At 63.4% G+C, this 55591-nt stretch carries 55 protein-coding genes and 1 pseudogene (2 of these 56 cut by a window edge); 25 read left to right on the top strand and 31 right to left on the bottom strand.

Features of this window, described 5'->3' with window-relative positions; genetic code table 11:
- The 4 genes from MTR72_RS07055 to MTR72_RS07040 form a co-directional block, all read left to right on the top strand.
- Nucleotides 1-1130: the 3' portion of a serine hydrolase gene (locus MTR72_RS07055; protein WP_280968128.1), read on the top strand. Its footprint begins 364 nt before the window's first position; the window shows 1130 of its 1494 coding nt (coding positions 365-1494); the start codon falls outside the window, past its left edge; it ends in the stop codon at nt 1128-1130.
- A gap of 194 nt (nt 1131-1324) precedes the next feature.
- On the top strand, nt 1325-3010 hold the full coding sequence (locus tag MTR72_RS07050; RefSeq protein WP_280968127.1) for a long-chain fatty acid--CoA ligase: 1686 nt from the start codon (nt 1325-1327) through the stop codon (nt 3008-3010).
- An 18-nt stretch (nt 3011-3028) separates the two neighbouring features.
- Nucleotides 3029-3583, top strand: a complete 555-nt coding sequence (locus MTR72_RS07045) for a DUF924 family protein (RefSeq protein ID WP_280968126.1) — start codon at nt 3029-3031, stop codon at nt 3581-3583.
- Nucleotides 3584-3691: 108 nt separating this feature from the next.
- A complete protein-coding gene (locus MTR72_RS07040) occupies nt 3692-4177 on the top strand; it encodes a peroxiredoxin (protein ID WP_279374667.1) in 486 nt (161 codons plus the stop codon).
- A 170-nt stretch (nt 4178-4347) separates the two neighbouring features.
- Here MTR72_RS07040 and rnhA read toward each other — a convergent pair whose 3' ends face one another.
- The 3 genes from rnhA to ispH are packed head-to-tail and all read right to left on the bottom strand — an operon-like array spanning nt 4348 to nt 6767.
- Nucleotides 4348-4812 carry a ribonuclease HI gene (rnhA, locus tag MTR72_RS07035; RefSeq protein WP_280968125.1) on the bottom strand — a complete coding sequence of 155 codons (465 nt, stop codon included), beginning with the start codon at nt 4810-4812 and terminating at the stop codon, nt 4348-4350.
- The gene (locus MTR72_RS07030) at nt 4809-5792 is read right to left on the bottom strand and encodes a homoserine kinase (RefSeq protein ID WP_280968124.1); all 984 of its coding nucleotides are present in this window, start codon (nt 5790-5792) and stop codon (nt 4809-4811) included. Before MTR72_RS07030 ends, rnhA begins: the two co-directional genes overlap by 4 nt.
- A gap of 6 nt (nt 5793-5798) precedes the next feature.
- Nucleotides 5799-6767 (bottom strand): 4-hydroxy-3-methylbut-2-enyl diphosphate reductase, encoded by a 969-nt coding sequence (ispH, locus tag MTR72_RS07025; protein WP_280968123.1) that lies wholly within the window; start codon nt 6765-6767, stop codon nt 5799-5801.
- A 255-nt stretch (nt 6768-7022) separates the two neighbouring features.
- Between ispH and MTR72_RS07020 the strand changes: the two genes are divergently transcribed.
- Nucleotides 7023-7718, top strand: coding sequence for a DUF1013 domain-containing protein (locus MTR72_RS07020; protein WP_280968122.1), 696 nt, complete (start codon nt 7023-7025; stop codon nt 7716-7718).
- 138 nt (nt 7719-7856) lie between these two features.
- Here the strand turns inward: MTR72_RS07020 and MTR72_RS07015 are convergent, their stop codons facing one another.
- The 5 genes from MTR72_RS07015 to MTR72_RS06995 form a co-directional block, all read right to left on the bottom strand.
- Entirely contained in the window at nt 7857-8063 is a 207-nt protein-coding gene (locus MTR72_RS07015) for a DUF6494 family protein (RefSeq protein WP_063708629.1), read from the bottom strand.
- 26 nt (nt 8064-8089) lie between these two features.
- Nucleotides 8090-8359 carry a hypothetical protein gene (locus MTR72_RS07010; protein WP_280968121.1) on the bottom strand — a complete coding sequence of 90 codons (270 nt, stop codon included), beginning with the start codon at nt 8357-8359 and terminating at the stop codon, nt 8090-8092.
- 231 nt (nt 8360-8590) lie between these two features.
- Nucleotides 8591-10501, bottom strand: coding sequence for a propionyl-CoA synthetase (locus tag MTR72_RS07005; protein WP_341510253.1), 1911 nt, complete (start codon nt 10499-10501; stop codon nt 8591-8593).
- 339 nt (nt 10502-10840) lie between these two features.
- A complete protein-coding gene (locus MTR72_RS07000) occupies nt 10841-12238 on the bottom strand; it encodes a tetratricopeptide repeat protein (protein WP_280970830.1) in 1398 nt (465 codons plus the stop codon).
- 255 nt (nt 12239-12493) lie between these two features.
- Nucleotides 12494-13255 carry a tetratricopeptide repeat protein gene (locus MTR72_RS06995; protein WP_280970829.1) on the bottom strand — a complete coding sequence of 254 codons (762 nt, stop codon included), beginning with the start codon at nt 13253-13255 and terminating at the stop codon, nt 12494-12496.
- Nucleotides 13256-13364: 109 nt separating this feature from the next.
- Here MTR72_RS06995 and MTR72_RS06990 point away from each other — a divergent pair, with 109 nt between their 5' ends.
- Together MTR72_RS06990 and MTR72_RS06985 are read left to right on the top strand one after the other, a co-directional pair.
- Complete coding sequence (locus tag MTR72_RS06990; RefSeq protein ID WP_280968119.1) at nt 13365-14909, top strand: cation:proton antiporter; 1545 nt, start codon at nt 13365-13367, stop codon at nt 14907-14909.
- Between the two features lie 136 nt (nt 14910-15045).
- Nucleotides 15046-15816, top strand: a complete 771-nt coding sequence (locus MTR72_RS06985; protein ID WP_280968118.1) for a hypothetical protein — start codon at nt 15046-15048, stop codon at nt 15814-15816.
- Between the two features lie 194 nt (nt 15817-16010).
- Here the strand turns inward: MTR72_RS06985 and MTR72_RS06980 are convergent, their stop codons facing one another.
- The 5 genes from MTR72_RS06980 to MTR72_RS06960 form a co-directional block, all read right to left on the bottom strand.
- Nucleotides 16011-16817 carry an SDR family NAD(P)-dependent oxidoreductase gene (locus MTR72_RS06980; RefSeq protein WP_280968117.1) on the bottom strand — a complete coding sequence of 269 codons (807 nt, stop codon included), beginning with the start codon at nt 16815-16817 and terminating at the stop codon, nt 16011-16013.
- A 57-nt stretch (nt 16818-16874) separates the two neighbouring features.
- Nucleotides 16875-17288, bottom strand: coding sequence for a DUF1850 domain-containing protein (locus MTR72_RS06975; protein WP_280968116.1), 414 nt, complete (start codon nt 17286-17288; stop codon nt 16875-16877).
- A complete protein-coding gene (locus tag MTR72_RS06970; protein ID WP_280968115.1) occupies nt 17249-19357 on the bottom strand; it encodes a TRAP transporter permease in 2109 nt (702 codons plus the stop codon). Before MTR72_RS06970 ends, MTR72_RS06975 begins: the two co-directional genes overlap by 40 nt.
- Nucleotides 19358-19536: 179 nt before the next feature.
- Nucleotides 19537-20484 (bottom strand): TAXI family TRAP transporter solute-binding subunit, encoded by a 948-nt coding sequence (locus tag MTR72_RS06965; protein ID WP_280968114.1) that lies wholly within the window; start codon nt 20482-20484, stop codon nt 19537-19539.
- 257 nt (nt 20485-20741) lie between these two features.
- Nucleotides 20742-21221, bottom strand: coding sequence for a hypothetical protein (locus tag MTR72_RS06960; protein WP_280968113.1), 480 nt, complete (start codon nt 21219-21221; stop codon nt 20742-20744).
- Between the two features lie 197 nt (nt 21222-21418).
- Between MTR72_RS06960 and MTR72_RS06955 the strand changes: the two genes are divergently transcribed.
- A complete protein-coding gene (locus tag MTR72_RS06955; protein ID WP_280968112.1) occupies nt 21419-21721 on the top strand; it encodes a hypothetical protein in 303 nt (100 codons plus the stop codon).
- Between the two features lie 370 nt (nt 21722-22091).
- Here MTR72_RS06955 and MTR72_RS06950 read toward each other — a convergent pair whose 3' ends face one another.
- Both MTR72_RS06950 and MTR72_RS06945 read right to left on the bottom strand, forming a co-directional pair.
- Nucleotides 22092-23282 (bottom strand): hypothetical protein, encoded by a 1191-nt coding sequence (locus MTR72_RS06950; RefSeq protein WP_280968111.1) that lies wholly within the window; start codon nt 23280-23282, stop codon nt 22092-22094.
- A gap of 55 nt (nt 23283-23337) precedes the next feature.
- Nucleotides 23338-23964: an NUDIX hydrolase gene (locus tag MTR72_RS06945; RefSeq protein WP_280968110.1), complete on the bottom strand. Its 627-nt coding sequence runs from the start codon at nt 23962-23964 to the stop codon at nt 23338-23340.
- A 71-nt stretch (nt 23965-24035) separates the two neighbouring features.
- Here MTR72_RS06945 and MTR72_RS06940 point away from each other — a divergent pair, with 71 nt between their 5' ends.
- From MTR72_RS06940 to MTR72_RS06905, 8 genes are all read left to right on the top strand, one after another.
- On the top strand, nt 24036-24461 hold the full coding sequence (locus MTR72_RS06940) for a PaaI family thioesterase (protein ID WP_341510252.1): 426 nt from the start codon (nt 24036-24038) through the stop codon (nt 24459-24461).
- A gap of 375 nt (nt 24462-24836) precedes the next feature.
- Nucleotides 24837-25847 (top strand): aldo/keto reductase, encoded by a 1011-nt coding sequence (locus MTR72_RS06935; RefSeq protein ID WP_280968108.1) that lies wholly within the window; start codon nt 24837-24839, stop codon nt 25845-25847.
- 14 nt (nt 25848-25861) lie between these two features.
- Nucleotides 25862-27175 carry a tetratricopeptide repeat protein gene (locus MTR72_RS06930; protein WP_341510251.1) on the top strand — a complete coding sequence of 438 codons (1314 nt, stop codon included), beginning with the start codon at nt 25862-25864 and terminating at the stop codon, nt 27173-27175.
- Nucleotides 27176-27208: 33 nt separating this feature from the next.
- Nucleotides 27209-28027 carry a CoA transferase subunit A gene (locus tag MTR72_RS06925; RefSeq protein ID WP_280968106.1) on the top strand — a complete coding sequence of 273 codons (819 nt, stop codon included), beginning with the start codon at nt 27209-27211 and terminating at the stop codon, nt 28025-28027.
- Nucleotides 28028-28030: 3 nt separating this feature from the next.
- Nucleotides 28031-28774: a CoA-transferase gene (locus tag MTR72_RS06920; protein ID WP_280968105.1), complete on the top strand. Its 744-nt coding sequence runs from the start codon at nt 28031-28033 to the stop codon at nt 28772-28774.
- A 161-nt stretch (nt 28775-28935) separates the two neighbouring features.
- Complete coding sequence (locus MTR72_RS06915; RefSeq protein WP_280968104.1) at nt 28936-29514, top strand: hypothetical protein; 579 nt, start codon at nt 28936-28938, stop codon at nt 29512-29514.
- 387 nt (nt 29515-29901) lie between these two features.
- Nucleotides 29902-30477: a cysteine hydrolase family protein gene (locus tag MTR72_RS06910; protein WP_280970828.1), complete on the top strand. Its 576-nt coding sequence runs from the start codon at nt 29902-29904 to the stop codon at nt 30475-30477.
- 163 nt (nt 30478-30640) lie between these two features.
- Complete coding sequence (locus MTR72_RS06905; RefSeq protein ID WP_280968103.1) at nt 30641-30982, top strand: hypothetical protein; 342 nt, start codon at nt 30641-30643, stop codon at nt 30980-30982.
- A 50-nt stretch (nt 30983-31032) separates the two neighbouring features.
- On the opposite strand, the gene MTR72_RS06900 is transcribed toward MTR72_RS06905, so the two are convergent.
- Genes MTR72_RS06900 through MTR72_RS06890 form a run of 3 tightly spaced genes read right to left on the bottom strand, consistent with a single transcriptional unit; the run spans nt 31033 to nt 33724 of the window.
- Nucleotides 31033-32307 carry a flavin monoamine oxidase family protein gene (locus MTR72_RS06900; protein WP_280968102.1) on the bottom strand — a complete coding sequence of 425 codons (1275 nt, stop codon included), beginning with the start codon at nt 32305-32307 and terminating at the stop codon, nt 31033-31035.
- A 9-nt stretch (nt 32308-32316) separates the two neighbouring features.
- A complete protein-coding gene (locus tag MTR72_RS06895; protein WP_280968101.1) occupies nt 32317-33042 on the bottom strand; it encodes a RibD family protein in 726 nt (241 codons plus the stop codon).
- A gap of 19 nt (nt 33043-33061) precedes the next feature.
- Nucleotides 33062-33724, bottom strand: a complete 663-nt coding sequence (locus tag MTR72_RS06890) for an FABP family protein (protein WP_280968100.1) — start codon at nt 33722-33724, stop codon at nt 33062-33064.
- Between the two features lie 1374 nt (nt 33725-35098).
- On the opposite strand from MTR72_RS06890, the gene MTR72_RS06885 reads away from it, so the two are divergent.
- The 4 genes from MTR72_RS06885 to MTR72_RS06870 all read left to right on the top strand — a co-directional run bounded on the left by MTR72_RS06885 (nt 35099) and on the right by MTR72_RS06870 (nt 39447).
- Complete coding sequence (locus MTR72_RS06885) at nt 35099-36433, top strand: ABC transporter substrate-binding protein (RefSeq protein ID WP_280968099.1); 1335 nt, start codon at nt 35099-35101, stop codon at nt 36431-36433.
- A gap of 91 nt (nt 36434-36524) precedes the next feature.
- A complete protein-coding gene (locus MTR72_RS06880; protein ID WP_280968098.1) occupies nt 36525-37466 on the top strand; it encodes a carbohydrate ABC transporter permease in 942 nt (313 codons plus the stop codon).
- The gene (locus MTR72_RS06875) at nt 37466-38317 is read left to right on the top strand and encodes a carbohydrate ABC transporter permease (protein WP_280968097.1); all 852 of its coding nucleotides are present in this window, start codon (nt 37466-37468) and stop codon (nt 38315-38317) included. The genes MTR72_RS06880 and MTR72_RS06875 overlap by 1 nt, the downstream gene beginning before the upstream one ends.
- 38 nt (nt 38318-38355) lie before the next feature.
- Nucleotides 38356-39447, top strand: a complete 1092-nt coding sequence (locus MTR72_RS06870) for an ABC transporter ATP-binding protein (RefSeq protein ID WP_280968096.1) — start codon at nt 38356-38358, stop codon at nt 39445-39447.
- 153 nt (nt 39448-39600) lie between these two features.
- Here the strand turns inward: MTR72_RS06870 and MTR72_RS06865 are convergent, their stop codons facing one another.
- Nucleotides 39601-39993, bottom strand: a complete 393-nt coding sequence (locus MTR72_RS06865) for a hypothetical protein (protein ID WP_280968095.1) — start codon at nt 39991-39993, stop codon at nt 39601-39603.
- Nucleotides 39994-40320: 327 nt separating this feature from the next.
- Here MTR72_RS06865 and MTR72_RS06860 point away from each other — a divergent pair, with 327 nt between their 5' ends.
- Nucleotides 40321-42117: a flavin-containing monooxygenase gene (locus tag MTR72_RS06860; RefSeq protein ID WP_280968094.1), complete on the top strand. Its 1797-nt coding sequence runs from the start codon at nt 40321-40323 to the stop codon at nt 42115-42117.
- Nucleotides 42118-42251: 134 nt separating this feature from the next.
- Here MTR72_RS06860 and MTR72_RS06855 read toward each other — a convergent pair whose 3' ends face one another.
- Nucleotides 42252-43187, bottom strand: a complete 936-nt coding sequence (locus MTR72_RS06855) for a hypothetical protein (protein WP_280968093.1) — start codon at nt 43185-43187, stop codon at nt 42252-42254.
- Nucleotides 43188-43516: 329 nt separating this feature from the next.
- Between MTR72_RS06855 and MTR72_RS06850 the strand changes: the two genes are divergently transcribed.
- Nucleotides 43517-43924, top strand: coding sequence for a hypothetical protein (locus MTR72_RS06850; RefSeq protein WP_280968092.1), 408 nt, complete (start codon nt 43517-43519; stop codon nt 43922-43924).
- Nucleotides 43925-44137: 213 nt separating this feature from the next.
- Here MTR72_RS06850 and MTR72_RS06845 read toward each other — a convergent pair whose 3' ends face one another.
- The 3 genes from MTR72_RS06845 to MTR72_RS06835 form a co-directional block, all read right to left on the bottom strand.
- The gene (locus tag MTR72_RS06845; protein ID WP_280968091.1) at nt 44138-44536 is read right to left on the bottom strand and encodes a nuclear transport factor 2 family protein; all 399 of its coding nucleotides are present in this window, start codon (nt 44534-44536) and stop codon (nt 44138-44140) included.
- A gap of 149 nt (nt 44537-44685) precedes the next feature.
- Entirely contained in the window at nt 44686-45462 is a 777-nt protein-coding gene (locus MTR72_RS06840; RefSeq protein ID WP_280968090.1) for a DUF2182 domain-containing protein, read from the bottom strand.
- Nucleotides 45463-45511: 49 nt separating this feature from the next.
- Nucleotides 45512-46144, bottom strand: coding sequence for a DUF1326 domain-containing protein (locus tag MTR72_RS06835; RefSeq protein WP_280968089.1), 633 nt, complete (start codon nt 46142-46144; stop codon nt 45512-45514).
- A gap of 1403 nt (nt 46145-47547) precedes the next feature.
- Here MTR72_RS06835 and MTR72_RS06830 point away from each other — a divergent pair.
- From MTR72_RS06830 to MTR72_RS06820, 3 genes are read left to right on the top strand one after another with little or no spacing between them, the layout of a single operon-like run.
- Nucleotides 47548-48297, top strand: a complete 750-nt coding sequence (locus tag MTR72_RS06830) for an NADPH-dependent F420 reductase (protein ID WP_280985396.1) — start codon at nt 47548-47550, stop codon at nt 48295-48297.
- A complete protein-coding gene (locus MTR72_RS06825) occupies nt 48294-49604 on the top strand; it encodes an NTP/NDP exchange transporter (protein ID WP_280968087.1) in 1311 nt (436 codons plus the stop codon). Before MTR72_RS06830 ends, MTR72_RS06825 begins: the two co-directional genes overlap by 4 nt.
- Nucleotides 49589-50503 (top strand): aldo/keto reductase, encoded by a 915-nt coding sequence (locus MTR72_RS06820; protein ID WP_280968086.1) that lies wholly within the window; start codon nt 49589-49591, stop codon nt 50501-50503. Before MTR72_RS06825 ends, MTR72_RS06820 begins: the two co-directional genes overlap by 16 nt.
- A gap of 144 nt (nt 50504-50647) precedes the next feature.
- On the opposite strand, the pseudogene MTR72_RS06815 reads toward MTR72_RS06820, so the two are convergent.
- The 8 genes and pseudogenes from MTR72_RS06815 to aroE form a co-directional block, all read right to left on the bottom strand.
- Nucleotides 50648-50782: pseudogene (locus tag MTR72_RS06815) on the bottom strand (gfo/Idh/MocA family oxidoreductase); the annotation flags it as partial.
- A 6-nt stretch (nt 50783-50788) separates the two neighbouring features.
- Complete coding sequence (aroQ, locus tag MTR72_RS06810; RefSeq protein ID WP_341510250.1) at nt 50789-51238, bottom strand: type II 3-dehydroquinate dehydratase; 450 nt, start codon at nt 51236-51238, stop codon at nt 50789-50791.
- A gap of 13 nt (nt 51239-51251) precedes the next feature.
- Nucleotides 51252-51998 (bottom strand): amino acid ABC transporter ATP-binding protein, encoded by a 747-nt coding sequence (locus tag MTR72_RS06805; protein ID WP_280968084.1) that lies wholly within the window; start codon nt 51996-51998, stop codon nt 51252-51254.
- A gap of 59 nt (nt 51999-52057) precedes the next feature.
- Nucleotides 52058-52885 (bottom strand): transporter substrate-binding domain-containing protein, encoded by an 828-nt coding sequence (locus tag MTR72_RS06800; protein ID WP_280968083.1) that lies wholly within the window; start codon nt 52883-52885, stop codon nt 52058-52060.
- Nucleotides 52886-52933: 48 nt separating this feature from the next.
- On the bottom strand, nt 52934-53590 hold the full coding sequence (locus MTR72_RS06795) for an amino acid ABC transporter permease (RefSeq protein WP_280968082.1): 657 nt from the start codon (nt 53588-53590) through the stop codon (nt 52934-52936).
- Nucleotides 53591-53600: 10 nt separating this feature from the next.
- A complete protein-coding gene (locus tag MTR72_RS06790; RefSeq protein WP_280968081.1) occupies nt 53601-54269 on the bottom strand; it encodes an amino acid ABC transporter permease in 669 nt (222 codons plus the stop codon).
- Nucleotides 54270-54320: 51 nt separating this feature from the next.
- Nucleotides 54321-55175, bottom strand: a complete 855-nt coding sequence (locus MTR72_RS06785; protein ID WP_445819561.1) for a shikimate dehydrogenase — start codon at nt 55173-55175, stop codon at nt 54321-54323.
- A 13-nt stretch (nt 55176-55188) separates the two neighbouring features.
- On the bottom strand, nt 55189-55591 hold the 3' portion of the coding sequence (gene aroE, locus MTR72_RS06780) for a shikimate dehydrogenase (RefSeq protein ID WP_280968079.1). Its footprint extends 425 nt past the window's final position; only the last 403 of its 828 coding nucleotides appear in the window; its start codon lies off the right edge, out of view; its stop codon occupies nt 55189-55191.

Here is a 55591-nt window from a genome sequence, read left to right as displayed (position 1 = left end):
ACGACATGGCCGTGGTGCTCGCCGAAGGCGTCGGCGGTTCGATCGACGGCTTCTCCGCGATGATGAACCAGACCGCTCAGAAGCTTGGCATGACGCAGACGAGCTACGTCAATCCGAACGGCCTGCCCGCCGACGGCCAGATCACCTCGGCGCGCGACCTCGGCATTCTCGCACGCGCGTTCCTGCGCGACCTGCCGGAGTACGAATACTTCGTGCATATCCCGGCGATCCGCTTCGGCAAGCGCGTCACGCCGAATTTCAACAAGCTGATCGGCCGCTATCCGGGCGCCGACGGATTCAAGACCGGCTTCATCTGCGCCTCCGGCTACAATCTCGTAGCATCGGCCACGCGCAACGGACGGCGGCTGATCGCGGTAGTGCTCGGCGCCAACTCCGGCACCGCGCGCGCGGTGAAGGCGGCGCAGCTCCTCGAGCGCGGCTTCTCGCAGGACAATCTGTCGTGGCTGCGCCCCTCGCTCGGCGCCGTCGAGAACCTCGTGCCGGTTGATGCCTCGCCGCCGAACCTGCGCGAAGAGATGTGCGGCGGTCACCGCAAGCGGCCTGCGAGCGATGACGACGATGCGATGATCGCGACCAATACCGGGCCGACCGGGTCCGCCTCGGCCACTGGCGGCGAAGCCCAGGTGACCTTCTTCACCGCCGGGATTCAACCGCCCCTGATGAAGGCCTCGGACCTGATGGCCTCGGCCGCGGCGCCCGCCGAGCCGGTGCCGGTGTATACCGGCCCGACCCGCACCGGCGCGGCTCTGATCGCGGCGGTTGCCGCCGATGCCGACCAGCAGGCGACCCCGAAGGCGCGTGGCAAGAAGTCGCGCGTCGCGGCCAAGAAGCCCGACGCGGCGGACAACCCCAAGGACGGAAACAAGGACGCTTGGAAGGGCGCCAGGACCGCAGCCGCCAAGCCTGATGCCAAGCCTGATGGCAAGTCTGGCGCCAAGGGCGATGCCAAGAGCGACACCAAGCCCGCGGCGAAGCCGGCCGCGATCAAACATGCCGCGGCCAAGTCCGATGCGGCGAAACCAGCCTCCAACGGCGATCAGGCGACCAAGCCCGCCAAGCCCAAGGCAGCGACCAAACCCACGGCCAAGCCGGCGCCCAACAACAGTTAAGATGGTGGAGCGGCAGGCAACGCTGCGTCCGCACTTCGCAGGTGCGACAGTGCGACTTCCGCCGATTCCAGTAGCCTCCCCTCGCCCTTTGCCCTAAGCCTCAGCGGCTTGCCACCGGTTCCGGCAGGCTCGATACTGACGCCAACGAGGCAAGCCCGAGACACAACGGGCTCTGGTCAAGGAGGGGAGTTTCCATGGAGCGTATCTGGCTCAAGCAATATCCGCCCGGCGTGCCCGCTGATATCGAGCCGACGCAATACGCATCGCTGGTCGACCTCCTGGAGGAGAGCTTCACCAAGTTCGCCGACCGCAAGGCCTTCATCTGCATGGACAAGGCGATCAGCTACCGCGACCTCGACCAGATGTCGCTGGCGCTTGCGGCCTACCTGCAAGGTCGTGGCCTGCAGCGCGGCGCGCGCGTCGCGATCATGATGCCGAACGTGCTGCAATATCCGGTCGCGACCGCCGCCGTGCTGCGCGCCGGCTTTGCGGTGGTGAACGTCAACCCGCTCTATACGCCGCGCGAGCTCGAGCACCAGCTCAAGGATTCCGGCGCCGAAGCCATCATCGTGCTGGAGAATTTCGCCCACACCGTCCAGCAGGTGATCGCCAAGACGCCGGTGAAGCACGTGATCGTCGCCAGTATGGGCGACCTGCTCGGCTTCAAGGGCGTGATCGTCAATCTCGTCGTGCGCCGCGTGAAGAAGATGGTGCCGGCCTGGTCGCTGCCGGGCGCAGTGCCCTTCAACGAGGCACTGTCGGCCGGCCGCGGCATCACGTTCAACAAGCCGAAGCTCTCGCCCGGCGACGTCGCCTTCCTGCAATATACTGGCGGCACCACCGGCGTCTCCAAGGGCGCCACCTTGCTCCATCGCAACATCGTCGCCAACGTGTTGCAGAACGATGCCTGGCTCCAGCCGGCGCTCAACGCACCGCCGCATGTCGAGCAGCTCATGATCGTCTGTGCGCTGCCGCTCTATCACATCTTCGCGCTGACCGCCTGTTACCTGCTGGCGGTGCGCGCCGGCGGCTGCAACCTCCTGATCCCCAATCCTCGCGACATCCCCGGCTTCATCAAGGAGTTGGCGAAGTACCAGGTGAACAGCTTCCCGGCCGTCAACACGCTCTACAACGGTCTGATGCATCATCCGGACTTCAAGAAGCTCGACTTCTCCAAGCTGAAGATCTCCAACGGCGGCGGCATGGCGGTGCAGCGCCCGGTCGCCGAGCAGTGGAAGGCTGTGACCGGCTGCTTCATCGCTGAAGGCTACGGCCTGTCGGAGACTTCACCGACCCTCACCTGCAATCCGGCGACCACGACCGAGTTCTCCGGCTCGATCGGCATCCCGGTGCCCTCGACCTGGATCTCGATCCGTGACGACGACGGCAACGAGGTGCCGCTCGGCCAGCCCGGCGAGATATGCGCCAAGGGCCCGCAGGTGATGGCGGGCTACTGGAACAGGCCCGACGAGACCGCGAAAGTGATGACGGCCGACGGCTATTTCCGCACCGGCGACATCGGCGTCATGGACGAGAGGGGCTACACCAAGATCGTCGACCGCAAGAAGGACATGATCCTGGTCTCGGGCTTCAATGTCTATCCGAACGAGATCGAGGAAGTGATCGCGAGCCATCCGGGTGTGCTCGAATGCGCCGTGATCGGCATTCCCGATTCCAAATCGGGCGAGGCGGTGAAGGCCTTCGTGGTGAAGAAAGACCCGAACCTCACGGCGGAAGACGTGATCAAGTACTGCCAGGAGCAGCTCACCGGCTATAAGGTGCCCAAGCAGATCGAATTCCGGACCGACCTGCCGAAGACCAATGTCGGCAAGATCCTGCGCCGGCAATTGCGTGACGAGAAGAAGGCGGAGGCGGCGTGAGCCGCTGCTCTTTCGTTCATGACTGAGCTTGCCGACATCGGACCGGCCGGCATTCTCGCGTTCTGGCGCGAGGCCGGCAGCGACCTTTGGTACAAGCGCGACGCGGCCTTCGACGCGGAAGTGAGGCGCCGGTTTCTTGCGTTATGGCGCAAGGCCGCCGCCGGCGAACTGTCGCCCTGGGAGGCGAGCGATGACGGCGCGCTGGCGCTCGTCATCGTGCTCGATCAGTTTCCCCGCAACATGTTCCGCGGCGATCCCCTGACGTTTTCCAGCGACGCACTGGCGCGCGCGGTGGCCCGCCGCGCACTCGCCCGCGGCGCGGACAAGCGGATCGATTCCGCGCTGCGCGAGTTCTTCTACCTGCCCTTCATGCATTCCGAGCATCTGCCCGACCAGCTACATTGCGTCGCGCTGTTTCGGGATACCGACAACACCAAGAACCTGAAATACGCCGAGGAGCACGCCGACATCATTCGCCGGTTCGGGCGTTTCCCCCACCGCAACCGCATCCTCGGGCGCGACACCACGGAGGAGGAACAGGCGTTCCTCGACAGTGGCGGCTTTGCCGGCTGATGACATCACGGTGAAGAGCCGCAACCTTCGCCGCTTCCCGCATTGGAAATATTGTGCGGCCCGGCCGCCCGGTCTACAAAGCGGAACCGATTTCCAGGGAGACAGACGATGGCGATCCAAGTTGGCGACAAGCTGCCCGAGGCGAAATTCCGCGTGATGACGGCGGAAGGTCCGCAGGTGAAAACCACCGACGACATTTTCAAGGGCAAGAAGGTGGCGCTGTTCGCGGTGCCCGGCGCCTACACCGGCACTTGCCACAAGATGCATCTGCCGAGCATCTTCCTCAACGCCTATGCCATCAAGGACAAGGGCGTCGACACCATCGCGATCGTTTCCGTCAACGACGCTTTCGTCATGAATGCCTGGAAGCGCGACACCGACCAGCGCGACGAGGCGACCTTCCTCGCCGACGGCAATGCCGATTTCACCAAGGCGATCGGCATGGAGCTCGATGCCTCCGCCAACGGCCTCGGCATCCGCTCCAAGCGCTACTCGATGCTGGTCGAGGACGGCGTGGTGAAGAAGCTGAACCTCGAAGCGATGCCCGGCAAGGTCGAGGTGTCCGGCGGCGATACGCTGCTCGGGCAGCTTTAAGGCAAGACGAGCCTCGCGCCACGTTTACGACTGTCATCGCCCGCGAAAGCGGGCGATCCAGTATTCCAGAGGCTTCGAGATTCACAACGCCGCCACGGCGTACTGGATCGCCCGGTCAAGCCGGGCGATGACGGAGAAAAGTTTATCGGCGTCTGAGACGACGTCGAAAACTACTCCCGCACCCTTTGCTGCAGCCTTGCCATCGCGATCCCGTCACGCGCGAGTTGATCCGCACGCTCGTTCTCGGGGTGGCCGGCGTGGCCCCTGACCCAGTGCCAGCGGACCTCGTGCTGCTTCAGCGCGGCATCGAGGCGCTGCCATAGCTCGACATTCTTGACCGGCTTCTTGTCGGCGGTGCGCCAGCCGTTGCGCTTCCAGCCATGGATCCAGCCAGTGATGCCCTGCCGGACATATTGGCTGTCGGTGTAGAGATCGACGGTGCACGGCTTTTTCAGCGCTTCGAGTGCCGAGATCGCCGCCATCAACTCCATCTGGTTGTTGGTGGTGTGGCGCTCGCCGCCGTTCAGCTCCTTCTCCTTGTCGCCGAACTTCAGGATCGCGCCCCAGCCGCCGGGCCCGGGATTTCCCGAGCAGGCGCCGTCCGTGTAGATGGTGACGTTGGGCAGCGCGCTCACGCAACGAGTCCTGACGGCATCAGCCCGTAGTCGCGCACGCTTGAGACGCTCTGGTGGAAGCGCAGCTTGCGGACATATTCCAGCGGATCCTTCGGCTTGACCAGCGCGCCGGGCGGCACGTTGAGCCAGTCGACCAGCCGCGTCAGCAGGAAGCGGATCGCAGCGCCGCGCGCCAGCAGCGGCAGCGCGGCCTCTTCCGCCTCGGTCAGTTTTCTCACGCGGCCATAGGCATTCAGGAAAGCGCGCGCCTTGGTGACGTTGAAGGAATGATCCGCCTCGAAACACCAGGCGTTCAGGCAGATCGCGACGTCATAGGCCAGCATGTCGTTGCAGGCGAAAGTGAAGTCGATGATGCCCGAGAGCTGGTCGCCGAGAAAGAAGACGTTGTCGTTGAACAGGTCGGCGTGGATCACGCCGTCCGGAAGGTGCTTCGGCCAGACCCCGCTCTCGAGATAGTCGAGCTCGGCGGCGAGAAACCCGCGCAGGCCCGGCTGCACCTCGTCGGCGCGGGCGGCGGCAGAATCGAACAGCGGCCGCCAGCCGGAGACCGAGAGTGCATTGGCGCGCCGAACCGTGAAGTTGGTGCCGGCCAGGTGCATCTTCGCCAGCACCTCGCCGACCCCGGCGCAATGCGTGGCGGTCGGCTTGCGCGGCCAGACGCCTTCGAGAAACGTGATGATCGCCGCTGGCCTGCCTGCGAGCTCGCGCAGCGCCTCGCCGTCCCTGCCCTTCACCGGCAGCGGACAGGTGATGCCGTGCTCGGCGAGATACGTCATCAGCGCGAGGAAGAACGGCAAGTCGTTCTTCGCCACGCGCTTCTCATAGAGCGTGAGGATGAACGAGCCCTTGCTCGTGTGCAGCAGGAAGTTGGAGTTTTCGACGCCCTCGGCAATGCCCTTGTAGGAGAGCAATTCGCCGAGATCGTATTGACTCAAGAATTCCGCTAGCTCGTCGGCGGCGACGTCGGTGTAGACCGCCATAAAGAGCTACTCGGCAGCAGCTTCGGGGCGCACCGAGCGCGGCAGCGGGAAGAATTCGTTCTCTTCCGCGGCCGAGACCGTCTCCACATGCAGCGTGTAGCGCTCGGCGAAGGCGTCCATGATCTCCTCGACGATCACCTCGGGTGCCGACGCACCCGCGGTGATACCGAGGCTCTTGATGTTGCCGAACTTGGTCCAGTCGATGTCGGCGGCGCGCTGCGCCAGCACCGCGACCTTGCAGCCTTCGCGCTCGGCGACCTCGCGCAGACGCTGCGAGTTCGACGAGTTCGGCGCGCCGACGACGATCAGCGCATCCACCACCGGCGCCACCTTCTTCACCGCGAGCTGGCGGTTGGTGGTGGCGTAGCAGATGTCTTCCTTGTGCGGCCCATTGATGTTCGGGAAGCGCTCCTTAAGGAGCGCGACGATCTCCGCGGTATCGTCGATCGACAGCGTGGTCTGGGTCACGAAGGCGAGATTGTTCGGGTCCTTCGGCGTGATGGTCTTGGCGTCCTCGGCGGTCTCGATCAGGGTCACGGCGCCGGGCGGAAGCTGGCCGAGCGTGCCGACCACCTCGGGGTGATGGGAATGGCCAATCAGGAAGATCTCGCGGCCGCGCTTGAAGTGGATCGCGGCCTCGCGATGCACCTTGGTCACCAGCGGGCAGGTCGCGTCCAGCGAAAACAGGTTGCGGGACTGGGCGTCGGCGGGAACCGACTTCGGCACGCCATGGGCCGAAAACACCACCGGCGCGGTGGTGTTTTCCGGGATTTCGGCCAGTTCCTCGACGAAGATGGCGCCCTTCTTCTTCAACCCATCCACGACATACTTGTTGTGCACAATCTCATGGCGAACATAGACCGGGGCGCCGTATTTATCGAGCGCCCGCTCCACGGTGTCGATGGCCCGCACCACGCCCGCGCAGAAGCCACGGGGAGAACAAAGCACGATCTTGAGGTCTGGTTTGGCTGACATGAAGCGATCTCGGGACCGAATCACCCCTCGGGCAAAAGGCCGGGGCGCGGTCTATGGATGGAATAGGGCTTAGGTACGGTCTGCTCAGACTTACAGGGACTTGGGCCCCCTTTCGGGCGCTGTCAAGGCACTATCTATAGCAGAACCATTGCGTAATTGCCCCCTCGCGGCTTATATAGGCGTTAATTCCCGTCATCGCTGATGACCACCGGTTTCGCCTCCAGAGGGGTGGGCGAAGCACAAAGGAGATTTGCCATGAGCAACGCACCTCTGATGCCCAAGGCGACCGCCGTCTGGCTGCTCGATAACACGGCGCTGACCTTCGATCAGGTCGCCGATTTCACCAAGATGCACCCGCTGGAGGTGCGCGCGATCGCCGACGGCGACGCCGCCCAGGGCATCAAGGGCATGGACCCCATTTCCAACGGCCAGCTCACCCGCGAGGAGATCGAGAAGGGTGAGAACAATCCGGATTACCGGCTCCGCCTCCAGGAGAGCAAGGTGGTGCTGCCACCCCAGCCCAAGCGCAAGGGCCCGCGCTACACCCCGGTGTCGCGCCGTCATGAGCGGCCGAGCGCGATCCTCTGGCTACTGCGCAACCATCCGGAGCTCAAGGACGCCCAGATCATGCGCCTGGTCGGCACGACCAAGAGCACGATCGCCAGCGTGCGCGACCGCACCCACTGGAACACGTCCTCGCTGACGCCGATCGACCCCGTCACCCTCGGCCTCTGCTCGCAGATCGAGCTCGATTTCGAGGTGCAGCGCGCGGCCAAGGAGAAGCCGATCGACGCAGCCTATGGCGGCGCAACCCTGCTGCCGGCCTCCGAGACCACCAAGAAGGAATCGGAATACGAGGGCGCGGAGAAGTCGAGCGACGATCTCAACGTCGACGCCGTGTTCGCCAAGCTGAAGACGCTCGGCGGCAAGAAGCAGGACGAGGAGGAGTAAGACTCCTCTCTCGGTTCGCTTTCGAAGCCAGTTTGAACGCGGCGGGCCAACCCGCCGCGTTTTTATTTGGACTTGTCATGAAGATCGCACCCATCGTCGGCGCGGAAGCCGTCAACGTGCGGCTCGCGCGAACGGCAATCAGCCCAGCTCGATCGTATCGTTGACCTCGTGGACGAGTCCGACGCTGTCGATCGTCAGCACCATCTTGGCGTTGAGCTTCTCATGGCCCTTGATCCGGCCCGCCGCGATCGCGTCGCGCACGGCCTTCTCGATCTCGCGCTGCGAGGTGACACCGACTTGCTTCAGGAATTTGCGCAAGCTGGTGTTGAACTGGTCTTCGTTCATGGTGGCCTCCGTAGATCGGAAGCGGCTCACGGCCGCTCCGGATGGTTCAGCATGTACTCGCCGAGATCACGCTGGCGGCGGTCGGAGCGGGCGATGGCGGCGTTACGCTGCACGTCGCGGTCCTTGCGGCAGGCGACGTATTCGGGCGAGCCCTGCGCATAGCCGCGGCTCTGGCAGACCGCATCGTCGTCGTCACCGCCCATCGCCACCGGCGTCTGATAGCGCGCCGAGCAGCCGCAGAGAGCAATGGCGAGCAGAGCGGTAGTGAGAAGGCGCGACGCGGTGGCGGGTGGCATCAGGGATCCTCTGTTGGCCGGCACTGTGTAACGCGGAATGCGGAAATTGTAAGTCGGCAAGGTGCCGTTTCTCCCCACTGTCATTCCCCGCGAAGGCCGGGAAATCCAGTACGCCGCAGCTTCTCCGCATCCCTCACCGCCTCTGGAATACTGGATCACCCGCCTTCGCGGGTGATGACAGCGAGGATTGCTACAGCGGTTTCGCGTACAGTGAGGAGGACAGATCTCGCCTCACACCCTGCCCTTCAGCGCCTCGCCAATCTCGTCCAGCACCTTCGGGTCCTCGATCGTTGCCGGCATCGCCCAGGGCTCGCCGTCGGCGATCTTCTTGATGGTGCCGCGCAGTATTTTGCCGGAGCGCGTCTTCGGCAGGCGGCCGACGGTGATGGCGAGCTTAAAGGCGGCGACGGGCCCAAGCTTGTCACGCACCAGCGCGACGATCTCTCTTTCGATCTCGGCAGGCGACCGCTTCACGCCGGCCTTCAGCACCAGAAAGCCGCAGGGCACCTCGCCCTTGATCGCATCCTTGATGCCGAGCACGGCGCATTCGGCGACATCCTGGTGCGAGGCGAGAATCTCCTCCATGCCGCCGGTCGACAGGCGATGGCCGGCGACGTTGATGATGTCGTCGGTGCGGCCCATGACCCAGACATAGCCGTCCTCGTCCTTGTAGCCGGCATCGGAGGTTTTATAGTAGCCGGGGAATTCGGTGAGATAGGCTTCCTTGAACCGCAGGTCCTGATTCCACAGCGTGGGCAGGCAGCCCGGCGGCATCGGCAGCTTGATGACGATCGATCCCATGACGTTGGCGGCGACAGGCTTGGCCGCTTCGTCCACCACATCGACCTGGTAGCCCGGCATCGGAACAGTCGGCGAGCCATGCTTCACCGGCAACATGCCGAGCCCGATCGGATTGCCGGCGATGCACCAGCCCGTCTCGGTCTGCCACCAGTGGTCGATCACGGGAATCTTCAAGTGCTGCTCCGCCCATTCCACCGTCGGCGGATCGGCGCGCTCGCCGGCGAGAAACAGGGTGCGGAATTTGGAGAGGTCGTATTGCCGGATGAACTTGCCGTCCGGATCTTCCTTCTTGATGGCGCGGAACGCGGTCGGGGCGGTGAAGAAGGCGACCGCCTTGTGCTCTGAGATCACGCGCCAGAACGCGCCCGCATCGGGCGTGCCGACCGGCTTGCCCTCATACATGATCGAGGTCGCGCCGTGCAGCAGCGGCCCATAGATGATGTAGCTGTGGCCGACCACCCAGCCGATGTCGGAGCCGCACCACCAGACCTCGCCGGGCTTGACACCGTAGAGGTTGAACATCGACCATTTCACCGCAACGAGATGGCCGCCATTGTCGCGCACGACGCCCTTGGGGATGCCGGTCGTGCCCGAGGTGTAGAGGATGTAGAGCGGATCGGTGGCGGCGACCGGCACGCACGGCGCTTGCTTGCCGTCGTTGATCGCCTTGCGGCGCAGGCTCGCCCAGTCGTAGTCGCGCCGAGGCGTCAGCTCGCAGATGTGCTGGGGACGTTGCAGAACGATGCACGCCTTCGGCTTTGCGCCGGCCAGCCTGATCGCCTCGTCGAGCAGCGGCTTGTATTGCACGATGCGGCCGGGCTCGATGCCGCAGCTCGCCGAAAGGATCAGCTTGGGCTGGGCATCGTCGATGCGAGTGGCAAGCTCCTTGGCGGCAAAGCCGCCGAACACCACGCTGTGCACCGCACCGATGCGGGCGCAGGCGAGCATCGCGACCACGGCTTCCGGTACCATCGGCATATACAGGATGACACGGTCACCTTTTGTGACGCCGAAATCCTGCATGATGGCGGCGAGCGCCTGCACCTCGCCCAGCAGCTCGCCATAGGTGAATTTCTTGATGCTGCCCGTCAGCGGCGAGTCATGGATCAACGCGACCTGATCGGCGCGGCCGCGTTCGACGTGGCGATCGAGCGCGTTGTAGCAGGTGTTGACGACGCCGCCGGCGAACCAGCGGCCATAGGTTCCCTGGGTGGGATCAAAGATCTTTCGCGGCGGCTCGATCCAGTCGATGTCCTTGGCCGCTTCGGCCCAGAAGCCCTCGGGATCGGCGAGCGAGCGCGCATAGACCTCGTGATAACGACTCTTGCCCTGGACGTTCATACAAGCGCTCCCGTTCCCTTTATTCGCCTGGCCTCGACCTTGTGGCAGGACAGGCGTCCCGCCATGACCCGGATCGAGTGCCGGCCTTGTTTGACGGGTATTTTCCCGGGAATGGGCCGCGGTTCAAGCTGAAAAGGAAGCTTTACGACGAAGCGACAACGAGCCAGCAGAGCACGATTGAGGCGGGCTAGAGCCGCAGCAAAGGTAAGCCCTCTCCCCCCCTTTGCGGGGGAGAGCGGGAGAGGGGGTAGCCACGAACTCGGTCTCGAGTTTGTGGCTCCCCCTTCCCTGGCACTCCCCCGCAAGGGGGAGGGAATGCAGCATCGCTCGTGGAAGCAGCTAACTGTCCATCCCAGTCAGCCGCTGCAGGCGATCCTGCATGACCTTTCGCAGGTCGTAACCGGGACGGCCGAAGCTGGCATTGCGGGTGGCGAGGAAATCGCGCTGGGTCTTGCGCAGATCGCTGGCCGAGCGCCGGTTTGCGGATTTCAGGACGCGCTCATAGGTCTCGGCAATCTGGCGGTCGAGCACCCCGAGCTGCGGATCGGCGCAGATCACCTTCTCGACTTCGCGCTTCGCCGTGGCGCAATCAAAGGACGGGCCGTTGCCGGAATTCGCGGCCAGGGGATGCGCCGGTTCGGCGCCGAACTTGGCGATCTCCGCCATCATGATGCGGCGGCCAGCAGCGGCATTCTCGTTGCCGGGATCGAGCCGCAGCGCGGTCTCGTAGTCGGCCAACGCCTTCTTGCGTTCGCCCATCTTCTTGTAGAGCACCGCGCGGTTGTTATAGGTCTGCGCGAAATTCGGATCAAGCTTGAGCGCGGACTCGTAGTCGCTGAGCGCGGCGCCGAGCTCGCCCTTGAACTGGTAGGAATCGCCGCGGTTGGTGAAGAAGTTCGGCCGCGGCGCCAGCCGCAGCGCCTGATCGTAATCCGCGATCGCCTTGTCGTACTCCCTCATCGCGGCCAGCGAAAGGCCGCGATTGTCATAATATTCCGGCACCTTCGGATCGAGCCTGATCGCCTCAGTGGCGTCGGCGACCGACTTGTCGAGCTGGCCGAGCTTCTTGTAGGCGGCGCCACGATTGGTGTAGGTGCGCGGCCGCTTCGGATCCAACCGCAGCGCCTCGTCGAAATCCCGGATCGCCTTCTCGTTGTCGCCGCCGAGATAAAAGGTCACGCCGCGGTCGGACCAGGCCTGCGCATAGTCCGGCTTCAGCTTGATCGCCTGGTCGTAGTCGGCGAGCGCGCGGTCGAGCCGACGCTGGTTGGTGTAGACGACGCCGCGGAGCTCATAGGCTTCGGCATCCTGCGAATCGAGCTCGATTGCCTTGCTGAGGTCGGCGGCGGCGCGGTTGAGATCGCCGCCGGCGTGGCGCAAGAGATCGCCGCGCGCACGCCAGGCGCGGGCGTTCCTGGCGTCGAGCGCGATGGCGCGGTCGAGATCCCGCAGTGCTGCGGTCTGGCCGCCGGAGCTTTGTGCATTGGCGTCGGCACGAACGATGAGCGCCGCGGCACGGTCGGCACTTGGATTTGTGTTCTGGTCGATGATGGCGCTGCAAGCCGCGATCAGCTCGGCCGGTGCGGCTTGGCTGCCGAGTACACAGTCGGCGCCGGACGCATCACCCGCGGCAGCAGGGCCGAGCGCAACGAAAAGGCTCATCGCAGCGCCGAAGCAAGCGCGCAGCGGGCATTTGGCAAACGAGGGTATTTGCGCGAAGGAATGCGCGCCACACATGAAAAGGCTCCGTGACATCCGGTTTTCACCATTGTCGCGGCGGGCAGGAATTGGGTTCAAGCCGCAACCGGTCGTGAGGGACGGATCGCCGTCCACCCTCCCTCTCCCCGTTCTTACGGGGAGAGGGAGGGGGTGAGGGGCTGCTTCCGCAAGGACGGTGACAGTTGGATTCGTGGAGAGTCCCCCTCACCCGGAATTCAAGCTCCGCTTGAGTTCCGGCCTCTCCCCGCGCGCGGGGAGAGGCGAAGACCACCGTCAATACCCGTCCGCCCCGTTCAACCGCTGCAGCCGGTCCTGCATCGCCTTCTTCAAATCATAACCCGGCCGGCCGAACTCGGCGTTGCGGCGGGCGATGAACTCGTCCTGCTCGCGCTGGAGCGCCTTGGCCTCGGCCGGATTGCGGGCTTCGCGCAACACGCGCGCATTCGAGGCATAGATCTCGCGATCAAGGTCGGCGAGCTCGCGGTTGGCGCAGATCGCCTTCTCCACGGTGCGGCGGGCGCGGACGCAATTGAAGCTCGGCTTGCCGGCAACCGCCATCTGCGCTCCGATCCGTTCGAGCTCGCGTGCGATCGCCCGGTGATTGGCCTTGGCCTTGTCGTGGTTCGGATCGAGCTTCAGCGCCGCGCCAAAGTCCTGCACCGCCTTGGGCCGGTCGCCCTTTTTCAGCCACAGCTCGCCGCGTGCATTGAAGATGTCGGCGAGCGTGGGGTCGAGCTGCAATGCGCGGCTGTCGTCGGCGATCGCACGATCGACCTGATCATGGCGCGCGTAGAGCGCAGCCCGTGCGATCAGCGCCTTGACGAGGTCGGGCTTGGCCGTCTTCTCATTGTCGATCACCTCAGTGCAGGCCGAGGCCGCCTTGTCCATGTCATCGGCGGCCGCCGCAGCCAGGCACGGCGCGATATCGACCGGCGTGACCGCGACCGGCTCGCCGCCCGTCGCCGCATGGGCCATTCCCAAAGACAGTGCGCCGAGCACCGCAGCAACGCCGCACCATCGTATCAGAGCGGAGATACGCAGCGCCGTCGTGATCGGAATGTCTCGCCTTGTCGCCATATTGTCCATTATACGGCCGGATTGATGCTAGCCTGTAGCACCGCTCAAACTCTCTCAGGGCTTCGCCGTGTCGACATTCGAATGGGTCATCGCACTGCTGCTCGGCGCCGTTGCATTATCGGCGCTGGCGCGGCGGATCAAGGTCCCTTACCCGACCTTTCTCGCCATCGGCGGCGCGCTGATCGCCTTGGTGCCGTCGAGCCCGTCATGGACGCTGGAGCCCGACCTGGCGTTGGCCCTTTTTGTCGCACCGGTGCTGCTGGATGCCGCCTACGACACCTCGCTGCGCGATCTCCGCAACAACTGGGTTCCGGTCTCGACCCTGGTCGTCGCCGCGGTCGGTCTCACCACCGCCGGCGTGGCATTCGTTGCACACCGGTTGATGCCTGACATGCCTTGGGCCGCCGCCGTTGCGCTCGGCGCGATCGTGGCGCCGCCTGATGCCGCGGCCGCGGTCGCGATCCTGAGCCAGGTGAAGCTGCCCTACCGGATGGTGAAAGTGCTGGAGGGCGAAAGCCTGCTCAACGACGCGAGCGCGCTCTTGATCTATCGCATCGCGGTCGGCGCGGTCGCCATGGAGCACCTGAAGTGGAGCGAGGTGACGCCGATCATCGCGCTGGCATTGATCGGCAGTGTCGCCGCCGGCTATCTCGCAGCCCGCATCATCCCGTTGTTCCTGGAGCGGGTGACGGAGGCGCCAAGCGCGATCATCGTGCAGTTCGCTACCACCTTCCTGATCTGGATCGCCGCCGAGCATCTCGGCCTCTCCGGCATCCTCACCATCGTCGTCTATGCCATCACGATCGCGCGCACCGCGCCGGCGCGCATGCCGGCGCGGCTGCGGGTGCCGTCCTATGCCGTGTGGGACACGGCGGTGTTCGTGCTCAACGTGCTCGCCTTCATGCTGATCGGCATGCAGATGCGTCCGATCTGGTCGCGGCTCGACCAGGACGTACGCTGGGAATATTGCGTGGCGGCAGCCTGGATCCTGCTCACGGTGATCCTCGTGCGGCTCGCCTGGGTGATGTTCTACGGCGCGACGCTGCGCGCGCTGATCGCGCACGGGATCTATTGTCCGAAGGATCCGAAGGCGGTCGCCAGTCCCAAGGGCGGCCTCGTCATCTCATGGTGCGGCATGCGCGGCCTCGTGACGCTCGCCACCGCCTTCGCCCTGCCGGAGAGCTTTCCCTATCGCGATTTCATCGTCTTCATCGCATTCGCGGTCGTGCTCGGCTCGCTGCTCGTGCAAGGCCTGACGCTGCGGCCGCTGATCCTGGCGTTCGGACTCAAGGACGACGATCCCGTCGGCCAGGAGGTCGCGCGGGCACGCGCAATCGCCTATCGCGCCGCGCTCGATGCGATCGAGGACGATCCGTCGGAGGAGGCGGAAATCTTGAGGCTCGAATACAGCGCGATCCTGATGCAGGCGGACAACGATCCGGATGGCGGCATCGCCGATGGTCGATTACCCGCCGATCCGCTGCGGCTCCGCGCCATCGAGGCGGCGCGAAAATCGATCTTCGACCTCCGCGCCACCGAGGTGATCGGCGACGACGCGTTCCACCGGATCGAGGAGGAGCTCGATCGCGCGGAGCTGAGTGCAGGAGGATAGGCGCTCGACGCCTCCGCAAACTCCGCCGTCGTCCCGGCGAAGGCCGGAACGACACTGGAGAGTGGCCAAGCAATGAGCGCGAAATCTCCAATATCTCGCCATTGAACCAAACGTCTCGTTCTCAGACTCATTCCTGATGACAACCTTGACTGATGATCGTCGCGCACGCACGCGCGTTGCGTCGCCTGCGCGATATTTTTATTTCCACATGGCCCTGGCCTGCGCGGCCACCGCCTTTCTCGGCTTCGCACCAACCTATTGGGTGCCGCTCGCTCACCGGACTTTTACCGCAAGCCCGGTGATTCATTTCCACGGCCTGTTGTTCTTCACCTGGTCGCTCTATTTCGTGCTCCAGACCTGGCTCGCGGCATCTGGCCGCGTGGTCAACCACCGTTCGCTCGGCATTGCCGGCGTCTCGCTTGCCACCGCAATGACGATCTTCGGCTTTCTCGCCTCGGTGCATGTGATGCAGCACTCGGCCGCCCTCGGGCAGCGAGAGGCCGGCATCGCCTTCTCAATCGTGCCGATGAGCGGGATCGCGTTCTTCGCCGTGGTCTTCGTGCTGGCGATCATGAACACGCGCAAGCCGGAGATTCACAAACGGTTGATGCTGCTCGCCGCGGTCTCGATCCTCGATGCCGCGATCGCGCGCTGGTTCCTCACGTTCCTAGCACCACCCGGACCGCCCGGCCCGCCGCCGGTGCCGGTCACCATCGCGCCGGCGGTCGTTGCCTCGCTCCTGCTCGTCGTCGCGATGGTGCGCGACTGGCGCAGCGAGGGCCGCGTGCATCCGGTCTACATCTACGGCACGCTCGCGCTGCTGGCGGTGAAGGTGCTGAACTGGCCGGTCAGCGAAAGCACAGCGTGGCACGCGTTCGCCGGCGGGATTCTGGCGCTGGCGCAGTAGGCGGCAAGCAATCCGCTGTCGTCCCGGACAAGCGCAGCGAAGCGGAGCGCCGATCCGGGACCCCCCATAACCACAGGACGTGGTTTGGTGAAGACTCGTAGTTGTCAGCTCGCGCCACAACTGCTCCTTGGGGTCATGGGTCCCGGGCTCGCGCTACGCGCGCCCCGGGACGACGATAGAATGTGCGGCGCCGTCTACGCCCCCGCCTTGCAGGTGATCCCTCCGTCGACCACCAGCTCGATCCCCGTCACATATTTCGACTCGTCCGAGGCCAGGAACAGCGCGGCGTTGGCGACGTCCCAGGCGTCGCCCATATGGCCCATCGGCACCTGGGCGTCGCGGGCGCGCCACATCGCTTCGACGTCGCCCTTGGCGTAGCTGGCGGCGAGGCCGGCGGAATGGGCGACCATCGGCGTCTTCATCAGGCCGGGCAGGATCGCATTGACGCGCACATGGTGGCGCGCGAACTCGATCGCGGTGGTGCGGGTCATCTGGTTCATCGCCGCCTTCGAGGTGCCGTAGGTGACGTAGGAGATGCCCATGTGGCGGATCGAGGCGATCGAGGAGATGTTGATGATCGAGCCGCCGCCCTGCTTCACCATCACGGGGATCACGTGCTTCATGGCGAAATAAGCGCTCTTGAGGTTGACGCTGAAGACGCGGTCCCAGCTCTCCTCGGTCACCTCGACCACGCTGCCCATCTCGGCAATGCCGACATTGTTGTCGAGCACGTCGATGCGGCCGTAAGCCTTGAGGCAGGCCGCGACCATCGCCTCGATCTCGCTCGCGCGTGCGACGTCGGCGGTGAACGCGGTAGCCTTGCCGCCCTCGTCCACGATGATCTTCGCGGTCTCTTCGGCGGCGCCGCCGTTGCGATCGACGCAAAACACCTGCGCGCCCTCGCGCGCAAAGGTCACGGCGGTCGCCTTGCCGTTGCCCCAGCCGGGTCCGATCGAGCCGGCCCCCACCACCATCGCAACCTTGCCTTTGAGCCGATCCATTCGCGTTTCTCCTTGTTGTTGTGATTGTAGCCCGGACGGAGCGCAGCGTAATCCGGGCTACGGATCGTTGCAGATCTTCATCTTGGTGACGTTAGCACCGATCGGATGACCGATGATCTCCGACAATGTCCGGCAAGCGCCGTCATGGCACAAGCGCCATTCGCCGGCCGCGCCGGAATTGCCGAGCACGACTTCCTGCACGGGTGCGCGTTTCGGCTGCCATTGAAACCAGCCGTCAACGAGCCGCGCATCCGGCGGCGGCTCCATGCCGGGGCCCGTACCTTTCACCCTCGCCTGCACCAGTTCGAGGCCGGCGGCGGTGACGCGCCAGTCCTCCTGCCAGTCGACCTTCGCGATCGAATGCGTCCAGACCAGCGTGAAGGCGGTAAGCGCCAGCGCCTTCACACCTGCCGCCGTGGCGAAGCAGAGGCTCACACCGCCTCGATCGCTGCCGGTGGGCGCTGCCGCCATTGCCACAGCACGAGGGCAGCACAGAGCACGAAGCCCGCAGTGTCGCTGAACGGGAAGTCGCCGAGCAGGCAAAGCGCGGCGCCGAGCGCGACCAGACGTTCGATCAAGGTCAGCCGCGTGTACAGGAAGCCGATCGCGACCATCCCGAACAGCGCGATCGACACCAGCGCCTTGAAGCTGGCGAGCGCCACCGCGCCGTAGAAGCCGAGCTTTGCGGCCATGGGATCGCCGGCCTGCAACATCAGGGCGGGCGAATAGACGAAGATGAAGGGAATGACGTAGCCGGCGAGCGCAATGCGCATCGCTTCCCAGCCGATCTTGTCGGGATTCTCCTTCGCGATCGGCGCCGCCGCAAGCGCGGCCAGCGCGACCGGAGGCGAGAGATCAGCCATGATGCCGTAGTAGAAGGCGAACATGTGGCTCGCGATCAGTGGCACGCCAAGTTTGGCGAGCGCGGGGGCGGCGAGCGCAGCGGTGATGATGTAGGTCGGGATCGTCGGAATGCCAGTGCCGAGCAGGATCGACAGCAGCATGGTCATGATCAGCGCCAGGAACAGGCTCTTCTCGCCAAGCCCGATCACCCAGCCGCCGAAGATGGTGCCGACGCCGGTCTGCGACATCATGCCGATGATGACGCCAACGATGGCGCAGGCCATGCCGACGGTGATGGCGGATTTCGCGCTCTCGGCCAGCGAGTTGCGGCAGGCACGCAAGGCCGCAACGCCGCCGCGAACGAAGGCGGTGATCACGATCAGCGCGACGACGACGCTGGCGACCGGCACGATCTGCAGGCCGTCGCGCGAGAGCGCGGCGACGACGAGCGCGAGGCCGATCCAGAAGATGTAGCGGATGGCCGTGACCGGGAGACCCGCCGTGATGCTGGCGCCCAGGATCAACGCCACCGTCAGCGCGAGGCCCATGCTGCCGGCGTAGAGCGGCGTAAAGCCCTCGAACAGCATATAGACGAGGGCGGCGAGCGGCAGCACGAGATACCAGCGCGTCACCAGCGCCTTCCAGGCGCTCGGAATCTCCGAGCGCTTCATGCCGGTGAGGCCATGCTTGCCGGCCTCCAGATGCACCATCCAGAAGGCGGAGGCGAAATAGAGGACGGCGGGGATCGCGGCGGCTTTGACGATCTCCGAGTATGCGACGCCGAGCGTCTCCGCCATGATGAAGGCGACCGCGCCCATCACCGGCGGCATGATCTGTCCGCCCATCGAGGCCGTGGCCTCGACACCGGCCGCGAAGGCGCGGCGGTAGCCGAACTTGATCATCAGCGGAATCGTGAACTGGCCGACGGTGACGACGTTGGCGACGCCCGAGCCGGAGATCGTGCCCATCATGCCCGAGGCGAACACGGCGACCTTCGCCGGACCGCCGCGGGTGCGCCCGAACAGGCCGAGCGAGACGTCGGTGAAGAGCTGGATCATGCCGGCGCGCTCCAGGAACGAGCCGAACAGGATGAACAGGAAGATGTAGGTCGCCGAGACGTAGATCGGCACGCCGTAAAAGCCTTCGGTGCCGAAGGACAAATGCGTGACGATCTGGTCGAAGTCGTAGCCGCGATGGTTGAGCGGCGACGGCAGGTACTGGCCGAAGAACCAGTAGACCAGACAGGCGCCGCACATCAGCGGCAGCGCCGCGCCCATAAGACGCCGCGTGCCCTCGAAGATCAGCACCGCGAGCAGCGTGCCGACCGCGAGATCAAGCCGCGTCGGATCGCCGTCGCGCGCGATCAGGTCGGCATAGAAGATCCATTGATAGAGACCGCAGAGAAAGCCGGCGCCGCCGATCAGCCAGCCGAAGGCGCGGCCCAGATCGCTCTTCGCGGTGAAATTGGCGATCAGGCCGAAGGTGAGCAGCAGCAGGAAGCCGACATGGACGCCACGCACCACCTGGCTCGGCAGGTAGTTGAAGGCGGCGACATAGAGCTGGAAGCAGGCAAAGGCGATCCCGATCCAGTAGGCGAGATTGCCCCACCAGCCCGGGCCGAACCCTTCCGGAAAGCCGTGCTCGAAATTGTCGAATTCAACCTTGATGGGCGCTTCCGCGCCCTCTGCCTGCAACATCGATATGTCCCCGCGCCCATCATCCGTGGCGCTTATAACATTGAGCTCCCGCTCACCACACCGTCATGGCCGGGCTTGTCCCGGCCATCCACGGCTTACGGTGCTTCCAAGAACGTTCATGCCCGGGACATCTGCGCGAAGACGCGCTTCTGCCCGGGCATGACGTCGACGGATAGAGCCTACTTGATCAGCCCCTTTTCCTTGTAATAGCGGATCGCGCCGGGGTGGAGCGGAACCGGGCTGCCGCTGGCGGCCGTTTCGAGCTTGATCTCCTTGCCGGCCGCATGCGCGTTGGCGAGTTCCGGCAGCGACTCATAGACCAGCTTGGTCATCTGATAGGCGAGATCATCCGAAACCGCCGAGCTGGTCACGAGATAATTGACCACGGCCGCAGTCGGCACGTCCTTGTCCTGGCCGGTATAGGTGTTGGCGGGAATGATCGTCGAGATGAAGGGCGGACCGATCTTGTCGACGGTCTCCTTCGGCACCGCCACCACCGTGATCGGGCTCGACGTGGAGAGATCCTTCAGCGAGGCGACGCCGAGGCCGGCCGATTGCAGCGTCGCATTGAGTTGCCGGTTCTTCATGAGGTCGACGGATTCGGCGAAGGGCAGATACTCCACCTTGCCGAGATCCTTGTAGCTCATGCCGGCGGCGGCGAGGATCGCGCGCGAATTGAGCTCGGTTCCGGATTTCGGCGCGCCGACCGACAGGCTCTTGCCCTTGAGGTCCGCCAGCGTCTTGATGCCGGAGTCGGCGGTGGCGACGATCTGGATGTAGTTCGGATAGATCGCGCCGATCGTGCGCAGCTTGTCGAGCTTGTTCTTGAACCCGGCTTCCTCGTCGCCTTCCCAGGCGGCCTTGAGCGAGTCACCCAGCGTGAACGCCAGCTCGCCGCGGCCCTGCTGCAGCAGGATGAGATTTTCGACCGACGCCTTGGTGGCTTGCACCTGCGTCTTCACGTTCGGAATCTTGTCGCCGTAGATCTTCCCGATCGCGACCCCGAGCGGATAGTAAACGCCGGAGGTGCCGCCGGTCAGGACGTTGATGAACGACTGCGCATGCGCGCTAGGTGCCGACGCCGCCAGAGCAAGAGCCGCGGCCACGCCGAAAAACTTCAATTTCATGATATTTGAACTCCCCAAACGGCGGCGAAATTGGCCGGACGGGAGAAGCGGGTCAACCCATCCAAAAGGCAAAACAGGGCTGCGGGAAGCGGCTGTTTTTGGGGAACCGAACCCCGGGCGTGGATCACCTCTCGTGTAGGGAGAGGTGATCAATCTCGTCGCGCTTTTGCCGGGGTGCGGCGACGTGGCGCAGCCGGCCCGTAAGAGGCGCGCCCGAACGTCTCAGGTTCGGCGTGCACCATCGTTACTGGCAGATCTTACTGGAAGGTCATGTCCAGGCACTTGGAGATATCGGAGCCGAGGCCGGAGGAGATGATGATGCAGCCGCGGATTTTCTGCGCGGTGACGTCGGCGGCCCAGACCGAATAGCCGCCGGGCCCGAAGAACGAGTTGGTGTTCGGCGGCTCGGTCTCGGTCGCGTCGAAATCATAACGGCCGTCGGCCTCGAAGATACGCGGCTTCTTGGTGCAGCCGCCGTCGGTCTGCACGTTGATCACTTCCTTGTTGTCGCGGGTCAGTGCCAGCGAGACCTGGCAGCGGAAATATTCCGAGGTCTTGGTGTTGAAGAGGTAGGTGTAGGACTTGCAGGTCGCGGTGTTGAGCTTGCCTGGGGCAAGGCCGCGGCTGCACGAAATCCTCTGGTTGTGGCTGAGCTGGTAATCATCGGCACTGGCCACCGGCGCAAACGTCACCAGCGACAGCGCTGCAGCCGAGCAGATTTTAATGACATGACGCATCCGAATCATCCCCACCAAATTTTTTGTCGAGTTGCGTTCTAAACGGAAAGCGGAACATAGTCGCGCGGGGACGAAGGGAAAATCACAAACTGCTGGGCAAGACGTGATGCACCGCTGTGCCGATGGCGGATTGACCCGGAAACGCCGTTCGTGATTTGTTCAAGCCTGCTCGCCCCGATTCAAGGGGAGGATGGAAGATGGCATTTTCAACGAAGGCAATTGCAATCGCAGCCTTGCTCGGCACGCTCGCCGCGCCGGCGCTCGCGCAGACAGCGGCGACGCCGTGGGAGCTCAAGCCCGACATGGGCTATGCCTATGACAAGGAGGGCAAGACCTTTTCCTACAAGATGGGCACCAGCAATGCCGGGGAGCTCTTGAAGGGCGCCAAGAAGGTGCCGAGGGGCACGCTGTTCTTCATCGGCCACAACGGCCAGCTCTACATGCGCACCGGCCCCTATCTCGAAGGCGACGGCCGGTTCAAGTTCGGGCCGGATCAGTAAGGGGCGGCGCGACCGCCGCACACACTCGGTGTCATCGCCCGCGAAAGCGGGTGATCCAGTATTCCAGAGACAGCGATGGGATAGGGAGAAGCCGCGGCGTACTGGATGCCCCGGTCCCGGCTCCGCCAAGGCTACGCCGGGCCACAAGGGTGCTCGGCCGCCAAAGCTTCAGCGAAGGCGGCAAGCCGGGGCATGACAGGCAATCGTTGGGTGGGTTAGCCCCGCGGCTGCGCGAAGCGCAGTCCGCTGGCGTAACCCACCGCTTTAGCTTTCGCGGAGACATGCTTGGTGGGTTACGCGGAGCCTGTCATCGGGCCGCGCTTCGCGCGGACCCGTTGGCTAACGCAACCCTACGGCAGCTCGCGAATGGCTAGAACACCCCCGCCAATTCCCGCGCACCGGCATTGCTGCTGTTGCTGTCCATCCGCGCATCCGTCACCGCGAGCAGCTTTGCCACCGTATTGTGCCGGATCGCGACCGGGTTGCGCTCGTAGCCGCCGCGCTGGAAGAAGTTCGAGGTCGGCACCTGCCCGCGCATCGCCAAAGGCATCGTCACCATGTCGAGCCCGGTGCCGTCGCCGGTGAGGTTCATCATCTCGAGCTCGGCGGCGGTGAGCGGACGGGTGTAGCCCTTGGCCCGGGCGAACAGCACCGAGGTCAACAGCTTGTGGGTCTGCAGCATCGGCCCGACATCGATGTCGAGCACCATCGCATGCATGGCCCAGCCCTGCGCGGTGTTGCCGATCTTCTCGTGCTCCGACCAGGTGTCGGGCACCGACTTCGCGTATGCCACCATGCGCTTCAGGACGCTGAGCTTGTACTCCAGCGCTTTGCGCGCCGGCCCCGAGCTCTGCGCCACCTTCTCACCGAGCGCACGGATGAATTCGTGGCCCTGCTCGGCCAGCAGCTCGACGCTGTTGGTCGTCAGCAACTGGTTGTAGCCGACCGCGGTCGAGATTGCGCGCTTGCCGCCATGTTCAATTCCCGATTGCACGTCGTAACTGCCGGTGCCGCCGGTCTCGAACGAATAGACCCGCACCGCCTGCTCGCGCGTAAGCCCTGAGGCGAGCGCGTAGCGGGCATAAGCGCGCTTGAACTCGATCTCGGAGGCGGGACGCTGCGGCGTGAACTGATATTGCTCCTGCGCCGCGCGCAGGAAATCGGCAACCACGGGAATCGGCTTTCGGGCGGGGCGCTCCGGCGCCTCCTCCGGCTCCGGGTTCACTGGCCGCTTCGGCCCGGTATAGAGCGGCGGATGCTCCAGCACATAGTCATCAAGCGTCACCTGCTGACCGCTGCGACGCTTGGCGTTACGGGTGCGCCGCTTCTCGGCGATCTGGCTCCAATAGGCGCCGGCCTCGGCGTCGAAGGCGGCGCGCGCCTCCAGATACTCTGCGAGCTTGCGGCGATATTCGGCGATCGCCTGCGGCGAGGCTTGCGCCATGGCATTGCTGACGGCTGGCGGCAGCGCGGCCGAATCCTGGGCAGGCGCTGCGGGCGCAAGCAGGACGAGCGCGAATGGAACCAGCCTCAAGACACGTCGAATCGGGATGTGATGCATGCTTCCTTGTAGCAAGCCTCCGGTAACCGTCACGTTAACGCGCCGTTTACCATCGTCACTTCCAGGCGAATACCGGCTGTTCCAGATCGGTGACGCGGGTCTGGCGCCCGGCCAGCACCTCGCGGAACTGATAGATCAGGGCCGCGGTCGGCGCGTGGATCAGCCTCTCCTGCTGATGGAAGCGGATCACGCGGCGCGTGCTTTCGGGAATTGCGACGAAGTCGAAGGCCTCCGCGCGCTCGATCGTCGCGAGCGCGATGCGATGCACTGAGGCGACTTCACCCGGATTCGGCCTGATCGCGGCACCGTCGGCAGCCCAGACCACGACCGGCGTGATCAGATAGCCCGAGCGGGTCGGATAGTCGTCGAGCAGGCCGAGCACCTCACCCACCCCGAGCTTGAGGTTCAGCTCTTCGTCGAGCTCGCGCAGCGCCGCTTCGACCGGCGTCTCGCCGGCGTCGCAGCGTCCACCCGGCAGCGCCCACTGGCCGCGATGCGCGCGCAGGTGTGATGCGCGCCGTGTCAGCAGGAACGCGGTCTCGCCGCCCTCGCGCGCTCTCGTCAGCGCGACGACCACCGCCGCGCGCTTCAGCACTGAGGCCTCGCCATTCTCCGGCAGGCGCGTGAAAGCGGCGCAGGCGGCCGCGATATTCCGCCTGGTGGCATCATCGAAGGGTCTCATGGTGCTTGACTACACCAGGTCCGGCCCCGATGAAATGCGCTCGCAATGCCCTCGGGGAAATGGACGCCGGCATGATCGACAAGACCGCCGCAAGGCTGAAGCACGACGGCTGGACCACCGTCGAGACCACCGGCTTCATGCACCTGATCGGTCCGCTATGGGAGCGCAACGTCGACGGCCACTATGAGTTCGCGCTGGCCACGGAGGACAAGCACCACAATCGCCGCGGCATGGTCCAGGGCGGCGTGATGATGACCTTCGCCGACCGCACCTGCGGCATGACGGCCCGCTACGAGACCGGCAAGCAGTACATGGCGACGGTGCAGCTCGACACGCATTTCGTCGAGGCCGGCAAGATCGGCGACATCCTGATCTCCCGCCCCCGCGTGGTGCGCACCACGCGCAGCCTCATCTTCATGAGCACCGAAGTGACGGTCGACGACCGCTGCATCGTGATGGCGAATGGTGTGTTCAAGATTTTGAAGGGGCCGGAGTAGGCCAGACTTCAGAGTAGCCACGGCCGTTAGCCACATGCTCCCCTGTCGTCCCGGCGAAGGCCGGGACCCCATCACTCCGGAAGTCGTGGCGGAAAGTGCTTCCACACCACCGCTGTCATTCCCCGCGAAAGCGGGGAATCCAGTACGCTGCGGCTTCTCCGTATCACATCTCTGGCTCTGGAATACTGGATCGCCCGATCAAGTCGGGCGATGACGACTGAGAAGGTGCGAGCCGCCCCCAAAACTCGTCATTGCGAGCGCAGCGAAGCAATCCAAAAACTCACCGCAAGCGACATTGCTGGATTGCTCACTGCGCTCGCAATGACGGGGTCAGGCGGTTATGCTGCTGTCTGAGGAAGCAGCAAGGATCCGCCTATGCAATACCGCCAGCTCGGCCGCAGTGGCCTCAAGGTGTCGCCGATCTGTCTCGGCAGCATGATGTTCGGCGGGCCGACGGATGAGGCGGCCTCGAAACGAATCATCGCGAAAGCGCACGAGGCCGGCATCAACTTCATCGATACGGCGGATGCCTATTCGAAGGGCGCATCCGAGGAGGTGGTGGGACGCGCCATTGCAAGCAATCGCCGGGCCTGGGTGCTGGCAACGAAGCTCGCCAATCCCATGGGCGAGGATCCCAATCGCGGCGGGCTGTCGCGGCGCTGGGTGCTGCAGGCGGCGGATGAAAGCTTGATGCGGCTCGGCACCGATCACATCGACGTCTACTATCTGCACAAGGAAGACCACGCGACGCCAATGGAGGAGACGGTGCGCGCAATGGGCGACCTGATCCGCGCCGGCAAGGTGCGCTACTTCGGCGTCTCGAACTACCGTGCCTGGCGCGTCGCCGAGATCTGCAACATCTGCGACCGGCTCGGGATCGACAGGCCGGCGGTGAGCCAGCCCTATTACAACGCGATGAATCGCATGCCGGAGGTCGAGCACTTCCCGGCCTGCGGCTATTACGGCCTCGGCATCGTGCCCTACAGCCCGCTGGCGCGCGGCGTGCTCACCGGCAAATACCGCCCCGACGCAGCACCGGACAAGGAGACGCGCGCGGGCCGCAACGACACCCGCATGATGCAGACGGAATGGCGGCCGGAATCGCTCCAGCTCGCACAGGAGATCAAGAGCCACGCCGAAAAGCGGGGCATCACCGCCGGCCAGTTCGCGGTCGCCTGGGTGCTGAACTCCGCCTTCGTCACCTCCGTCATCGCCGGCCCTCGCACCGAGGAGCAGTGGGATGACTATATCCGCGCGCTCGACTATCGCTTCAGCGGCGAGGACGAGGCGTTGATCGATGCCCTGGTGACGCCGGGCCATCCGTCGACGCCGGGCTACAACGACCCGGCCTATCCGATCGAGGGACGGCGCGCGCGGAGCACCTGAAGGGGGAGACGACGATGACGCAAGAGGATCGCTACGGGCTGCCGCTCTCCACCGCATCCGACGCGGCAGCATCCGCCTATCGCGAAGGCGTCGACCTCATGCTCGCGGGCTGGACCGGCACGGCGGAGGCGCTGGAGCGTGCGATCACGGCCGATCCGGATTTCGCACTGGCGCACATCGCACGGGCACGGCTGCACGCGTTCTATCAGCAGGGCGATCTCGCACGGCAAAAAGCGACGGTCGCGCGCGAGCTCGTGGCAAAGCGCGGCACGGAGCGCGAGCGTTCGCATGTCGAGACGCTGGCGCTCTCTGTCGAGGGCCGGCTGCCCGAGGCGCTGGCGGCGACGCTGCAGCATATCGAGAGCTGGCCGCGCGATGCCGTGGTGCTGTCGCTGCCGCTCGGCGCGTTCGGCCTGTTCGCCTTCTCCGGCATGGCCGATCACGACCGCGCGCGGCAGGAGCTGTGCGAGCGCGTCGCAAAGCATTATGGCGAGGACTGGTGGTTCCTGACGCTGTACGGCTGGGCCATGACCGAGAACGGCGACGTCGCCCGTGGCCGCCCCGTCACCGAGCGCGGCTTCAGCCTCCGGCGGCAGAACGCCCATGCTGCGCATGCGGTGCTGCATGCGATGTTCGAGGACGGCTCGATCGACGAGGCCGATCGTCTCGTCGACGACTGGATTCCCGCTTACGGCCGCGCCGGCATCCTACACGGCCATATCCGCTGGCACCAGGCGCTCGGCGCGCTCGAGCATGGCGATGCGACGCGCGCGCTCGCGATCTATGCCGATGTGCTGCAGCCGCGGGTGACGCAAGCGCCGCCGCTCAACGTGATCACCGACGGCGCCTCGCTGTTGTGGCGCCTCGCGGCTTACGGCCACGCGGTGCCGCCGACGCTCTGGACCGAGGCCGATGCCGCCGCGCAAAAGCTATTCCCGAAATCGAGCATCCCGTTCGCCGACGTCCACATGGCGCTGTTCGCGGCGGCGACGCAGAACCGCGCGGCGCTCGCCGCACGCCTTGCCGTGATCGAGCAGCGGCTCGCCGACGACAAGCTGCCGGCCGGGCCCGTGGTGCCGGCGATCTGCCGCGCGATGACGGCCTTCGCCGAAGAAGACTATGTGACTTGCGTGCAAATCCTCGCGCCCGTCATCGCCGAGGTCGTGCGCATCGGCGGCAGCCATGCCCAGCGCGAGCTGATCGAGGACACTTTCATCGTCGCGCTGATGCGCAGCGGCGATCTCCCCCGCGCCCGCACCCTGCTCGACGCCCGCTTGCACCGCCGCCCATCCTTGCGCGATACACGCTGGCAGGCAGCGATGGCTTGAGGCAGGATCACGAAAACAGACCGGAGGACGCCCATGACCGAGATCGTTGCACTGGAGGCGCTGGTCGCCCACGTCGCATGGGGGCAGTCGCTGGCCGTTCCCGTCGATCGCTCCGGCGTTGCGATGGCCGCGACCGCAGGCCTCATCGAGGCCGGCATCGACAACCTCCATCTGGTCTGCGTCCCCATCAGCGGCCTACAGGCCGATCTTCTGATCGGTGCCGGCGCGGTCGCCACGCTCGAGACCAGTGCCATATCGCTCGGCGAAGCCGGCGGCGCGCCACGTTTCTGCGCCGCCGTGCGGGCCGGCTCCGTGACCTTGCGCGATGCCACCTGCCCCGCGATTCATGCAGGTCTCATGGCGGCACAGCACGGCGTCCCCTTCATGCCGATCGCCGGCATCATCGGCAGCGACCTGCTCAACGTACGCCCCGACTGGAAGGTGATCGACAGTCCGGTCGGCGAGGCGCGCAAGGTGGTCGTGGTGCCGGCGATTACGCCCGACGTCGCGCTGTTCCATGCACCGGAGGCCGACCGTGCCGGCAACGTCAGGATCGGCCGCTTCCGCGAGCTCGCAACCATGGCCTATGCCGCGCGGAAAACGCTGGTCACCGTCGAGCGCATCGTCGACCGCAACTTGCTGGAAACGGAAGACTCCGCCGCCGGCGTGCTGCCCTCGCTCTATGTCGACGCCATCGCAGTCGCCGAGCGCGGCGCCTGGCCGCTCGCGCTGTGGGACGAATATCCGGCCGACGAGGCCGAGATCGCCCGCTACGCAGCGATGGCGCGCAGCGACGAGGGCTTTCGCGCCTACCTCTCGGCCTTCCTGTCGCATCGCAAGCAGGTGGCGTGAACGATGTCATCCGAACGCGAGCGGCGCGAGATCCTGATCGCCACCATCGCCGATCTGCTCGACGGTATCAGTCACGTCGCGGTCGGCGCATCCTCGCCGATCCCCGCGGCCGGCGCGATGCTGCTGCGCGCGCGCAACGAGCGCGACGGCAAGCCGCCGGTGCGCATTTCCATTTTGGGATCGCAGCAGCACAACTTCTTCACCAATGGCGGCATCGAGCTGTTCGACTGCGCGGCGCAGGGGCGCGTCGATGCCTTCTTCCTCGGCGGCGGCCAGATCGACGGCGAGGGCAACATCAATCTGGTCGGCACCGGCGACTATCCGAAAACCGACGTGCGCTGGCCCGGCTCGTTCGGCTCGGCTTTTCTCTATCACCTCATCCCGCGCGTGATCCTGTTTCGCGAGGAGCACTCGTCCCGTGTGTTCGTGCCGAAGGTCGATTTCGTCAGCGCACGGGCGATCACGCCGGAGGTCCCGCGCCGCGGCGGCCCCTATGCGCTCCTGACCAACATGGCGCTGTTCGACTTCGACCGCGAGGCAGGCGGCTTCTCGCTGCGCTCGGTGCATCCGCCCTTCACGCCGGCCGATATCCGCGAGAACACCGGCTTCGCCTATGAAGAGCCGGATGTCGTGCGCGAGACGCCGCAGCCCGATACCGCGACGCTGGCGCTGCTGCGCGGACGGATTCTCGATGAGCTTGCCGAGACTTATCCGGCCTTCGCACGGACGATGAAGCGGGCTGCATAGTTCGCACCCGCCTCTGCCACGAAAAAAACATGGGGCTGGCGGCAAGTGCCCGCCGGCGCAGGTTGGGGCGATCGGACGAATCGCCGATAGGTGGTGCGGTGGTATTTCAGACAGGCTTGGCGGAGACAATGGGATCGCAACCTTGGCAAGCGAGCCTGACGATGCGCTTCCGCCGATCGGTTCTCGCCGCGACCCTCGTAGCTTTCGCAAGCCCCTGTTTTGCCGACTCTTCCACCCCAATCGCAGTCAACAACGCGCCGGCGCAGCAGAACGCTCTGATCGACCTCTTGGCGCTGATGTCCGGCAAATGCAAAACGCTGAAGATTGCGGGCCGCACGTTCGCCTGCAGGACGGTGGCCTACGCCCATGGCGACAAGGGCCGGGTCAATTTCTCGGTCGCGGTCGACGATCCCAGCGATGACAGCCATGTGGTGTCGTTCTCCGGCGAGAATGGCAAGCGCGCCGACGACAATTCCTACGAGCTGCCGGTCGACCGCATGCTGCTCAACTCCAAGCACCGGCCCAGGGTCGACGGCCTGCCGGTGCCGGCCGAGCAAGCCTCCACCGGCATCTGCCGCCAGACCGGCAATTTCGCCGCCAGGAAAGTCTCCGACATCACCTGCTCGGCAACCGACACCGAGGGCCGCAGATACGAGCTGCTGTTCGTCTCCGACGGCACGCCGGTGAGCGTGCGCCGGATCAGGCAGTCGGCGCCATCGATCCAGGATCCGTTCAAGTAACGGCGTTCGCACCTGTAGCCCGGATGGAGCACAACGAAATCCCGGCTACGGGATTGTTCTATCCACACGCACCGCTACGTTCCCTCCCCCCTTGCGGGGGAGGGTCAGGGAGGGGGGCCGCACGGCACACTCTCTCGATTCGAGCAACGGCGCTTCGCATCGCGGGCTTCGGGCAGACCATTTCCTGGGCTGCCCCCCTCGCCAGCCCTCCCCCGCAAGGGGGAGGGAGCGCGGTGTGCTCTGTGGCAGGGCTTCGTGTCATTGCAATCGCACGGCCGATTCAATCTTCAAACGCCTCCGTCCCGAAACGAGGGAAAATCGGCGTTGCCTGCGCCTGTCGGCACCCCGCATACTCGCCTCAACAACGTCTCCGCAAAGCTCTCATCCATGCCCAGCCCGCCATCGCTCACCGCTCTCATCGTCATCGACGTCCAGTGCGCGTTCGACGAATGGGAGGCGGCGGGGAAGCGGCGCAACAATCCGGATGCGGTGGCGCGGATCGCCGATCTTCTGAAAGCGTTCAGGGTGAACGGCGCGCCCATCTTCCATATCCGCCATGAGGGCACGCGGCCGACCTCGTCCTTTCGCCCAGAGAGTTCCGGCTACAAAGTCAAGGAGGAGGCGCGCGAAGCGCCGGGCGAACCCGTCATCGTGAAGCGCGTCAACAGCGCCTTCATCGGCACCGACCTCGAGAACCGCTTACGCGCCGCCGGCATCACCACGCTCATCATCTGCGGCGCCACCACCAATCATTGCGTCGAGACGACGACGCGGATGGCCGGCAATCTCGGCTTCGACACTTGCCTCGTGCGCGATGCGACGTGGACGTTCGACCGGATCGGGCCCGATGGCGATGCGCATTCGGCCGAGGCGATCCATGCGATGACGTTGTCGAACCTCAACGGCGAGTTTGCCCGCATCGCCTCCACGGATGACGTCATCGCGGCGCTCGCCGCGGCATGACAATGAAGCGATTGCGAGGCGGACACGCCATCATGCGACAATAAATCGCGCGGGACTCAGTCATTCACACGCGTTGATCGGAACTGAGCTCTGCGTCGTTTCGACGCCGGAACGTTGCGGACGCATGTCTGTTATCACACGACTTCTCAACTGGAGTGATGACATGAAGTATCTCTTTGTCGCGATGGCTGTTGGTGCCGCGGCGTTGGCTGGCGGTTCTGTGGCTCACGCGGCCAATAACGGCAAGGCCACGCAGAACGCGCAAGGCAACCAATCACAACGCAGCCAATCAACCGACATCAGCGCGCAACACCGGCACTATCACCATCACTGGCGCGGGCACCACTATGGTCATCACTGGCGCCATCACGGCTATTATCGTCCGCACTATCGCAGCTACGGCTACTATCCGCGGCGCGGCTATTATGGAGGCGGACCGTATGGCTATTACGGCGGCGGTCCCGGCGTGACGTTCAGCTTCGGCACCGGCGGCTATCGCTGGTAGACGGAGGGCCCGCAGGAATGCGGGCCTTTTTCTTATCTACGTACGAGTTTCTACCCGAGCAAAATCATCCGCGCCGTCTCGAGGCCGCTCGCCAGCGCCGCCTCGACCGTTCCCATGTCGCGGCCGCGATAGAGTGCTTCGCCGGAGAAGAGGACCGCGCCATCAGCGCGCGACAGTATCGCCTGCGCATCGCGCGTCCGCGGTGTCGCCCAGGAATAGGCGCCCCGCGCAAACGGATCCTGCGCCCAGTTGATCGCAACACCCGCCACAAGGCCGCGCGCGATATCCTGGCGCGACAGGCCGAAGATGGTTGCGAGCGAATCCAGCCCCGCGTCGATCAGAGCCTGCGGATCGAGGCTAGAGAGTTCTGCCGTCCGCGGGCCGCCGAACCAGCCGGTCAGTACGGGACGCATCGAAGGACGCTGCGTCCACCACACCGGGATCGTCTCATTCGACAACAGGAAGGTGAGATTGCCGAGGTCCTCCTTCCTGTCGCGCCACCATGGCCGCTCGAAGCGCAAGAGGATCTTGACGACGTTGCCGAAGCCGATGTCGGCTGCGGCCGCCGCCTTGCTGCGCGCGCGTGGCGGAAGCGCGATTCCCTGCAACAGCGGCAGCGGCACGGTGAGAATCACGGTATCGCAGGCGTGCACCTCGCCATTGACGCAGCGGACGCCCACTGCACGTCCTCGCTCCTCGATCGCCGAGACGACGGAGCCGAAACGGATCGCAGCGCCATGCTTGCGGCACTCTGCCGTGAGATAGTCGACGAGCGTGCCATAGCCGCCGACGATCCGCCCCTGCGGGCGGTGCCCACCACCCATCCATTCGTCGCGCAGCGCCAGCACGCTGGCGCGCTCGGGGTCGGCGGCGTCGTAGCCCTGGACCATCCGCCCGATGGCGTGCCGCAGCCGCTCGTATTCATCCCCGGCAAAATGGCGGCGCAGGAAGTCGGCGACGGTCATATCGTCCTTGAGCTCGCGCAACACCGCTTGAAGCTCCGCCTCATGCGGATCGAGGCGGCCCTCGCGGATGAGCGTCTGGCCGTCAAACGTCCATTGCGTGCCTGCGATCTCCTCGAGCGACAGCTTCGCCTCGCGCACGAGACCGCGCGTGACCGGCGCCTCGCCATGGACGAATTCGGCGCCGCCATCGGCGGCGTACCCGAACTCCGATGCGGGCAGCGGGTGGATGCGCCCGCCGCAGCGCTCGCGCGCCTCCAGGATCGTCACGTGCGTTCCTGCGCGCGCCAGCTCGCGGGCCACCATCAGGCCGGCCGCGCCGGCACCGACGATGACAACGTGCTTTGATGATCTTCGCGACATGCCGGCGCTTTACCTGGCCACGGCTTGCGGATCGTTCTGGATCAGATAGCGCAGCAGCAGGACGCCGCCGCCGAGCGGCCGCGTGCTCTCAAGCGTCATTGCGGTGACGGGCGCGCGCTGCTCGCTCTCGGCGTCCGTCGAGTCGAACACGATCGGCGCGCCCCTGGCGCCATCCACCGCGGGACACAGGATCAGGTTGAGTTCGTCGACCAGGCCGGCGCGCAGGAACGCGCCATTGGCAGTACCACCGCCTTCGAGCAGGAGACGCTTCACCCCAAGCTCGCGATTGAGAATCTCGAGCGTCAGCGCCAGATCGATCTCCGATTTGCCGGCAAAGATGTAGGACACGCCCTCGCCCCGCAGCCCGGCGAGATGCGCGTCCGGCACGCTCTCGGTCAGCACCACCACGATCGGATCGCCGCCGATGTCCGAACGGCCCCAACCGATCTTGCCGCGGGCGTCGAGCACGACGCCATAGGCTTTGCTCTCGGAGGTTTTGGCATCGCGCTGCGCGAACCAGTTTTCGCGCGGGAACGTCGCGGTCGTCGCCACGGGATACGGCTTACCCTTGGCGAACTCCGAGCCGGTGACGCGACCGATCAGCCAGGCGTCGCCGCCGAGTTCGTCATGGATCCGCTCGAACCACTCCGACCCCGCTCCCTTCGGCCGCCAGCGGCTGTGATGTGTGCGACCATCGACACTCGAAGCCATCAGGCAGATGACATGCGGTTTCATGCAAAACTCCGGGATACTCTCAAGCCGCCGGTCCGCCGCGCTTGGCGCGATCTTTCAGGATCACCGCCAGCGGATTGAGTTTAGGCGGCGCCACGAGCTTGAGCGTGTTGGTGTCGTGATGATTGAACGGCGCGCCTCTCACGAAAAGCTCGGTCTGAATGAGGTAGGTCCAGCTTCCATCATCGTTGAATGTGATGTCGCAGCGGTAACTGTCGGTGCGGAAGGCCCGTTCCAAAAATTCGGTCGAACAGATCCCGTAGGCGGTCTCGCCACGCTTCGCCGTGACGGAGAGTTTCTTGTCATCCGGCCCGGCCGTGCCCGACGCCAGCAGCACCTGCCCGCGCGGTATAGCCAGCGTCTGCATGACGAGCCCGGTCGCCGGCTCCCACAGCCAGTAGCCAACCTGGTCGTGGAAGGTGATGTCTTCTTCGGGCGTGTTGATGTGGATGTGATAGCGCAGCCCGTAAAAGAGCTGCGGCCCGTTGGCCTGCGGATCGATCGGGTCCATCCGGATATGCTCGATGAAGGTCCGCCGCTCCGGCCCCTCGGCCTTGGGATTGATGTCGATCCCCTTGTCGGCCTGCCAGATCCCGGCGAGACGGCGGAGCGGTCCAAGATTGGCGAGCCCGTCGGGAGAGACGTCGTCGGGTTCGGTGAAGATGTCGGCGGGAACGGGGAGCATGGGGCGGCCTCGCGGGGGGAGTGGGAGCAGCAATAGCACAAGGGAGGTGTGCGTGGCTCCAGGATCGAATAGAATTGGATCGCCAGAGGGGGCTGGCCACGATGCGTGGATTGATGATGGTCTTGGTTTTGGCGGCGGGACCGATGTCGCCGGGTACGGCAAGAGCGGGATACTTTAATTACTGTCGACTTCGTGGTGCGGCATCAACGCATTCGACCGTCTCCCATGCTGAAGCATGGGCGTAACACAACACACATCGTGCTCCACCCAGATGGAACGGTTAGCGATGAGCACCGAACCTACGGGCAGCGCGCAAAATCCCCGACCACGAGTCAGCAACGGCTGGGCGTCGGCAAGTATCGCGTCGTGGACCGGCAGACCATTCGGCGAACTTATCACGCAGGGGATGAGACACGCATCGTTTCAGTGAATGGCCAAGGCTGCTTCGCCGACGTCAAATCCGAGTTGCCCAAAGGGCAGACCGAACACAAAGCATATTCGACTGAGTTAGGCGTCGAGGCAGTCTACGGGGAATCGACGTTGGAGCGGGTCAACTGCTCAATTCGATGACCCGCCTCTTTGTGATGTCGGCGGACAGGTCGCTGATCCCTGCTACAGCCCTAACCAGTGCTCTCTCAACGTCGTCATTGCGAGGAGCGCAGCGACGAAGCAATCCAGAGTCTCTCCGCGGTGGGATTCTGGATTGCTTCGCTGCGCTCGCAATGACGGAAGTTGTGGCAGCGCCTGTGGATGGGGTAACGGGCTCCGCATGGTCGCTTCGCTCATCCCCGCTACGGCCCTGACCACATCTCCGATGTCGTCCTGGCGAAAGGCCAGGATCCATGCCGCGCAATCCGGCCGTGGGGATCGGTAGCAGTACCGGACAGCGAGTCTTCCCCAAACCACTCCCTTGGGCAATCGCGACGAGCGCAAGCGCCCGCGCGGGATCCAGACGGTTCACAGGACGACGTCGAGGAGGGCGTCTTGTGTTCTTTCAGCCCTCAAAGGGCCTCCGGCAGAGCCACGAACACATATATCATTGAAACTGCTTTATAATCTTGATCGCCGACCCGCCCGGTAGAATCGCAACGGGCCAGATTCACCGGCCCACAAATCGCGCTGCACGCTCTTGCCGGAGCTTCTTCCCGAAGCGGGCGAGCCTTGCCGAAGTGGGCGAGCTTGGCGCTGCGTTGCAATCATCCGTCTTGCCCAATCGCACGCGATTGCGAAGGGCCAGGATCGCCCCCGAAGGAGTAATCCTTCCAGCGGCGTGACCAGCACGTTGAATCTCGAGCCCGCTACGCCCAAATTTCTTACGGACTTCCAGGAGAGGAGAATTCAGCCCAGCTCACAAGACAACAGGGAGGGAAGACCATGGCTCGCATAAGTCGGCGTGAGATGCTCAAGCTTTCTGGCGGCGGTGCGGTCGCGGCAAGGGCCGGTGGAATAGCCTCAATTCTTGCGCTGAAACAGGCACCCGCCTACGCCCAGGCAACGACGATTCATTGGCTTCGCTGGAACGATTTCGTTCCTGCCTCGGACGAGGTGCTGCGCAAGGTGATCGTTCCCGAATGCAGCAAGGCACTCGGCATCAAGCTCAACATTGAAATGATCAACGGCAACGACATCCAGGCACGCACCACCTCGGCGATTCAGTCCGGCACCGGACCCGACGTGATCTGCGCGCTCAACAACTGGGCGCAGCTCTACCCCGAGAGCGTCGCCGACGTCAGCGACGTAGCCGAGGAGATAGGCAAGGCGCAGGGCGGCTTCTACGAGGAATCACGTGTCGTCGCCAATGACGGCAAGAAATGGATCGCAGTCCCCTGGTGCGTGCTCGGCGCGCAATTGGCATACCGCAAGTCCTGGTTCGCGGAGATCGGATACGACGCTCCAAAGTTCCCGCAAACCTGGGAGGAATATCGCGAGGCCGGCAAGAAGCTCAAGGCGAAGGGCCGCCCCCTCGGGCAAACGGTCGGCCACAGCTTCGGCGACCCGCCGACTTATGCCTATCCCTATCTTTGGTCATGGGGCGGCAAGGAGGTCGAAGCGGACGGCAAGACGGTCGTGTTGAACTCCAACGCAACGGTCGATTCCGTCAAGTTCGCCGTCGGCTTCTGGAACGACGCTTACGATGAGGGCGGGCTCGCCTGGGACGACAGCAGCAACAACCGGGCCTTCCTCGCGGGCACGATCAGCTCCACGTTGAACGGCGCCTCGATCTATCTCGAGGCCAAGCGCAAGCCCGCGGTCTATCTGACCGAAACCGGCGCCCCGCTCTGGCAGGACATCCTGCACGCGCCGCTACCCAAGGGCACCGCCGGCCAGTTCGGCTATCATTTGCCGATGTCGAACATGCTGATGAAGTATGTGAAGGACCCCAAGGCCGGCAAGGAGTTCCTGCGCTGGATCACCTCGAAACCGGTCTATCAGGCATGGTTCGATTCGCAGCAGGGCTATTCCGTCGGGGCGACCACGGTTTGGGAGCAGGACAAGCTCTGGGACAAGGACCCCGTGATGCTGCCCTTCCGGACGGCCGCGCGGGCCGGACGCTTCCCTGGCTACGCCGGACCGGCCGACCGCCGCGCGGCCGAGGTACTGAGCAAGTACATCGTGGTCGACATGACTGCAAAGGCGATCCAGGGCATGCCGGCACAGGACGCGGTGAAATGGGCGCACGACGAGGTCGCCAGGATTTATGCCGCTTGAAGCCGCTTGTTCGGCGCGCTAGGTTTGCTTTCGCCTCGGCGCTGCGGCCCGTGGGCCGCAGCGCTCCGGCAGCCGTTCGGAGATTCGCTCGATGGCCGTCGACTCCGTCGCCGCTGCAAGACCCTATGTGGCCGCGCCGCGGCGCGGGCCGATCACGCGGGTTCTCGAGCACGAGCCCTGGTTCGCTTTCTTCCTGCTGCTGCCGACGGCGGTGCTGCTCGGCCTCTTCATCGCCTATCCCTTCATCAAGGGCGTGCTGCTGGCCGTGACCGACGCCAAGGTCGGCGTGCCCGGAAACTTCGTCGGACTGCAGAATTTCGCGGTGCTGATGAATGACAGCATCTTCCGCATCGCTGTCTGGAACACCATCCTCTACACGGCGGTAACGACCGTCTTCAAGCTGGCGCTCGGCTTGTGGCTTGCTCTGCTGCTCAACCGCCATTTCAGGGCCAAGGCCTTGACCCGCGCCTTCGTCCTGTTGCCCTTCATCATCCCGACCGTGCTCTCGACCTTTGCCTGGAAGTGGATGTTCGATCCGACCTTCAGCGTCATCAACTGGACGCTGTTTCACCTCGGCATCATCCGCACCCGCATCAATTGGCTGGGCGACCCCGGACTTGCGCTCATCTCCGTGATGATCGTCAATGTCTGGCGCGGCGTGCCGTTCTACGCAATCAGCCTGCTCGCTGGCTTGCAGACCATCAGCCCGGAGCTGGCCGAGGCGGCCGCGATCGATGGAGCGCGGCCCTGGCAACGCTTCCGCTACATCACCTGGCCCCTGCTGCTGCCGGTCACCATGGTCGTTGTGCTGTTCTCGGTGATCCAGACATTCGCCGATTTCCAGCTCGTCTATGTCTTGACCGGCGGCGGGCCGGCCAACGCCACGCAGCTCTTCGCCACATATGCCTATCAGATCGGCGTCGGCACGGGTCTGCTCGGCGAAGGCGCGGCGATATCGCTCGCCATGTTCCCGGTGTTGCTCGTCGTCGTCGTCGTGCAGCTCCTCTATATCCGCCGCGTGGAGACACACTGATGATAGAAGGTGCGCGCTGGCGTCGTTGGGTCTTCTTCAATCTGCCGCTCGCGCTGTTCGTGCTCGGGCTGCTCTTCCCCTTCTATTGGATGATGGTGACGACGGTGCGGCCGGACGCCGAGCTCTATCGGCCGTGGATGGCGCCGAACTACACGCCGTTCTGGACGCTCCATCCGACCCTTGACCATATCCGCTATCTCCTGGACGAGACACTGTTCAGCAGGTGGATGCTGAACACCTTCTTCATCTCCGTAGCTGCCACCGCGATCTCGCTCTTCTGCGGGCTCCTCGCCGGCTATGCTCTCTCCCGGCTCAAATTTCCGTTTGCCGGCAGCCTCGGCACCGGCATCTTCATCACCTATCTTGTGCCGCAAACGCTGCTGTTCATTCCGCTCGCCGATATCATCCGCAACTTTCGCCTCGGCGATACGCCCTGGGCGCTCATCCTCACATACCCCACCTTCCTCATCCCGTTCTGCACCTGGCTGCTGATGGGCTACTTCAAGGCGATCCCGCGCGAGCTCGAGGAATGTGCGCGCATCGACGGCGCGACGCGCTGGCAAGCGATGGTCTACATCGTCTTCCCGGTCGCCGTGCCGGGCATTCTCTCGGCCGGAATCTTCGCCTTCACCCTGTCGTGGAACGAGTTCATCTATGCCCTCGTCTTCCTGTCGTCGCCTGAGCAGAAGACGGTCTCCGTCGGCATCACTTCGGAGCTTGTCCGCGGCGACGTGTTCTACTGGGGCTCGCTGATGGCGGGGGCCCTTCTCGGTTCGGTGCCGGTGGCCCTGATTTATTCTTTCTTCGTCGAGTACTACGTCGCCGGGATCACCGGCTCCGTCAAAGGGTGACCGCAAAGGGTGACCACAAATCCGTCGAAGGGTGAGCCATGGCGCGGGTCATCATACGGAACTTGAACAAGAAGTTTGACGGGGTCCATGCCGTTAAGGACGTGAGTCTCGAGATTCGCGACAAGGAATTCGTGGTTCTTGTCGGTCCCTCGGGCTGCGGCAAAACGACGACGCTCCGCATGGTGGCCGGACTCGAATCGATCACGTCGGGCGAGATCTTGATCGGCGACAGGGTCGTCAACGAACTGCCCCCGATGGACCGTGACATCGCCATGGTGTTCCAGAACTACGCGCTTTACCCGCACATGAGCGTCTACGACAACATGGCCTTCGGCCTGAAGATGCGGGGGTTCGATCACGTCGAGATCGCAAAACGCGTGCAGGCCGCGGCCGAAATCCTTGGCATCCAGGAACACCTGAAACGCAAGCCGCGGCAGTTGTCCGGCGGCCAGCGGCAGCGCGTCGCTCTGGGCCGCGCCATCGTGCGGCATCCGCAGGTGTTCCTGTTCGACGAGCCGCTATCGAACCTCGACGCCAAGCTGCGCATCCAGATGCGGGTGGAGATCAAGAAGATTCACGACCGCCTCGGCACCACCGCAATCTACGTGACCCACGATCAGGTCGAAGCGATGACGCTCGGCGATCGCGTCGTCGTCATGAAGGACGGTTTGGTTCAGCAGGTGGGCGAGCCGCTCGAGCTCTACAACGAGCCCGCCAACCGCTTCGTCGCAGGCTTCATCGGCTCCCCAGCCATGAACTTCGCGACGGTGGAAATAGCCGATGCCGAGGGCGCCCTCTGGGCCCGCCATGAGGGCATCCGCATCAAGCTGCCGGACGGGATCGCGGGCCGGCTCCGGCGGCGCATGGGAGAAAATGTCACGCTCGGGATCAGGCCGGAGGATCTACACGTCGCATCTGGCAGCGATATGGCGGACCAGAGCTTCAATGCCGTGGTCGAAGTCATCGAGAAACTCGGCTCTCAGATTCTCCTGGACGTGAAGGTGGGCCCCACCACGATGGTGGCGGCAGTGGAGCCGACCGTCAAAGCGAAAGTGCATGACAGCCTTCGCCTCGCGCTGAATCCCGACCGGCTGTACTTCTTTGACGGTGTGTCGCAAGCGGCAATCTGACGTTATTTTCGGTTGAGTCCGATCGAGATGCCGCAGCGTGCTCGCACGTGCCGTAACCCGGCAGCGTCGATGCTGACCTACTCCGGACGCCACAGTCCGGCATGAATCAGGCGGCCCTTTGGGGCCGCCTGATTTAGCCTCAGAGCGGATGATCTATTGGCAGAGTTGCCGGACACCGCCAGCACCCTTGAAATAGGTGCCGGGCCTGCAGACGATGCCGTTGCGGGCGGCATACGTATTCCAGTTGCCGCTCCAGCCGTATTCGCCGCCGTACATGGCGTAGGAATTGCCCCAGCCGCCGACGGCAGCACCCGCAGTTCCTACAGCAGCGCCGGCCGCCGCGGGCTGGCGCTGAGCTGTTCGCCGAGATGACTTCCGATATCCATAGCCGCCGGTGTAGGCATTCCCGGTTCCAAGACCCGTGCAATTGGCAAATTCTGCTTCACAGGTGTCCGGATTGGCGAGGGCGGCCTGCGCCAGTGCAGCAGAGCTGGACAGGGCGGATGCTGCAATCACGACCGCGCCAAGAACTTTCAGGTTCATCATGGCTTGCTCCTTGCGGTTGGACCGTGGCGCAACACGCCACGTCTGGCGGTAGCCTATGGACGCTTGCGACGCCCGACTATGCGACTTCGGAAAAAATCGCACCGCCAGGCTGGGACTGCTTTGAGGTCATGAGCGACCGGCGGCGCCGCGCTCGTCGCTCACGAGTGACTGACTTCAAGGCTCTGAAAGACGAAGCCCTTTCAGCGCCTTGACCGTTGTACCCTGCCGCAGGCCGCGCAGTCTGGATTCCCGCGATATTTCGGGTAAGCTCACGCCGCCTGTGCAGAAAAACTTGCAAAAAATTGCGACGACATCCGGGAGGAAGTGATGCTCGACACCACGCTTAGCGCGCGCGTCCAGGTTTTCCTCGACAAGTTTGAAGCCGCGCTTGCGGCGGGCGATCTCGACGCCGCCGTGGGGATGTTCGCTCCGGAATGCTACTGGCGCGACCTTGCTGCCTTCACCTGGAACATAAAGACAATGGAAGGCCGCGATCAGATCCGCGACATGCTCGCGCATTGCCTTGCGCACGTGAAGCCGCGCAACTGGAAAATCGCCGAGGGTGAAGTGCCAACCGAGACTGGCGGCGTGACCGAGTCTTGGATCTCGTTCGAGACCGCGGTCGCGCGCGGATATGGCCTCCTCCGCCTGCAGAACGGCGACATCTGGACGCTCTTGACGACCATGTCCGAACTCAAAGGCCATGAGGAAAAGGCTGGCTTCAGCCGACCGCTCGGCGCCAGGCACGGCGTCAATCCCGGCGCCAAGACCTGGAAGGAACTGCGTGACGAAGAAGTCGAGCAACTCGGCTTCAAGACCCAGCCCTACGTGCTTATCATCGGCGGCGGACAAGGCGGCATTGCGCTCGGGGCGCGGCTGCGCCAGCTCGGAGTGCCGACGATCATCGCCGAGAAAAACGCACGCGCCGGCGATTCCTGGCGCAACCGCTACAAGTCGCTCTGCCTGCACGACCCTGTCTGGTACGATCATCTGCCGTATATTGATTTCCCCAAGAACTGGCCGGTGTTCTCGCCCAAGGACAAGATCGGCGACTGGCTGGAAATGTACACCAAGGTCATGGAGCTGAACTACTGGACGAACACCACGGCCAAACGCGCCAGTTGGGACGACACCAGGAAGGAATGGACCGTCGTCGTCGAACGCGATGGCAAGGAGATCACGCTGCGACCCAAGCAGCTTGTGTTCGCAACCGGGATGTCGGCCAAGCCGAACATGCCGAAAATCAAAGGCATGGAAACCTTCAAGGGCGAGCAACACCATTCCTCACGCCATCCCGGTTCCGACGGCTGCAAAGGCAAGACGGTGGTGGTGATCGGCTCGAACAATTCGGCCCATGACATCTGTGCTGCACTGTACGAGGCCGGCATCGACGTAACGATGGTGCAGCGCTCGACGACGCACATTGTGCGCTCGGATACGCTGATGGAGACCCTTGGCGATCTTTATTCCGAACGTGCCGTCCGCAGCGGAATGACGACGGCGAAGGCCGATCTGCTCTTCGCCTCGCTGCCATACCGGATCTTGAATCAGTTTCAAAAGCCGGTCTACGACAAGATCCGCCAGGACGACGCCGCCTTCTATGCCGGGCTCGAGAAGGCAGGCTTCAGGCTCGACTTCGGTGACGACGATTCCGGGCTATTCATGAAGTATCTGCGCCGCGGCTCGGGCTATTACATCGACGTCGGCGCCTCGCAGCTCATCATTGACGGCAAAATCAAACTGTTCGCTGGCCAGGTCGAGGAAATCACGCCCAACGGCGTCAGGCTCGACAACGGCAAGGAATTGCCAGCGGACGTGATCGTCTATGCCACCGGCTACAGCTCGATGAATGGCTTTGTCGCCGATCTCGTGAGTCGGGAAATGGCCGACAAAGTCGGCAAGGTCTGGGGCCTCGGCTCGAATACGACAAAGGACCCCGGTCCATGGGAAGGTGAGCAGCGCAACATGTGGAAACCGACGCAGCAGGAAGGACTTTGGTTCCACGGCGGCAATCTGCATCAGTCGCGGCATTACTCGCAATTCCTATCCCTGCAGTTGAAGGCGCGCTACGAGAGCATCCCGACGCCGGTCTACGGCCTGCAGACTGTTCATCACAAGGCCTGAAATTGCCGGGTGCACAGCGGGGCCCGGATTGGCTCATGCCACTTCCGGAGCTCCGCTCTCGCTATCACAAGGTCCGCCCTGTTTTCGCTGACCGTGGCCTCAACGTGCCGAAAGGAAGTCGAGATCGAGCGCTCTCACCACGCGTTGAGGTCGCTGACGAGCTGCTTGTCCAGAGATAGGCCTTCCATGCCGCTGGAAAGCAAAATACCGCTTCGGTCATGGTGTCCACTCCCGGGCATGTTCCGTTTGTGGTGCAAAAAGTGACCGACCTCGTGCGCCATGACGCCGATGAACGCTTCGCCGTAATCGAACACGGGTGGATTGCCCTGATCGACAACCACGCATACCTGCTGATCAGGCAGAAACTCGCCCGCCGCCTCATTGTCCATTGCATCATAGTCGCCGACGAGAAAGCACGTGAGATCGGCGTCGCGCCTCTTGAACGGCACGATATCTTTTCGAAAGACATCCCGCGATATTTTTGGCTCCAGGGCTTTCTGGACCGTAAACCATGTCGCATCGACAAGGGTGAAAAAGATGTTCGCCTGAGCCCCGAACGTCCAGTTCAGCTTGGTGAGAAGCCAGGGCACATCATCCGGCGTCCATTTCGTGGCGTTGATCACTTTGCCCGAATGATCGAGGTGCTTGAGGAATTTGAACGCGATCTTGAACTCTTTGCGTGGCAGAATGGCGACCTCCAACTTGATGCCTGTGTTGCCGCGCATGGCTTTGAGTTCTGGAATACCGACACCTTTGGCCGAGACCTTGAGGGCGCGCGCAAGGCCCTCTGGCCGTGCGGCGGCATAGAGCGCTGTACGCAGTCGCAGCAACTGATCTTCGCGCTCCTGGCTTCTTTGCTTCCTGAAGCGAGTGTCGATGTATTCCTGAGCGACGCGTTCGACGTGCTCGAGGCGCACATCGTCGATCTGTAACCGATCGCGATCATACGATAGGCGAACGTCCTTGCTGTCGCGGAGGCAAACCAGGTTGAAGCCTCCCCGAGGGACGATCATGAAGCTTTGCGCGGCGTACACACCAGAATGCTGCAAGAACTGAACGAAGCTCGCCATGACATCGCTCCGGGATTGAACTACCGGAAGTGTATTGTCGATCCATGCCGGGTCAATGTGCGCTTTGGGGGCAATTCCGTACCTTCCAAAGGGGCGCAGTGTTCTCGTGCGACCCGCTTGTTTCCCGAATGCATCAGGTGACGTAGAATGTCACGGCCCTTGAAGCGGGACGTGCCGACATCACCGTCCGGGCAAACGAGCAGCACTGGTGCTATCGGCAGGCACGCTCTCCTAGAGACCGTTTCTTTTTTCGGTTTCGCACCACCGTTCACCACGAACTTTGCGCGCTGCTTTTGCAGCGGCTTGTTCGGTATGTCGGGAGAAAAGCGATGACCAAAGTCGATCGAAGATCCGCACTGGGAATCGGGTTGGCAGCAGCTTCGGCTGCCATGATCAAGCCAGCCGCCGCTCAAGCCACAGGCTACAAGGATACGACGCCTTGGCCAGGTGTCGTGGTGCGTGAATATGAAGGCGAGACACCATCCCTGATCCCAGGTTTTAAGACCGTCTCAATGCGCGATATCATTATACAGCCGGGGTCGAAGACCATGGGGCCTCCGATGATGAATGCCATGGTCTGCCACATCACCGAAGGGGAGCTTCGGCTTGAGCAGGACGGAAAGACTTTTACGGGCAAGAAGAACTTTGTCTGGACCTGCAACAAGGAAACAAAAGAACAGGCGCACAACGACGGGAGTGTGGTCGCGATTATGCGGATCACGGACCTGAAGGCTTAAGGTCCGTTTCTTTTGCAAGAGTTGATGGTAGGAGCGGATGGCGCGCGACGACGCGCCATTCGTGTGCATGGCCGCTCAGGGTCCACAAGGCGACATTCCGTGATCGGAGCCGCATCTCCGCTTGGCCTTCGAAGGCAGACATCCCCGATTTGGGAGCACACGTCCTGGGAAACCGAAGGGGCGCCACGCGGCGCCCTCCGATCTCGCCGCATGTTACGACATTGCGGCGACTTCCGCAGCGGTGTCGTAATATTCCTGGAAAAACACCAGCTTTCCCTGGCTGTATTTCAGCACATGGGCCCATTCGTTCTTGCTGACCTTGCCCGTCTTTTTCATTCGCCCGGACGATACGCCGAGCACAACGACGGTATCGCCCTGCTCGATCATTTCGCGCGGCGCAAACTCGCTGAAGTCGACATTCTCGGCGACCTTCGCGAAGAAGCCGGCAATCTCCTGCTTGCCCTTGAAATGACCAGCCCACAGCAACTTGTCCCTCGGACCGGGTGTTATCCAGGTGCAGCCGTCATCGATAAGGTCGTTGACGAGGGTCGGAATGTCGCCCTGCTGGAAAAGCTCGTAGCCCCTTTTTGCAATCTCAAGATTGGATGCCATGAACCTGCTCCTTGGGAAATGGAATGCGATGGGTTGCTCGATGAATTTTCAAAATGCTCGCGTTCTCAAATTCGTGACGTCACCCCCTCTCAATCACTGAAACCGCCGCAATGGCAGTCGATCCGGTTGATGCCGCGTCCTTTCGCATCTCACATCCCGCGCGCAAGCGCGACCGCGCCGGACAGGATGAGGGCCACGCCGGCCGCCTGGCTCAGCCTGCGGCCGAGCGGCAGCAATTTCTCGCAGGCGACATAGAGCGCAATGCCGATGATCCAGATCAGATTCATCACGCCGCTGACGAACAGCAGAGCCATCAGAAACCAGCAGCAGCCGGCACAATAGCCGCCGTGGCGAATCCCCATGCCGAACGCGCCCATCGCGCCGGGGCGCCAGTGCTGGCTGAGGAACAATAGCGGGCTCTGACAGTAGCGAAGGCAGGCGGCCTTGAGCGGCGTGAACTGGTAGAGCCCTGCGGCCAGCAGGATGACGCCGCCCAACACCGCGCTTGTGCTTGCCATCGCCATTGACAGGAGCCCGGCGTGCTCGAGCAGCCATTGTGCCAGGACAGCAACGAGGCTGAACCCGGCCCATATCGCGAGATAGCCGGCGAGAAAGACCCAGGCTTCGATTGCAGCAGAGGGGGTGCGCTCCTTGCGCTTGACGGCCGCGTACAACAGCACGGTGGGCGCCGCACTCGGCACCATCATCGCGATCATCATCACCCACCACATGGCGAACAAGAGCGCGGCATAGACAGGCGTCCATGGCATCGGCTCCATGTCCGGCATCTCGGCCATCATCTCGATATCCATGCCGGCGCCGACGGCCAGGTAGGTCCAGGCCAGCGCCACCACCGCGACAAGCCCGATCGCAACGACCAGGCGATCGCGGCGCAGCACGTGTTCGAGCAGTCTCAGCTCGGTCATGAGGCCACCTGACTGACAGCGCGGCAAATCGGACAGCGAATTCAGCCGATCAGGCGGCAACACCCTCCGGCGTCTGCGCGATGGTGGCGAGCGAGCTGTGCGTGCCCTTCGTTTCGAACTTGATCGCGCCGGTCGAGCTGATGTTGGCAGAGGCGACCTCGGCGCCGCGGTGTTCGAAGCCTTCGGGCATCACGACCTGAATTCGATGAGGAGCGCCCGTCACCGGATTCTTGATCGGCTCGACCTCCGTCTCCAGCACGCCCTTGGCGACGAGCCTCGCGACGCGTCCGTTCTTGTCGAAGGAAAATTCGAACGGCACAAACAGCGGATCGTGAACGGTGGTCACGATCAGGCTGAGAATCTGGAACAGCGTGCCTTCGGCCGAATACTTGCCGGAGAAAATGTTGAACAGCGCCTGGCGCTGCTCTGGGCTCGCGCGCTCATCGATGATGGGCTGCATCTTCCCGTTGCCTTCATGCAGCGCTCCCGGGAAGTCGACCGTGGCCGCGAAACAGAGGCCGTCGAGCTTGGTGCCCTCGAAATGCCCTTTGGTGATCCTCATGCCGACCAGCCCTTTGCAAAAGCCGTGCGTCGGCCGGGCATTGAAATCGCAGGGACAGCCAAATGCACAATTGCAATTCTTGATCCATTCGCCTTCGAGACGCCAGTCCGGTGCAGCCATGGCACATCTCCCAATATGAGCAGGACGAGGCAGCCGCTTGATAATTGTAACAATGACGTTGAGCGTTGAATTCGTTTAGCCAGGAAACTGCGAGCGCGATCGATCGTCGATCAGAAAAGCCAGCTCGCGAAGTCTGTCGTGCGGACTGCAATCTACTGTCCCAATGAAAAAAGCATATCAGCCGCCGCCCGGGGCGTACAGTGAGACGCTGCCTCGATGGGCGGGAGCGGCGTCACCGGCGGAGCTCCGCCGTTGCGCGCCAGAAGATTGGGCAAAATCAGCGGAATGGTGCCCAGGGAGGGAATATCATACGCAATTACGGACACGACGAACGACTGTTTGGTCCTTCGCAGGGTGGCGAGCGCTTGGCACGGTGGTGGAGGTTCGCTGCATCGCGAAATCCACAATCGCGAGAGCCCGCCTTATTATTGGCTCGTTATTGGCTCGCGGCCCAGCTCGCTGGGAAGCATCCTTATGGCCTGCCTGAACCCGCTGCAAACTGGTTCCCAAAGCGCAAAAGGAGAGCCTTCCGGGTCGCCTGCGCCGATATCACAAGTATCGGTGGTTGCGGAGGCACGCAACACACGCTTCTTGCGATTGATCGATCAGGAAATTCCGAGGTTCATTGCATAAGCGGAAGATCCACGACGGTGTTGGACCAGCACCTCCAACACGTAAGCGGAGACGCGGCGCCGGTTGCCAACTAACTCAGCGGGCGCGATCCCGCCCCCTATAGACCAGTCGCGGTCTGGCCCAACGAGCCGACGCGAGTCCAAATTGGTTTGGTCGGAAGTGGGCCATGAAGAAATATCGATCAAGTTTCAGCAACTGACAGTTCGTTGGAGGAACAGGCGCGAAAAGTTCGAATTGGCTTTGGGCGATATCACGACTGGCCCAGCGTTTAGGAAAGTTCTTCGCGATACGGCGACAGGAGTCGAAGGGTGAAAAGGCACCTTCTTTTGATCTCTTGCGCACTTGCTGGGATAACGATCCTGCACTGCACCGCACTTGCGGAGACTGCCAAGCCAAACCCGGCTACTGCTCCCAGATCCGCACCCGACAAGACAGACGGACAGAGCTCGAAGACAGTTGAGGATTGCGAGGAGGAGTGGAGGGCCGATCGGGAAGCGATGATGAAACGCGATATGACGGAAGAGTCCTATGTCAAACAGTGCAGCGTAAAGGATGACGTGCCACCTATTCCCGAACCGAAGACGAATGCCGCTCCCTCGAGCCGCCCCAGATAGATCCGCCGGCCGCTAGCCAGTAGCGGCAAGCGTTCGAAATCCGGGGCAAATGATCAACTCTGCGCGAGCCGCCAATACCTGACGGCTAGTTTATGTCACGTTTCGCGCTGTGAAACGTTAGCGACGAGTTTGCTGTCATTTGCGACTGGTGTGCTGATGTTCAAGCATGTCACTATTGATCGCGGTCGCCGCGGACTGTTGGGCGCTGCAGGAGCGCTGATCCTCCAGGCGGCGCTCCGACCGACGACCGCATCGGGTCAGGACGCTGCTGGTCCGAAGATGAAAATCGGCATTATCGGCGCGGGTCACGTCGGCAGCACGATCGGCAGCCTTTGGATCGGGGCAGGCCATCCCGTCTTCTTTTCATCGCGTCATCCGGAGGAGTTGCGGGACCTCGTCGCGCGCCTCGGCCCACTTGCACAGGCCGGCACAGTCGATCAGGCCATTGCATTTGGCGATGTCGTCTTCATTGCCGTGCCTTACGGCGCGCTGCCGCAGATCAGCAGGGATTACGGCAAATCGCTGGCGGGGAAGATCGTGCTCGATGCCAACAACGCCGTGGCCAGCCGCGACGGCGCCATTGCCGACGAGGTCGAGCGCAGCGGCATCGGTGTTACATCGCAGAAGTATCTGCCCGGCGCGAGGCTGGTGCGCGCCTTCAACACGCTCAACTACAGGATCTTTGAACAGGAAGCGAAGCGGCCCGCCCCCAGGCTCGCGGTGCCGATTGCGGGCGATGATCAGGAGGCAGTCCAGGTCGCAGCGCAACTGGTGCGCGACGCCGGCTTTGATCCGGTGGAGGTCGGCAAACTGGCCGATGCGAGCCGCTTTCAGCGCGGCGCGCCGGGATATGGTCAGAATGTGAGCGCCGCGGAGCTCAGGCAGAAGCTGTCGCTGGCACCATGATGGCTTCCGCAGCGGCTCTCGGCGACTGGCTGCAGCGCACGGTGCCCGGTACCGCGCGAGAGCGGCAAACGGCGCTGTGGTCGTTCGCGTATTTCTTCACCTTGCTCGCCGCATACTACGTGCTGCGTCCGCTGCGCGATCAGATGGGCATTGCGGGCGGGACCAAAAACCTGCCCTGGCTGTTCACGGCCACCTTTGTCAGCCTGCTCGTCGCACAACCGATCTACGGAGCGCTGGTGGCGAGGTTGCCGCGGATCAGGTTTATTCCGATCGTCTACCACTTCTTCGTCGCCAACCTCCTTCTGTTTTGGCTGTTGCTGTTCCTGGACGTCGAAAAAGTTATCGTGGCGCGCGTGTTCTTCGTCTGGGTCAGCGTCTTCAACCTGTTTGCGGTCGCGGTGTTCTGGTCGTTCATGGCTGATCTCTTTACGTCGGAGCAGGGCAAGCGCCTGTTCGGGTTCATCGGTGCTGGAGGGACGGCTGGCGGGCTTCTGGGTCCCATCATCACGATCTGGCTGTCCGGGCCGCTCGGTCCGATCAACCTCTTGATCGCGGCCGCCATCTTGCTTGAACTGGCTGTGCTCTGCGTTCAGCGAATTGAGCGCGTGGCCGAACCACCGGCGGAAGTAGATGCTCCACAGCAGCGCATTGGCGGCAGCGCGTTCGCAGGCTTGTCCGAACTGATACGCTCGCCCTATCTCGTGGGTGTGGCCGGCTGGGTCAGCTTGCTTTCGTTTGGCGCGACGATTGCGTATTTCGCGCAGGCCAACATCGTGTCGGCAACGATGCACGACGCGGCAGCGCAAACCCGCCTGTTTGCAGCTATCGATCTCGCGGTGGGCCTCTTGAGCCTGGCAACACAGGTTTTCGCCACCGCCGCATTCCTCGAGCGCTTCGGCACTGGCATTTCGGCCGCGGCTTTGCCCGCCATCTATGTCGTGGGCTTCGGCGCGCTGGCGATTGCGCCGAGCCTGTCGGTCGTGGTGGCACTCCAGGTCGCACAGCGCTGGATGAATTTTGCAATCGCAAATCCGGCGCGGCAGGTCTTCTTCACCGTGGTTGGACGCGAGGAAAAGTACAAGGCCAAGAACCTGATCGACGTGGTGATCTACCGCGGCTCCGACGCGCTGTATGGCTGGGTCTATCACAGCCTGCAGGCGCTGGGACTCAAGCTTGGCGCCATCGCGCTCTGCGCGCTGCCGATCGCAGCGGGCTGGGTCCTTCTCTCGACCGCGCTGGGGCGAACGCAGGAGCGTCTTTCGACGAAAGCAGATGACGAAGGAGCGCCGGCATGCCGATCCGAATGACCCGCCAAGTGACCCGCCGCGACCTTGCTGCACTCACCGGCGGATTTCTGGTATCGACCAGAGCCGTTGCCCAAACCCAAACGGAGACACAGCCCCTCACCCGTGCGATTCCCACCAGCGGCGAGCGCATTCCCGCCGTTGGACTAGGCACCGCCTATGTTTTCGATGATAACAACGAAGCGACCCGCAGCAAGGCCGATGCGATCGTGCAGGCGCTGATCAAGAATGGCGGACGGCTGATCGACACGGCGTCAACCTACGGCGACGCGGAGAGCGTGCTGGGCCAGGTCACGGCAACGGCAGGACTGCGCGACAAGCTCTTCCTCGCCACCAAGCTCGAGTCGCCCGACGCCCGGGAACTCAAGCGATCCCTGGCTCGACTGAAGACCGCAAGCGTTGATCTGCTGCAGCTCCACAACGTCAGGAGCAAGCAACAATCTCTCGAACGCTTCAGGGAGTGGAAGAAACAAGGCCTATGCCGCTATGTCGGCATCACTTCGACGTTCCGCCGCGACTATCCCGCGCTCGAGGCCGTGCTGGAACGGGAGAAACCTGATTTCGTCCAGATCGACTATTCACTCGACAACCGCGGGGCTGAAAAAGCCATCCTGCCACTGGCGGCCGAAATCAGAGCCGGCGTGTTGACGGCCTTGCCTTACGGCAATGGCAGATTGTTCAAGGCGGTGCGCGGCAAGGAATTGCCGGACTGGGCGCGAGTGTTCGCGAACTCGTGGGGACAGTTCTTCCTGAAATATCTGCTCGCCGACTCGCGTGTGACCGCCGTGATCCCCGGGACCGGCGATCCCAGCCACATGACGGACAACGCTGGCGCGATGCGTGGCCCGTTGCCCGATCCCGATCAGCGCCGTCGAATGATCGAGTTCGCCGATTCGCTTTGATCATGACTCGCCGTCGCCACGGGGGCGCAGGTTGCCGAGCAGTGTCGTCGATCTCTGAACCCCAAGCGGAGAAATCCGCGAGCGCCCTTCGCGCCGATCATCCAGCGAACGCGATCGTACAGGATCGTGCTCCAGCGTGGAAACCGCCAACTCTCGGGCCACCGGCGTCGGATCGACGATCGACGACAATATCGCCTCCGGCCGCGCGAGAATGTGTTCGATGTGCCGCTTGCCGATGAGACCCGCTCCCATCACTGACAGGGGGACGGGTGCACTCATACGATGCTATCCCTTCTTCTCATCAAGCAGCTTGGCCACACGACGCAAGCCGAGCAGATAACCCTGAGTGCCGAAGCCTGCGATGACCCCATCAGCTCGTTTGGAGACAAACGAGTGGTGGCGGAATTCCTCGCGTTTGTGCACGTTGGAAATGTGCACCTCGATCATTGTCCCCTCGAACGTGTTCAAAGCATCCAGGATGGCGACCGACGTATGGGTGAAAGCCGCGGGATTCATTACGATGCCGGCAGCCGTCTCGCGCGCCTCGTGGATCCAGTCGATCAGCTCGTATTCTCTGTTGGATTGATGAAAGCGAATCTCCAGGCCAAGCTCCTTGGCTAGCGCTCGGGAATCCCGCTCCACATCCGCAAGCGTCTCGTGACCGTAGATGTGGGGCTGGCGCTTGCCAAGCAAATTGAGATTTGGCCCGTTGAGGACGTAGACAAGACGACTCATAGAAGAACTCCGTTCAGTGATGGGCGAGGATCTCACCAAGGAACTGCTTGGTGCGGGCGTGCTGTGGATTGCGGAAGAAAGCGTCGGGCGCGCCTTCTTCGATGATCTGGCCTTCGGCCATGAAAATCACACGATCAGCAACCTGGCGGGCAAAGCCCATCTCGTGGGTGACGCAGATCATGGTCATGCCGTCGTTGGCGAGGCCTATCATCGTATCGAGTACCTCCTTGACCATTTCGGGATCGAGAGCCGAGGTCGGCTCGTCAAACAGCATCACCTTGGGCTGCATGCAGAGCGCACGCGCAATCGCGACGCGCTGTTGCTGGCCGCCCGAAAGTTGGGCTGGATACTTCTCGGCCTGATCACCGATGCGCACGCGCTCAAGGTATTTTCGTGCGGTCTCTTCCGCCTCGGTCTTGCTGATGCGGCGCGCGCGAATAGGCGCGAGTGTACAGTTCTGCAAGACCGTCATATGCGGAAAAAGGTTGAAGCTCTGAAAGACCATTCCGATGTCCTGACGTACGACATCGATAGCCTTGATGCTGTCGTCCAGGCGATGACCATTCACTACAATGCTGCCCTGCTGGATCTCCTCCAGGCGGTTGATACAGCGGATCAGCGTCGACTTGCCCGAACCGGACGGACCGCAGAGCACGATCTTTTCGCCCTTGCGCACGGTGAGATCGACGTTGCGGAGAGCTTGGTACCCGCCGTACCGCTTCTGCACGCTCTTCATTTCGATCAGGATCTGGTCCCGCATGCTGGTCTCCGCTATCGGGCGGCGGCCAACGCGGATCGCGCGTCGGCCGCTCGCAGTGGCTACTGGACTGTGAAAGGAACGCCTGGGACCGAATCAGGGAAGATCGGCACGGGCGCCTTCATCCATTTGGCGTAAAAGGCGGCCAACTTGCCGTTAGATTTGATCTGGTCGATGAATTCGTTGGCCGTCTCGTTCCACTCCTTCTCTCCGAGGCGCGTGCAGGCCCCGTTGTACAGAGCAGTGAAGTGAAGCTTGGGCTCGAACCCAAGTTCAGGCTTTGCGGCGTTCAGACGCTGGGGGTAGAAGCTGTTCGCGCCGACGGCCTGCACCTGACCGGAGAGCAGCGCCTGGATCGTGGCCGCGTCATCATCAAACCTGCGGATTTCGGTGCCTGCTGGAGCGCTATTGGTGACCTGGGTGTCCTGCGTCGAGGACCTCGGAACGCCAATAACGTACTTGCCCATATCGGCATTGCTATTGATCGGGGTCGCCTGGGCAGCGACAAGCGTGATCTCGTTGGCGACATACGGCTTGGAATATTGCACCGCCTTCGCGCGCTCGGGCAGCATGGCCATGGTTGCGAACAGAATGTCTACGCGGCCTGTGGTCAGCGCCGGAATACGATTGGCCACCGCCAGCGGGACGAACTCGGCCTTCACGCCGAGATAGTCAGCGAAGGCGCGCCCCATATCGGCATCGATGCCGTCCTGCTTCCCCGAGCTATCGACATAGCCCCAAGGAGGATTATCGCCCTGAATGCCGATGACGACGACGCCCTTCTTCTTAACGTCTTCCAGAGTGCCCGCCTGCGATTTACTTGCGACGGCGATAGCCCCCAGCGTCAGCAGCGCAATGCCGAACTGGCGACGATTGAGTGAAAACAACATATCTCCTCCCGATGATGGCTGTATGTGATTGAGCAGGTGCGCCCGTTCCTACCTTTGATTGGCCAGGGCGAGCCTGGCCTCCATGCGACTGCCCCACCATGAGAGTGGCCAGCAGAGGATGAAGTACATTGCGCCGACCACGCCGAAGACGAGCAACGGCTGGAAGGTTTGGTTCGATACGATTTGACCGGCGCGGGCGAGTTCGATGAAACCAACGATGGCGGCGAGCGAAGTGCCCTTGATGAGCTGTACGAGATAGCCGATGGTCGCCGGCAGCGAGATGCGGATCGCCTGCGGCAGCACGATGTCGCGCATGCGGGACGAATAGTGCAGTCCAAGCGCCATCGCCGCCTCGGTCTGGCCGCGCGGCACGGCCTGTATCGCTCCGCGCCAAATCTCACCAAGGAAGGCGGAGGCGTTCACGGTGAAACCGATCGCCACCGCGACGAAGGCGTCGAGCTTCAGCCCGGTTAGCGCCAATCCGTAGTACACGACGAAAAGCTGCAGCAGCAGCGGAGTGCCCTGGAATATCCCGATGTAAATGCGGATGACCCGCTCTACCCCCTTATGACCACAGGTGCGCAGCAATGCGACAGCTAGCCCCACCGTGCAGCCGCCTGCAAACGCGACCAGCGTAAGCAGCATCGTCCATTGCAACCCACGCAGCAGGAAACCGAACTCAGGAGGACCAAAATGCGGTGCCATGATCTCCCCCTCAGCGTGTCGGATATGAGAAGAAGCGGTGAGAGACGACCGAGAAGCCCAGCATCAACAGCCAGGAGATCGCGAGATACAGGAAGGTTACGGAAAAATAGACCTCGAAGCTGCGGAATGTGTCGCTTTCGATGCGCTGCGCAACCGAGGTCAATTCGTAAGCCGATACGGCCGAACAGATCGATGAGGTCAGCGTCAGCATGATGAACTGCCCCGTGAGCGAGGGGTAGATCGCGCGAAGTGCGGGCTTGAGCACGATGAACCGGAATACCTGCCATTTATGCAGTCCGAGCGCGTAGCCGGCCTCTACCTGTCCCTTATGAATAGACTGTACCCCGCCGCGGATGATCTCGATGGCGTAGGCGCCGCCATTGACACCAAGTGCGATAATGGCGGTGGCAGTCGGATTGAGCTTCAATCCGATGAGCGGCAGAGCAAAGAACAGAAAGAAGATCTGCACCAGGAAAGGCGTGTTTCGCACGATCTCGACGAAGCCGATCACGCTGGCACGCAACCAGGCCGCCCTCGCATCGCGTGCCGCGACGCCGGCGACACCGATAATCATTGCGAGCGTCATTCCGGCAAGCGCCAGGCCCAACGTACCCACGCACCCCCACAGTAGCGCGGGCATTGCATGCCAAACCACCGAGAAATCGAGCGTGTAGCCCATCTTGCGTTTCCTCTCGGGCGTTGTGCGTGCCGCTCGCCCATCGGCCGGGTGTCACCCTCCCAGGGATGCAAAAGTGGCGAAGAAGACGTCTGGATCAGGTGAGATGCCCGTGAACAGGCGGAATGCTTCGGTGCCCTGGAAGATCGCCATGCCACCGCCATCGACGGTGCGGCAGCCGAGGGCACGTGCCGCCCGCAGCAGTGCAGTTTCCAGTGGGAAGTAGACGATCTCAGCGACCCACAAATCGGGACGCAGCAGGGCCGTCGGCAGCGGCGTGCCCGGATACTTGTCCATGCCGATCGGCGTTGCGTTGACAATTCCGTCTGCGGCAGCCACTGCCGCTGCAACATCCTGGCCGACCCCTAAGCGCGCTTCTGCAAATCGGGGGGACAATCCGTCGACCACGCCCTGCGCCTTGGCGGAGTCGAGGTCTATGATGGTCAGTTCCTTCACGCCGAGCTTCATGAGCGCGAAAGCTGCCGCCGCGCCTGCACCACCCGCGCCGAATTGGACAACGCGGCCGAGCGGCGCACCCCCCATGTTGCGGCGAAAGTTCTCGGCGAAGCCGAACCAGTCGGTGTTGTGGCCGGTCATTCGGCCATTCCTGATGACCACGGTATTCACCGCACCAAGCGCTTCTGCATCCGACGAGAGCTCGTCCAAGAGTGGAAGGATCACCTGCTTGCACGGATGCGTCACGTTCAATCCGCTGAAACCCATCCGCTTCGCGGCGGTGAGCAATTCGGGCAAGGCTTCGACGCCGAGCTTCAACTCGGCCAGATCGATCTTCTTGTAGAGATAGCGAATGCCGGCGGCGTCGGCGGCCGCTTCGTGCATGGGCGGGGTGCGGGACGCAGCGATGCCGCTGCCGATCAGGCCGACGAGAAAGCTGGACTTCGGATGCATGCTCGGCATCACGTCAGCTCAATGAGACGGTCAGTTCGGCGATGACCTGAGCAGTATTCGGTCGAACGCCGCGCCACCAGGCAAAAGCTTCCGCCGCCTGCTCGACCAGCATGCCGACGCCGTCGGCCAGCTTGGCTACGCCTTCTGCGCGGGCAGCCTTTAGAAAAGGGGTCAATCCTTTCCCATAGGCAAGTTCGTACGCCAGCTCCGCGCCCTGGAAGACATTGCCCGGAAGCGGAGGCATTTCACCTCGCAGGCTGGCCGATGTCGCGTTGACCACGACGTCATAACCCTCGGCGAGATCGGCCAGTTCAGCATAGCCGCTGACAATCAGGGGACCACAGCCGGCAAACTCTTCGACCAATGCCACCGCTTTCGACAGCGTACGGTTGACGAGAACAAGCTCAGACGGCTCC

Source organism: Bradyrhizobium sp. ISRA442 (assembly GCF_038085055.1).
Classification (GTDB): Bacteria; Pseudomonadota; Alphaproteobacteria; order Rhizobiales; family Xanthobacteraceae; genus Bradyrhizobium.
The sequence above is the reverse complement of the archived record's forward strand: the minus strand, read 5'-3'. Positions and strand labels throughout refer to the sequence as shown.

Bases quoted from the DNA above. Each gene is read 5' to 3' on its own strand.
- MTR72_RS07050 (WP_280968127.1), top strand. From the start codon at position 1,325: ATGGAGCGTATCTGGCTCAAGCAATATCCGCCCGGCGTGCCCGCTGAT.
- MTR72_RS07045 (WP_280968126.1), top strand. From the start codon at position 3,029: ATGACTGAGCTTGCCGACATCGGACCGGCCGGCATTCTCGCGTTCTGG.
- MTR72_RS07040 (WP_279374667.1), top strand. From the start codon at position 3,692: ATGGCGATCCAAGTTGGCGACAAGCTGCCCGAGGCGAAATTCCGCGTG.
- MTR72_RS07030 (WP_280968124.1), bottom strand. From the start codon at position 5,792: ATGGCGGTCTACACCGACGTCGCCGCCGACGAGCTAGCGGAATTCTTG.
- ispH (WP_280968123.1), bottom strand. From the start codon at position 6,767: ATGTCAGCCAAACCAGACCTCAAGATCGTGCTTTGTTCTCCCCGTGGC.
- MTR72_RS07020 (WP_280968122.1), top strand. From the start codon at position 7,023: ATGAGCAACGCACCTCTGATGCCCAAGGCGACCGCCGTCTGGCTGCTC.
- MTR72_RS07015 (WP_063708629.1), bottom strand. From the start codon at position 8,063: ATGAACGAAGACCAGTTCAACACCAGCTTGCGCAAATTCCTGAAGCAA.
- MTR72_RS07010 (WP_280968121.1), bottom strand. From the start codon at position 8,359: ATGCCACCCGCCACCGCGTCGCGCCTTCTCACTACCGCTCTGCTCGCC.
- MTR72_RS07005 (WP_341510253.1), bottom strand. From the start codon at position 10,501: ATGAACGTCCAGGGCAAGAGTCGTTATCACGAGGTCTATGCGCGCTCG.
- MTR72_RS07000 (WP_280970830.1), bottom strand. From the start codon at position 12,238: ATGTGTGGCGCGCATTCCTTCGCGCAAATACCCTCGTTTGCCAAATGC.
- MTR72_RS06985 (WP_280968118.1), top strand. From the start codon at position 15,046: ATGACAACCTTGACTGATGATCGTCGCGCACGCACGCGCGTTGCGTCG.
- MTR72_RS06980 (WP_280968117.1), bottom strand. From the start codon at position 16,817: ATGGATCGGCTCAAAGGCAAGGTTGCGATGGTGGTGGGGGCCGGCTCG.
- MTR72_RS06975 (WP_280968116.1), bottom strand. From the start codon at position 17,288: ATGGCGGCAGCGCCCACCGGCAGCGATCGAGGCGGTGTGAGCCTCTGC.
- MTR72_RS06970 (WP_280968115.1), bottom strand. From the start codon at position 19,357: ATGTTGCAGGCAGAGGGCGCGGAAGCGCCCATCAAGGTTGAATTCGAC.
- MTR72_RS06965 (WP_280968114.1), bottom strand. From the start codon at position 20,484: ATGAAATTGAAGTTTTTCGGCGTGGCCGCGGCTCTTGCTCTGGCGGCG.
- MTR72_RS06960 (WP_280968113.1), bottom strand. From the start codon at position 21,221: ATGCGTCATGTCATTAAAATCTGCTCGGCTGCAGCGCTGTCGCTGGTG.
- MTR72_RS06955 (WP_280968112.1), top strand. From the start codon at position 21,419: ATGGCATTTTCAACGAAGGCAATTGCAATCGCAGCCTTGCTCGGCACG.
- MTR72_RS06950 (WP_280968111.1), bottom strand. From the start codon at position 23,282: ATGCATCACATCCCGATTCGACGTGTCTTGAGGCTGGTTCCATTCGCG.
- MTR72_RS06945 (WP_280968110.1), bottom strand. From the start codon at position 23,964: ATGAGACCCTTCGATGATGCCACCAGGCGGAATATCGCGGCCGCCTGC.
- MTR72_RS06940 (WP_341510252.1), top strand. From the start codon at position 24,036: ATGATCGACAAGACCGCCGCAAGGCTGAAGCACGACGGCTGGACCACC.
- MTR72_RS06935 (WP_280968108.1), top strand. From the start codon at position 24,837: ATGCAATACCGCCAGCTCGGCCGCAGTGGCCTCAAGGTGTCGCCGATC.
- MTR72_RS06930 (WP_341510251.1), top strand. From the start codon at position 25,862: ATGACGCAAGAGGATCGCTACGGGCTGCCGCTCTCCACCGCATCCGAC.
- MTR72_RS06925 (WP_280968106.1), top strand. From the start codon at position 27,209: ATGACCGAGATCGTTGCACTGGAGGCGCTGGTCGCCCACGTCGCATGG.
- MTR72_RS06920 (WP_280968105.1), top strand. From the start codon at position 28,031: ATGTCATCCGAACGCGAGCGGCGCGAGATCCTGATCGCCACCATCGCC.
- MTR72_RS06915 (WP_280968104.1), top strand. From the start codon at position 28,936: ATGCGCTTCCGCCGATCGGTTCTCGCCGCGACCCTCGTAGCTTTCGCA.
- MTR72_RS06910 (WP_280970828.1), top strand. From the start codon at position 29,902: ATGCCCAGCCCGCCATCGCTCACCGCTCTCATCGTCATCGACGTCCAG.
- MTR72_RS06905 (WP_280968103.1), top strand. From the start codon at position 30,641: ATGAAGTATCTCTTTGTCGCGATGGCTGTTGGTGCCGCGGCGTTGGCT.
- MTR72_RS06900 (WP_280968102.1), bottom strand. From the start codon at position 32,307: ATGTCGCGAAGATCATCAAAGCACGTTGTCATCGTCGGTGCCGGCGCG.
- MTR72_RS06895 (WP_280968101.1), bottom strand. From the start codon at position 33,042: ATGAAACCGCATGTCATCTGCCTGATGGCTTCGAGTGTCGATGGTCGC.
- MTR72_RS06890 (WP_280968100.1), bottom strand. From the start codon at position 33,724: ATGCTCCCCGTTCCCGCCGACATCTTCACCGAACCCGACGACGTCTCT.
- MTR72_RS06885 (WP_280968099.1), top strand. From the start codon at position 35,099: ATGGCTCGCATAAGTCGGCGTGAGATGCTCAAGCTTTCTGGCGGCGGT.
- MTR72_RS06880 (WP_280968098.1), top strand. From the start codon at position 36,525: ATGGCCGTCGACTCCGTCGCCGCTGCAAGACCCTATGTGGCCGCGCCG.
- MTR72_RS06875 (WP_280968097.1), top strand. From the start codon at position 37,466: ATGATAGAAGGTGCGCGCTGGCGTCGTTGGGTCTTCTTCAATCTGCCG.
- MTR72_RS06870 (WP_280968096.1), top strand. From the start codon at position 38,356: ATGGCGCGGGTCATCATACGGAACTTGAACAAGAAGTTTGACGGGGTC.
- MTR72_RS06865 (WP_280968095.1), bottom strand. From the start codon at position 39,993: ATGATGAACCTGAAAGTTCTTGGCGCGGTCGTGATTGCAGCATCCGCC.
- MTR72_RS06860 (WP_280968094.1), top strand. From the start codon at position 40,321: ATGCTCGACACCACGCTTAGCGCGCGCGTCCAGGTTTTCCTCGACAAG.
- MTR72_RS06855 (WP_280968093.1), bottom strand. From the start codon at position 43,187: ATGGCGAGCTTCGTTCAGTTCTTGCAGCATTCTGGTGTGTACGCCGCG.
- MTR72_RS06850 (WP_280968092.1), top strand. From the start codon at position 43,517: ATGACCAAAGTCGATCGAAGATCCGCACTGGGAATCGGGTTGGCAGCA.
- MTR72_RS06845 (WP_280968091.1), bottom strand. From the start codon at position 44,536: ATGGCATCCAATCTTGAGATTGCAAAAAGGGGCTACGAGCTTTTCCAG.
- MTR72_RS06840 (WP_280968090.1), bottom strand. From the start codon at position 45,462: ATGACCGAGCTGAGACTGCTCGAACACGTGCTGCGCCGCGATCGCCTG.
- MTR72_RS06835 (WP_280968089.1), bottom strand. From the start codon at position 46,144: ATGGCTGCACCGGACTGGCGTCTCGAAGGCGAATGGATCAAGAATTGC.
- MTR72_RS06830 (WP_280985396.1), top strand. From the start codon at position 47,548: ATGTTCAAGCATGTCACTATTGATCGCGGTCGCCGCGGACTGTTGGGC.
- MTR72_RS06825 (WP_280968087.1), top strand. From the start codon at position 48,294: ATGATGGCTTCCGCAGCGGCTCTCGGCGACTGGCTGCAGCGCACGGTG.
- MTR72_RS06820 (WP_280968086.1), top strand. From the start codon at position 49,589: ATGCCGATCCGAATGACCCGCCAAGTGACCCGCCGCGACCTTGCTGCA.
- aroQ (WP_341510250.1), bottom strand. From the start codon at position 51,238: ATGAGTCGTCTTGTCTACGTCCTCAACGGGCCAAATCTCAATTTGCTT.
- MTR72_RS06805 (WP_280968084.1), bottom strand. From the start codon at position 51,998: ATGCGGGACCAGATCCTGATCGAAATGAAGAGCGTGCAGAAGCGGTAC.
- MTR72_RS06800 (WP_280968083.1), bottom strand. From the start codon at position 52,885: ATGTTGTTTTCACTCAATCGTCGCCAGTTCGGCATTGCGCTGCTGACG.
- MTR72_RS06795 (WP_280968082.1), bottom strand. From the start codon at position 53,590: ATGGCACCGCATTTTGGTCCTCCTGAGTTCGGTTTCCTGCTGCGTGGG.
- MTR72_RS06790 (WP_280968081.1), bottom strand. From the start codon at position 54,269: ATGGGCTACACGCTCGATTTCTCGGTGGTTTGGCATGCAATGCCCGCG.
- MTR72_RS06785 (WP_445819561.1), bottom strand. From the start codon at position 55,175: ATGCATCCGAAGTCCAGCTTTCTCGTCGGCCTGATCGGCAGCGGCATC.